The organism is Sphingobium sp. IP1, assembly GCF_002708645.1.
In the GTDB taxonomy this organism is placed as follows: Bacteria; Pseudomonadota; Alphaproteobacteria; order Sphingomonadales; family Sphingomonadaceae; genus Sphingobium; species Sphingobium yanoikuyae.
In genome coordinates, this window is sequence record NZ_NOIW01000004.1 from 1 (window position 1) to 52,682 (window position 52,682).

The 52,682-nt window shown below is 63.6% G+C and carries 66 protein-coding genes; 16 read left to right on the forward strand and 50 right to left on the reverse strand.

Annotated features, from left to right (window positions below; translation table 11 throughout):
- Positions 1–449, reverse strand: a 449-nt coding sequence (locus CG471_RS01880; RefSeq protein WP_099230397.1) for a hypothetical protein, incomplete at its 3' end; no start/stop codon positions are given.
- A gap of 113 nt (positions 450–562) precedes the next feature.
- Between CG471_RS01880 and CG471_RS01885 the strand changes: the two genes are divergently transcribed.
- The 4 genes from CG471_RS01885 (at position 563) to CG471_RS01900 (ending at position 4,598) form a co-directional block, all read left to right on the forward strand.
- A complete protein-coding gene (locus CG471_RS01885) occupies positions 563–1,588 on the forward strand; it encodes an oxidoreductase (protein WP_099230209.1) in 1,026 nt (341 codons plus the stop codon).
- An 88-nt stretch (positions 1,589–1,676) separates the two neighbouring features.
- Positions 1,677–2,198, forward strand: coding sequence for a sigma-70 family RNA polymerase sigma factor (locus tag CG471_RS01890; RefSeq protein ID WP_099230211.1), 522 nt, complete (start codon positions 1,677–1,679; stop codon positions 2,196–2,198).
- 3 nt (positions 2,199–2,201) lie between these two features.
- Complete coding sequence (locus CG471_RS01895) at positions 2,202–2,966, forward strand: anti-sigma factor (protein ID WP_099230213.1); 765 nt, start codon at positions 2,202–2,204, stop codon at positions 2,964–2,966.
- Positions 2,967–4,598 (forward strand): FAD-dependent oxidoreductase, encoded by a 1,632-nt coding sequence (locus tag CG471_RS01900; protein WP_099230215.1) that lies wholly within the window; start codon positions 2,967–2,969, stop codon positions 4,596–4,598. It abuts the gene before it with no gap.
- A 298-nt stretch (positions 4,599–4,896) separates the two neighbouring features.
- Here CG471_RS01900 and CG471_RS01905 read toward each other — a convergent pair whose 3' ends face one another.
- On the reverse strand, positions 4,897–8,007 hold the full coding sequence (locus tag CG471_RS01905) for a DUF4982 domain-containing protein (RefSeq protein ID WP_099230217.1): 3,111 nt from the start codon (positions 8,005–8,007) through the stop codon (positions 4,897–4,899).
- A 147-nt stretch (positions 8,008–8,154) separates the two neighbouring features.
- Positions 8,155–10,074, reverse strand: coding sequence for a rhamnogalacturonan lyase (locus tag CG471_RS01910; RefSeq protein WP_257211393.1), 1,920 nt, complete (start codon positions 10,072–10,074; stop codon positions 8,155–8,157).
- Positions 10,075–10,220: 146 nt separating this feature from the next.
- Between CG471_RS01910 and CG471_RS01915 the strand changes: the two genes are divergently transcribed.
- From CG471_RS01915 to CG471_RS30000, 4 genes are all read left to right on the forward strand, one after another.
- Complete coding sequence (locus tag CG471_RS01915; protein WP_180275595.1) at positions 10,221–13,349, forward strand: TonB-dependent receptor; 3,129 nt, start codon at positions 10,221–10,223, stop codon at positions 13,347–13,349.
- Positions 13,350–13,482: 133 nt separating this feature from the next.
- Positions 13,483–13,734 (forward strand): hypothetical protein, encoded by a 252-nt coding sequence (locus tag CG471_RS01920; RefSeq protein WP_099230221.1) that lies wholly within the window; start codon positions 13,483–13,485, stop codon positions 13,732–13,734.
- A gap of 453 nt (positions 13,735–14,187) precedes the next feature.
- Entirely contained in the window at positions 14,188–14,940 is a 753-nt protein-coding gene (locus tag CG471_RS01930) for a DNA-processing protein DprA (protein ID WP_218964221.1), read from the forward strand.
- Positions 14,937–15,590, forward strand: a complete 654-nt coding sequence (locus tag CG471_RS30000; RefSeq protein ID WP_143560124.1) for a phosphoribosyltransferase — start codon at positions 14,937–14,939, stop codon at positions 15,588–15,590. The genes CG471_RS01930 and CG471_RS30000 overlap by 4 nt, the downstream gene beginning before the upstream one ends.
- Here the strand turns inward: CG471_RS30000 and CG471_RS01935 are convergent.
- On the reverse strand, positions 15,583–16,044 hold the full coding sequence (locus CG471_RS01935) for a hypothetical protein (RefSeq protein WP_099230223.1): 462 nt from the start codon (positions 16,042–16,044) through the stop codon (positions 15,583–15,585). The genes CG471_RS30000 and CG471_RS01935 overlap by 8 nt on opposite strands.
- A 73-nt stretch (positions 16,045–16,117) precedes the next feature.
- On the opposite strand from CG471_RS01935, the gene CG471_RS01940 reads away from it, so the two are divergent.
- The gene (locus CG471_RS01940) at positions 16,118–16,393 is read left to right on the forward strand and encodes a hypothetical protein (RefSeq protein WP_143560125.1); all 276 of its coding nucleotides are present in this window, start codon (positions 16,118–16,120) and stop codon (positions 16,391–16,393) included.
- A gap of 140 nt (positions 16,394–16,533) precedes the next feature.
- On the forward strand, positions 16,534–16,824 hold the full coding sequence (locus tag CG471_RS01945) for an integration host factor subunit alpha (RefSeq protein WP_099230227.1): 291 nt from the start codon (positions 16,534–16,536) through the stop codon (positions 16,822–16,824).
- Positions 16,825–16,989: 165 nt separating this feature from the next.
- Here CG471_RS01945 and CG471_RS01950 read toward each other — a convergent pair whose 3' ends face one another.
- The 13 genes from CG471_RS01950 to CG471_RS02010 form a co-directional block, all read right to left on the reverse strand.
- Positions 16,990–17,205, reverse strand: coding sequence for a hypothetical protein (locus tag CG471_RS01950; RefSeq protein ID WP_099230229.1), 216 nt, complete (start codon positions 17,203–17,205; stop codon positions 16,990–16,992).
- Positions 17,206–17,299: 94 nt separating this feature from the next.
- On the reverse strand, positions 17,300–17,548 hold the full coding sequence (locus tag CG471_RS01955) for a hypothetical protein (RefSeq protein WP_099230231.1): 249 nt from the start codon (positions 17,546–17,548) through the stop codon (positions 17,300–17,302).
- Positions 17,545–18,102, reverse strand: a complete 558-nt coding sequence (locus tag CG471_RS01960) for a lysozyme (protein WP_257211394.1) — start codon at positions 18,100–18,102, stop codon at positions 17,545–17,547. The genes CG471_RS01955 and CG471_RS01960 overlap by 4 nt, the downstream gene beginning before the upstream one ends.
- Entirely contained in the window at positions 18,099–18,542 is a 444-nt protein-coding gene (locus CG471_RS01965; protein WP_051125419.1) for a hypothetical protein, read from the reverse strand. The genes CG471_RS01960 and CG471_RS01965 overlap by 4 nt, the downstream gene beginning before the upstream one ends.
- An 87-nt stretch (positions 18,543–18,629) precedes the next feature.
- Positions 18,630–20,030, reverse strand: a complete 1,401-nt coding sequence (locus CG471_RS01970; RefSeq protein WP_099230235.1) for a GDSL-type esterase/lipase family protein — start codon at positions 20,028–20,030, stop codon at positions 18,630–18,632.
- 3 nt (positions 20,031–20,033) lie between these two features.
- Positions 20,034–20,369: a hypothetical protein gene (locus tag CG471_RS01975; protein ID WP_099230237.1), complete on the reverse strand. Its 336-nt coding sequence runs from the start codon at positions 20,367–20,369 to the stop codon at positions 20,034–20,036.
- Between the two features lie 3 nt (positions 20,370–20,372).
- The gene (locus CG471_RS01980; protein ID WP_099230239.1) at positions 20,373–22,955 is read right to left on the reverse strand and encodes a hypothetical protein; all 2,583 of its coding nucleotides are present in this window, start codon (positions 22,953–22,955) and stop codon (positions 20,373–20,375) included.
- Positions 22,952–23,365 carry a hypothetical protein gene (locus CG471_RS01985; protein WP_099230241.1) on the reverse strand — a complete coding sequence of 138 codons (414 nt, stop codon included), beginning with the start codon at positions 23,363–23,365 and terminating at the stop codon, positions 22,952–22,954. The genes CG471_RS01980 and CG471_RS01985 overlap by 4 nt, the downstream gene beginning before the upstream one ends.
- A 12-nt stretch (positions 23,366–23,377) precedes the next feature.
- A complete protein-coding gene (locus tag CG471_RS01990; RefSeq protein ID WP_099230243.1) occupies positions 23,378–25,330 on the reverse strand; it encodes a hypothetical protein in 1,953 nt (650 codons plus the stop codon).
- A gap of 4 nt (positions 25,331–25,334) precedes the next feature.
- Complete coding sequence (locus tag CG471_RS01995; RefSeq protein ID WP_099230245.1) at positions 25,335–25,748, reverse strand: hypothetical protein; 414 nt, start codon at positions 25,746–25,748, stop codon at positions 25,335–25,337.
- A gap of 3 nt (positions 25,749–25,751) precedes the next feature.
- Complete coding sequence (locus tag CG471_RS02000) at positions 25,752–26,408, reverse strand: hypothetical protein (protein ID WP_099230248.1); 657 nt, start codon at positions 26,406–26,408, stop codon at positions 25,752–25,754.
- Positions 26,408–27,013, reverse strand: coding sequence for a hypothetical protein (locus CG471_RS30480; protein ID WP_099230250.1), 606 nt, complete (start codon positions 27,011–27,013; stop codon positions 26,408–26,410). Before CG471_RS30480 ends, CG471_RS02000 begins: the two co-directional genes overlap by 1 nt.
- On the reverse strand, positions 27,013–30,309 hold the full coding sequence (locus CG471_RS02010) for a phage tail tape measure protein (RefSeq protein WP_099230252.1): 3,297 nt from the start codon (positions 30,307–30,309) through the stop codon (positions 27,013–27,015). Before CG471_RS02010 ends, CG471_RS30480 begins: the two co-directional genes overlap by 1 nt.
- A gap of 46 nt (positions 30,310–30,355) precedes the next feature.
- Between CG471_RS02010 and CG471_RS30010 the strand changes: the two genes are divergently transcribed.
- Entirely contained in the window at positions 30,356–30,856 is a 501-nt protein-coding gene (locus CG471_RS30010) for a hypothetical protein (RefSeq protein WP_143560127.1), read from the forward strand.
- A 56-nt stretch (positions 30,857–30,912) separates the two neighbouring features.
- Here CG471_RS30010 and CG471_RS02015 read toward each other — a convergent pair whose 3' ends face one another.
- The 32 genes from CG471_RS02015 to CG471_RS02155 form a co-directional block, all read right to left on the reverse strand.
- Positions 30,913–31,080 (reverse strand): hypothetical protein, encoded by a 168-nt coding sequence (locus tag CG471_RS02015; RefSeq protein WP_218964222.1) that lies wholly within the window; start codon positions 31,078–31,080, stop codon positions 30,913–30,915.
- 44 nt (positions 31,081–31,124) lie between these two features.
- Entirely contained in the window at positions 31,125–31,583 is a 459-nt protein-coding gene (locus CG471_RS02020; protein WP_099230257.1) for a hypothetical protein, read from the reverse strand.
- A gap of 1 nt (position 31,584) precedes the next feature.
- The gene (locus tag CG471_RS02025) at positions 31,585–32,025 is read right to left on the reverse strand and encodes a phage tail tube protein (protein WP_099230259.1); all 441 of its coding nucleotides are present in this window, start codon (positions 32,023–32,025) and stop codon (positions 31,585–31,587) included.
- A 2-nt stretch (positions 32,026–32,027) separates the two neighbouring features.
- Entirely contained in the window at positions 32,028–32,408 is a 381-nt protein-coding gene (locus CG471_RS02030) for a DUF3168 domain-containing protein (protein ID WP_143560128.1), read from the reverse strand.
- A gap of 43 nt (positions 32,409–32,451) precedes the next feature.
- Positions 32,452–32,895 carry an HK97 gp10 family phage protein gene (locus tag CG471_RS02035; RefSeq protein WP_099230264.1) on the reverse strand — a complete coding sequence of 148 codons (444 nt, stop codon included), beginning with the start codon at positions 32,893–32,895 and terminating at the stop codon, positions 32,452–32,454.
- A 3-nt stretch (positions 32,896–32,898) separates the two neighbouring features.
- A complete protein-coding gene (locus CG471_RS02040) occupies positions 32,899–33,252 on the reverse strand; it encodes a head-tail adaptor protein (protein WP_099230266.1) in 354 nt (117 codons plus the stop codon).
- Positions 33,252–33,854, reverse strand: coding sequence for a hypothetical protein (locus tag CG471_RS02045; protein ID WP_099230268.1), 603 nt, complete (start codon positions 33,852–33,854; stop codon positions 33,252–33,254). Before CG471_RS02045 ends, CG471_RS02040 begins: the two co-directional genes overlap by 1 nt.
- The gene (locus CG471_RS02050; protein ID WP_099230270.1) at positions 33,854–34,153 is read right to left on the reverse strand and encodes a hypothetical protein; all 300 of its coding nucleotides are present in this window, start codon (positions 34,151–34,153) and stop codon (positions 33,854–33,856) included. Before CG471_RS02050 ends, CG471_RS02045 begins: the two co-directional genes overlap by 1 nt.
- Positions 34,154–34,202: 49 nt before the next feature.
- Positions 34,203–35,519: a phage major capsid protein gene (locus CG471_RS02055; RefSeq protein WP_257211395.1), complete on the reverse strand. Its 1,317-nt coding sequence runs from the start codon at positions 35,517–35,519 to the stop codon at positions 34,203–34,205.
- A 22-nt stretch (positions 35,520–35,541) separates the two neighbouring features.
- Entirely contained in the window at positions 35,542–36,210 is a 669-nt protein-coding gene (locus tag CG471_RS02060) for an HK97 family phage prohead protease (protein WP_099230272.1), read from the reverse strand.
- On the reverse strand, positions 36,197–37,474 hold the full coding sequence (locus tag CG471_RS02065; RefSeq protein WP_099230274.1) for a phage portal protein: 1,278 nt from the start codon (positions 37,472–37,474) through the stop codon (positions 36,197–36,199). Before CG471_RS02065 ends, CG471_RS02060 begins: the two co-directional genes overlap by 14 nt.
- Positions 37,471–39,345, reverse strand: a complete 1,875-nt coding sequence (locus tag CG471_RS02070; protein WP_099230276.1) for a terminase large subunit — start codon at positions 39,343–39,345, stop codon at positions 37,471–37,473. The genes CG471_RS02065 and CG471_RS02070 overlap by 4 nt, the downstream gene beginning before the upstream one ends.
- A complete protein-coding gene (locus CG471_RS02075) occupies positions 39,302–39,703 on the reverse strand; it encodes a hypothetical protein (protein ID WP_099230278.1) in 402 nt (133 codons plus the stop codon). The genes CG471_RS02070 and CG471_RS02075 overlap by 44 nt, the downstream gene beginning before the upstream one ends.
- Before the next feature lie 164 nt (positions 39,704–39,867).
- Entirely contained in the window at positions 39,868–40,071 is a 204-nt protein-coding gene (locus CG471_RS02080; RefSeq protein ID WP_099230280.1) for a hypothetical protein, read from the reverse strand.
- A gap of 1 nt (position 40,072) precedes the next feature.
- Positions 40,073–40,252, reverse strand: a complete 180-nt coding sequence (locus tag CG471_RS02085) for a hypothetical protein (protein WP_099230282.1) — start codon at positions 40,250–40,252, stop codon at positions 40,073–40,075.
- On the reverse strand, positions 40,240–40,488 hold the full coding sequence (locus tag CG471_RS02090) for an HNH endonuclease (protein WP_257211396.1): 249 nt from the start codon (positions 40,486–40,488) through the stop codon (positions 40,240–40,242). Before CG471_RS02090 ends, CG471_RS02085 begins: the two co-directional genes overlap by 13 nt.
- Before the next feature lie 104 nt (positions 40,489–40,592).
- Complete coding sequence (locus CG471_RS30485; RefSeq protein WP_180275594.1) at positions 40,593–40,766, reverse strand: hypothetical protein; 174 nt, start codon at positions 40,764–40,766, stop codon at positions 40,593–40,595.
- 15 nt (positions 40,767–40,781) lie between these two features.
- Positions 40,782–40,973, reverse strand: a complete 192-nt coding sequence (locus CG471_RS02095; protein ID WP_218964224.1) for a hypothetical protein — start codon at positions 40,971–40,973, stop codon at positions 40,782–40,784.
- Positions 40,974–41,147: 174 nt separating this feature from the next.
- Entirely contained in the window at positions 41,148–41,744 is a 597-nt protein-coding gene (locus CG471_RS02100) for a hypothetical protein (protein ID WP_099230288.1), read from the reverse strand.
- 37 nt (positions 41,745–41,781) lie between these two features.
- On the reverse strand, positions 41,782–42,093 hold the full coding sequence (locus CG471_RS02105; RefSeq protein ID WP_099230290.1) for a hypothetical protein: 312 nt from the start codon (positions 42,091–42,093) through the stop codon (positions 41,782–41,784).
- Positions 42,090–42,902, reverse strand: a complete 813-nt coding sequence (locus CG471_RS02110; RefSeq protein WP_099230292.1) for a hypothetical protein — start codon at positions 42,900–42,902, stop codon at positions 42,090–42,092. The genes CG471_RS02105 and CG471_RS02110 overlap by 4 nt, the downstream gene beginning before the upstream one ends.
- Positions 42,899–43,249, reverse strand: a complete 351-nt coding sequence (locus tag CG471_RS02115) for a hypothetical protein (protein ID WP_017501427.1) — start codon at positions 43,247–43,249, stop codon at positions 42,899–42,901. Before CG471_RS02115 ends, CG471_RS02110 begins: the two co-directional genes overlap by 4 nt.
- Positions 43,249–43,857 (reverse strand): hypothetical protein, encoded by a 609-nt coding sequence (locus CG471_RS02120; RefSeq protein WP_099230294.1) that lies wholly within the window; start codon positions 43,855–43,857, stop codon positions 43,249–43,251. The genes CG471_RS02115 and CG471_RS02120 overlap by 1 nt, the downstream gene beginning before the upstream one ends.
- Positions 43,857–44,009, reverse strand: coding sequence for a hypothetical protein (locus CG471_RS30490; RefSeq protein ID WP_180275596.1), 153 nt, complete (start codon positions 44,007–44,009; stop codon positions 43,857–43,859). Before CG471_RS30490 ends, CG471_RS02120 begins: the two co-directional genes overlap by 1 nt.
- A 2-nt stretch (positions 44,010–44,011) precedes the next feature.
- On the reverse strand, positions 44,012–44,254 hold the full coding sequence (locus tag CG471_RS02125) for a DUF2312 domain-containing protein (RefSeq protein ID WP_099230296.1): 243 nt from the start codon (positions 44,252–44,254) through the stop codon (positions 44,012–44,014).
- Between the two features lie 27 nt (positions 44,255–44,281).
- A complete protein-coding gene (locus CG471_RS02130) occupies positions 44,282–44,674 on the reverse strand; it encodes a hypothetical protein (protein ID WP_143560132.1) in 393 nt (130 codons plus the stop codon).
- A 9-nt stretch (positions 44,675–44,683) separates the two neighbouring features.
- On the reverse strand, positions 44,684–45,832 hold the full coding sequence (gene dnaN, locus CG471_RS02135) for a DNA polymerase III subunit beta (RefSeq protein ID WP_099230300.1): 1,149 nt from the start codon (positions 45,830–45,832) through the stop codon (positions 44,684–44,686).
- 11 nt (positions 45,833–45,843) lie between these two features.
- Entirely contained in the window at positions 45,844–46,614 is a 771-nt protein-coding gene (locus tag CG471_RS02140; RefSeq protein WP_099230302.1) for a hypothetical protein, read from the reverse strand.
- A complete protein-coding gene (locus CG471_RS02145; protein ID WP_099230304.1) occupies positions 46,611–49,376 on the reverse strand; it encodes a DNA methyltransferase in 2,766 nt (921 codons plus the stop codon). The genes CG471_RS02140 and CG471_RS02145 overlap by 4 nt, the downstream gene beginning before the upstream one ends.
- Positions 49,377–49,411: 35 nt before the next feature.
- The gene (locus tag CG471_RS02150; protein WP_143560133.1) at positions 49,412–49,834 is read right to left on the reverse strand and encodes a hypothetical protein; all 423 of its coding nucleotides are present in this window, start codon (positions 49,832–49,834) and stop codon (positions 49,412–49,414) included.
- A 98-nt stretch (positions 49,835–49,932) separates the two neighbouring features.
- Complete coding sequence (locus CG471_RS30495; RefSeq protein WP_163000316.1) at positions 49,933–50,073, reverse strand: hypothetical protein; 141 nt, start codon at positions 50,071–50,073, stop codon at positions 49,933–49,935.
- Positions 50,073–50,258 (reverse strand): hypothetical protein, encoded by a 186-nt coding sequence (locus CG471_RS02155; protein WP_218964225.1) that lies wholly within the window; start codon positions 50,256–50,258, stop codon positions 50,073–50,075. Before CG471_RS02155 ends, CG471_RS30495 begins: the two co-directional genes overlap by 1 nt.
- A 102-nt stretch (positions 50,259–50,360) precedes the next feature.
- Between CG471_RS02155 and CG471_RS02160 the strand changes: the two genes are divergently transcribed.
- Positions 50,361–50,966, forward strand: coding sequence for a S24 family peptidase (locus CG471_RS02160; protein ID WP_257211397.1), 606 nt, complete (start codon positions 50,361–50,363; stop codon positions 50,964–50,966).
- Here CG471_RS02160 and CG471_RS02165 read toward each other — a convergent pair.
- Positions 50,929–51,339, reverse strand: coding sequence for an HIRAN domain-containing protein (locus CG471_RS02165; RefSeq protein WP_099230312.1), 411 nt, complete (start codon positions 51,337–51,339; stop codon positions 50,929–50,931). The two genes, CG471_RS02160 and CG471_RS02165, sit on opposite strands and share 38 nt — an antisense overlap.
- A 171-nt stretch (positions 51,340–51,510) precedes the next feature.
- Here CG471_RS02165 and CG471_RS02170 point away from each other — a divergent pair, with 171 nt between their 5' ends.
- The 4 genes from CG471_RS02170 to CG471_RS02175 are packed head-to-tail and all read left to right on the forward strand — an operon-like array spanning position 51,511 to position 52,527.
- On the forward strand, positions 51,511–51,786 hold the full coding sequence (locus CG471_RS02170) for a hypothetical protein (protein WP_017501414.1): 276 nt from the start codon (positions 51,511–51,513) through the stop codon (positions 51,784–51,786).
- Positions 51,786–51,917 carry a hypothetical protein gene (locus CG471_RS31090; RefSeq protein WP_257211398.1) on the forward strand — a complete coding sequence of 44 codons (132 nt, stop codon included), beginning with the start codon at positions 51,786–51,788 and terminating at the stop codon, positions 51,915–51,917. The genes CG471_RS02170 and CG471_RS31090 overlap by 1 nt, the downstream gene beginning before the upstream one ends.
- On the forward strand, positions 51,914–52,054 hold the full coding sequence (locus CG471_RS30500) for a hypothetical protein (RefSeq protein ID WP_180275597.1): 141 nt from the start codon (positions 51,914–51,916) through the stop codon (positions 52,052–52,054). Before CG471_RS31090 ends, CG471_RS30500 begins: the two co-directional genes overlap by 4 nt.
- Positions 52,051–52,527, forward strand: a complete 477-nt coding sequence (locus CG471_RS02175; protein ID WP_099230314.1) for a hypothetical protein — start codon at positions 52,051–52,053, stop codon at positions 52,525–52,527. Before CG471_RS30500 ends, CG471_RS02175 begins: the two co-directional genes overlap by 4 nt.
- Positions 52,528–52,682 lie beyond the last annotated feature (155 nt).

Consider the following 52,682-nt stretch of genomic DNA (forward strand, 5'->3'; position numbering starts at 1 on the left):
AGATAATGGCCAAGCTCCGGCGCATCGACGAAGCAACTGTCCATGAAGCCCGGATTATGGCTGACATGGGGGACGGGCAGGCCATCGGCGTCGGCGCGGGCGAGCAGGGCCTGCCACTGCGCGGCGTCGTGGATCAGATAGCCCAGATGATGATGGCGCAACTGGAAAGCATCGCCGGGGGCAAGGCGGTCCATGTAGATGGCCGATCCCGGCCCGGAGGCGGTCAGCAATTCATACATGACCGGGCCGACCCAAGCCAGTTCGACGCGGATCTGGCCGCCCGCCGCCAGCGGTCCTTCGAGCCGGCGGAAAGCGCCGATACCATAGCGATCGGCCAGGATCGCCTGTGCCCGGTCGATATCGTTAGTCGCATAGGCGATCTGGAAATGGTCGGCGCGCAGCACGCCCGATGCCGGGTCGACAAGCGGCGATGGTCGGCGCAACAACATGGGCGCTATCCTCTCGGCATGATTCCGTTCGCGGGATTCGGTATGAAGATAGTATATGCTATCTTTATGGGGCAAGGCGCGTGCGCCCTGATCCGCCCCGGCGATATGGGACGATGATGATGCAGGAAATCGGCGTGGGCCTGATCGGCTATGGGCTTGGCGGGCGGGCGTTCCACGCGCCCTATGTGCTGGCGACGCCGGGCATGGCGCTGCGCGCGGTGGTCTCGCGCGATCCGGCCAAGGTCCATGCCGGCCTGCCGGGCATGCAGGTGGTGCCCGATGTCGATGCGCTGCTGGCGCTGCCGGGGATCGATCTGGTCATCGTGTGCAGCCCGGACGAGCTGCATGCCGATCATGCGATCGCGGCGCTGCGGGCGGGCAAGCATGTGCTGGTGGACAAGCCCTTCGCTGCGACGCTGGCCGATGCGCGCCGGGTCGCGGCCGAGGCGGAAGGCGCGGGCAGGTTGCTTGCCGTGTTCCAGAACCGGCGCTGGGACGCCGATTTCCGCACCCTGCGCCGGCTGATCGCCGAGGGACGGCTGGGGGAGATCGTCCAGTTCGAAAGCCATTTCGATCGCTGGCGGCCGACCCCGGCCACGACCTGGAAGGATGCGCGCGCGGCCGGCATCTGGCAGGATCTGGGGCCGCATCTGGTCGACCAGGCGCTGTGCCTGTTCGGGAAGCCCGAAGGGGTGAGCGCGGACATTGCCGCACTGCGTGAAGGGGCGGCGTCGCCCGACTATTTCCATGTGACGCTGCGCTATCCGCGCCATCGCGTGCTGCTGCATGCGACCAAGCAGGCGGCGGCGCATGGGCTGCGCTTCGTCGTCCATGGCACGGGCGGCAGCTGGATCAAGAATGGGACCGACGGGCAGGAGGCAGCGACGGTCGCGGGGCAGCGGCCCGAGGGCGCGGACTGGGGCATCGATCCGCAGCCGGGCCATCTGACTGATGCTGCGGGGGATAGCCATATGGTCATGAACGAGCGGGGCGATTATCGGCTGTTCTGGCAGGCGCTGGCCGATGCGATCCGGGGCGAGGGCGCCAATCCGGTACCGGCGGACGAAGCGATCGCGGTGATGGAAATATTGGAGGCGGGCCTGCGCAGCAGCGCGGAAGGGCGCGAAATCCGGCCCTGATCGCCGGTCGGGGAAAGCCCCGATACATGGTCTGGAAATAATTTGGTAGCAAAGGGGATTAAAGCCGCCACTGAGGCGTAAGTGACGTATGAAACCCACGTCGCCCAAGGTCGTCGACCTGCTGCCCGCGCTGATGCGCTACGCCCGTCGACTGACCGGCAATGAAAGCGATGCCGAAGACCTGGTCCAGGATGCGCTGGTGCGCGCCTATGCCAATGCCGACAGCTATCAGCGCGGTCGGCCACTGCGCGTCTGGCTGTTTTCCATTTTGCACAATGTCTTTGTCAGCGGCACGCGACGGGCGGCCGTGCGCGAACGGTTCCGTGCCGACGCCGTGGCACAGGCCGAGCCGGTAGCGGCGCCGGCACAGGAGCAGATGGTGCGGCTGCACCAGATCGAGGCGGCGCTGACCGCCTTGCCGGAGGAGCAGCAGACCGTGCTGCATCTCGTCGCGGTCGAGGGCCTGTCCTATCAGGATGCGGCCGACGCGATCGGCATTCCCATCGGCACGCTGATTTCGCGGCTGTCCCGTGCCCGCGCGAAGCTGCGCGCGCTGGAGGAGGGGGCACCCGCCGTGCGCCCCGGCCATCTGCGCGTCGTGAGGGATTGAGCCATGGCGGAACTCACCATCACCGAATGCGAACTGCACGCCTATGTCGACGATCAGCTCGACGCGATGGGGCGGCTGGAAGTGGCCGATTATCTGGTGCGCAATCCCGATGTCGCCGCACGTGTGCTGGCCGACCTGTCGGTGCGGGACGCGATGCGGGCACTGGCCGAGCGCGACGAGAAGCCGGTGCCGCAACGCTTGCACGACAGCGCCCGCAAGGTGGAGGGGGCGCTGCACCGTAGCCGCCTGTTTCGCCGGTTGAGCGGCGGGCTGGCAATGGCGGCGGGCATCGTCGCTGCGGTGGCGCTGGGCGTGGGCAAGCTGAACATGGGCGTGGCACCGACGGCGCAGGCGATGCCGGTGTTCATCGAGGAGGCCTTGATGTCGCACAAGACCGCGCTGGTGCGGTCGCACATGAAGTCGCAGCCCGAAATCCCGCATTTCGACCCGGCCGATGTCCGGTCGGCCACCCATATCAACGTGCCGGTGCTGCCGGCGGGCTGGCGGGTGCTGGACGTGCAACTGTTCCCGTCCGACTATGGGCCGAGCCTGCAACTGGTGATCGATGCAGGCGAAAAGGCGCCGGTGTCGCTGTTCGCGGCGCGGGCCGTCACCGGCCTGCCGGAAACGCCGCGCACCCAGGTCGTCGACGGCGAGACCATCGCCTACTGGGCCCGCAAGGGCACCGTCTATGTGCTGACCGGCGTGGAATCCCAGGATTTCCTGCAGAAGCACGCGGCCGATCTGGCCAATAATCAGGACGCATGAATGAGCATTGATCTCTCGCAACAGACCGGCGCGCTGCGCCGGCAGGCAGATGTCTGCGTCATCGGCGCGGGCGCGGCCGGCATCACCACCGCGCGCCGGCTGCTGGCGGCCGGGCATCAGGTGCTGCTGCTGGAAAGCGGCGGGCTGGACTATGAGCGGGAAACCGCCGACCTCAACGCCGGCAGGAATGTCGGCCAGACCTATTATGATCTGGACGATGCGCGGCTGCGCTTCTTTGGCGGCACGACGGCGATCTGGGGCGGGCGCTGCGCCACGCTGGACCCGATCGACCTCCAGCGCCGCGACTGGGTGGCGGGATCAGGCTGGCCGCTGTCCTGGGACGAGTTGCAGGACTATTATGGCCAGGCACGCGGCATATTCGAGATTGGCGACGAGCCGGCCAGTGCCGAGGCGCTGAGCGCCCATGGCGTGCCGCTGCCCGGCTTTGACCGGTCGGAACTGCACATGCCGGTGTGGAATTTCGATCCGCGCTTCAACCGCTTCACCTTCGACGCGTGCCAGGATCTGCGCGATCATCCGCGCTGCGAGATCATCACCCATGCCAGCGTCACGCGAATCGTGACCAGGGATGGCGCGATCAGCCGGATCGAGGCGAAGGCGCTGGCCGGCGCGCATCTGCATGTCGAGGCCCGCGCCTTCGTGCTGGCGGCGGGCGGGATCGAGAATGCCCGGCTGCTGCTGGCGTCGAACATCGGCAATGAGCGCGACCAGGTCGGCCGCAACTTCATGGAACATCCCCATGCGCGCGGCGGGCGGATCGTCGATGCCAGGGCCTGGCCGCTGCTCAAGGCGTTCGGCCGGCGGCACCGGATCGGCGGCCATGACATGGCGGCGCTGATCACCCCCTCGGCCGATCTGCAGCGGCGCGAGGGGCTGCTCAACAGTTCGCTCACCATCGTCGGGCGGCAACCGGCGCGGGCGTCGCAATTCTGGGGCATGCGCGCCTATGGCTCGCTCAAGCATGACATGTCGCCGACGCGCAGTGGCCGGCGGATGTGGATGATGACCAAGAAGGCGGCGACCTGGGCCCAGCGCCATGTCGATCCGTTGCGCCCCTGGCTGCTGCACAAGGCGGGCAAGCTGGAAATCGCGCTGCTGGTGCGGGCCGAACAGGCGCCCAATCCCGACAGCCGGGTGCGGCTGACGAAGGAGCGTGACGCGCTGGGCGTGCCGCGCGTGGCGCTGGACTGGCGGCTGTCGGCGATCGACAAGCATAGCGTGACGGGACTTGTCGATGGTCTGGGCCGCGAACTCAAGCGGCTGGGCATGGGCCGGGTCGAGCGGGCCGACTGGCTGGACGAGCCGGGCGAATTGTGGCGCAACGATCCGCTCATCTCCTCCCACGCGATCGGCGGCTATCATCATATGGGCACGACCCGCATGGCGACCGATCCGCGCCAGGGCGTGGTCGATGCCGATGGGCGGGTGCATGGCCAGGCCAATCTCTATGTCGTGGGCTCTTCGACCTTCCCGACGTCGAGCTGGGCCAATCCGACGCTGACCATCGCCGCGCTGGCGCTGCGCACGGCCGATCGGCTGTCGGTCGCGCTCAACCGCCCGGTGGCGCAGCCGGAGCCGGTGCGGGTGCCGGGACTGGCGAAGGCGTCGTAGCGCTCGCTTTGCGGTTCGCCGAGCGGTGGCGATGGGTGGATTGCGGCCATTCCACCAACGTCATGCTGAACTTGTTTCAGCATCCATCGGACCCAACAAACTATTGGTCTTATGGGAGGAATGGACCCTGAAACAAGTTCAGGGTGACGATGATGGTGAGGGCAGCTTCTGGTAGCTTTCAGACCGTCCGAATTTGTCCGGATGACCTGAGGCAGGCGATCAGGGAACAGCCGGCGCGGCTCTCTCGTTTCTCGACAGCTCGAAACGAACGGATGTGGGAGCGTGCAGGCTGAGGGCCTCAGTCCACCGGGCCGTGGAATTCGGCTTCGACGATGCCCAGGTGCCAGCCGGGCGGGACGGCGTCGGCGCCGGTGTCGCCGGCCTGGCGGGCGCTGGCCAGTTCGACCACCTTGCCGAAGGCGTCCTTGTCCTGCACCGGGCCGGTCTGGCGGATGCGCAGCGTCTGGCCGGTCGTCGCGGGGAAGCGGAGCGTGGTATAGCCGAGCTGCCGTTCGGTCTCGCCGCGCCAGACGCTCTTGCCGTCGATCGTCAGTTCGAGCGGATAGGCACGCGAGCGCCAGCCGACCAGTTTCAGGTCGATTTCGCTGAGCCGCACCGGGGTGGCGAAGCGATATTCGATCCAGCCATTGTCGGGCTTGCCGTCGCTCGCCCAGCGGGTGAGTTCATTGTCGTCGACGGTGGCACCCGCATCGGCCTGTCCGGACCCGGCACGGATGTCCTGCGCAACGAAGGTTGTGCGATGCGGGGTGAAGCTGGGGGTGGCCGGCGTCGGGCCGCGCACCAGGCTGCCGGGCTGGAAGGCGTCGGCGAAGTCGGTGGACAGGCCATTCTTGGCAGCGGCGGGCAGCTTGGTCGCGATCGACAGGCTGGCGGCCTTGAGGCCCGGCGCGGTTGCGGTGAGCGATACGGTGCCCGCCTTCGTTCCCGCGCGGATCAGGACGCGATTGACGCCGCCCTCGAGCGGCAGGTCGGGCGAGAGGATATAATTATCCTCCTCGCGCGCGGTGCCGGCATAGGAGGTGGTGCCGTCCGCGCCATGCGCCTTGGTCACCACCGCTTCGCCTTCGGTCTGGCCGGCGCGGACCTTGCCCCGGCTGTCGCCCTGGGCGATGCCGCCGCGCCAGAGCGCCGGCCCCTTGAGGTCGAAATGGACCTTGCTGGCGTCGACCGGCACGCGGCGGCCCTGGGCATCGACCGCCTCGACATCGACCAGTGCGATGTCGGCGCCGTCCATGACGAAGCCGCGCGGCGAGACATGGGGGGTGAGTTTCAGCGCGACCGCCGGGCCGGTGGTAGAGAGGCTATATTCCGACGTCTTGCCATCGGCGTGGGTGGCAATGGCGCGCAGCGTGCCGGGGGCGAAGGCGATAGCCTTCCAGCTGAAGAGGAAGCTGTCGCTGCGCTGGCCCTTGCCGAGCGAGCGACCGTTGAGGAACAGCTCGACGCTCTGCCCATTGGACACGACGGCCATGTCCTTGACCGTGCCGGGCGCATAGTTCCAGTGGCCGATGATGTGGGTGGTGGGGGTGACGCTGTCGACCCAGTCGTTCCACATCACCTGATGCGCGAAAAAGCCCTGTTTGGGGATGCGCACGGCGTCGACCTCGCCCGAGCGGCGGTAATTATTGTCGCCGCGATAATGGGTGTTGCTGTCCGACCAGATGATGTTGACGCCGCCCGAACTGACGCGGGTGCCGGTGCCCGGCCGCATGACATAATAGTCGTTCCAGCGCTTCACATCCTCGATGGCATGGCTGTCCTGGTTGCGATTATAGTCGGGCGCATCCTTGTGGAAGGGCGGGGTGAAATTGTCCTGATAGGCGCGGGCGGCTTCGTCGCGGCTATATTCCATCGACCACATCGGATGCTTCGCGCTCTTGTTGATATAGAGCATCTCGCCGCCATATTCGGCGACTTTGCTGTCCAGCATCTCGCGCGATCCGATGGCGCGGCCGCCATGGGGATCGTATTGATCGCGGATCGCCTTCATCTCCGCCATATGTGCTTCGCTGATATTCTCGTTCCCGCTTTCGTAGAAGAGGATCGAGGGATTGTTGCGATTATAGATGATCGCGTCGCGCATCACTTCCTTGCGCTGGTCCCAGCGGCGGCCGGTGACGTCGCTTTCGGCGTCGCCCGCCGGCATCGCCTGCATCAGGCCGACGCGGTCGGCGGATTCGATGTCCTGCTTGGACGGGGTGACGTGCATCCAGCGGACCAGATTGCCGCCGCTCTCCACCATCAGCGCGTTGGAAAAGTCGCTGATCCAGGGCGGGATGGAGGTGCCGACGGCGGGCCATTCATTGGAGGTGCGCTGGGCATAGCCATGGACCATGATGGTGCGGCCGTTGAGGTCGATCTTGCCATTGCCGAAGCGGGTCTGGCGGAAGCCGGTTTTGGTATCGACGCTGTCGATGACCTTGCCAGTATTCTTTGGGCCTTTGTCGATCAGGCTGGTCGTCACGGTGTAGAGATAGCCATAGCCCCAGCTCCAATAATGGAGGTCGGTGACCGGCGCGGCGGCGGCGAGGGTGGCGGTCTGGCCGGGCGCGATCGAGGTGGCGGCGCTGTCGAAGCGGGCGATGCGGCGGCCGGCGGGATCGCGGATTTCGACGCGGAGCGACAAGGCGCGGGCGGCTGTGCTGTCGTTGCGGACCTGGCTTTCTGCATGGATAGTGGCGCGGCGGCCGGCGATGTCGAAGCCGTCGGCCCAGACATATTGGCCGGTGGTGCCGAGCGTCGAATAGAGCGGCAGCGTCTGATAGACTTGGCCGGTCAGGTGGAGCCGGACATTCTTGGTAATGCCGCCATAATTGACGTTGAAATTGTCATTGTTCCACTGGAAGCCGCTGCCGGTGGCGCGTTCCTTGTACTTCCAGTCATTGTCGACGCGCACGGCAATGACATTGTCGCCGGGACGGAGCGCGGCGCTGATATCGGCGCCAAAGGCCATCACGCCATGTTCAGACAGGGCCACCGAGCGGCCATTGACCCAGATCTCGGCGGCCTGACGCACGCCTTCAAATTCCAGGAAGGCCCTGCCGCGTGTCGCATCGGCGGGGAGGGTGATGTGCTTGCGATACCAGATGATGCCGGTGGAGAGCGCCTTGATGTCGCGGGCGAAGGCCTGCGTCTCGTTGAAGGCGTTGGGCAGGGTGACGCTCTGCCAGCCCTTGTCGTCAAAGCCGGGCTGCTGTGCGCCGGCCTGGTCGCCGGTGGTCATCCGCCAGCCGGGGTTGAGATTGTAGGTCTGGCGCGGCGAGGCGGTGACGGTGGAGGCGTCATGGGCAGCGGCGGGGAGCGCGGGCAGGAGCGGCGCCAGCGCCAGCAGGGCCAGGCCGCCCCGCAAGTGACGCACCCGCGCGCCGACAGCCGATTTCCGCTTCATGCCCTTGCCCTCTCCGAATATTGGTCAGGCCACTTTGGGCGATGCCGGGCGAGGGGTCAATAGATATCCCTAAAAATGGATGAATGATCCATATATTGGTCAGTCAGATCGGGCGGCGCACGCGATGCTGAGCCGCCCGAGCCGTTGTCAGCGTTCGCCCTGCTTGCCAGCGCCCAGATAGAAGCTGGTGTGCGGCGGCTGGTTATAGGCGGTGTTCTGCCAGGCGACGCCGAGGCGATAGACCGGATCCTGCATCAGCGTAACGAAGCGGTGCATGGTCGGATAGGGGGTGGTGTAGATGCGCAGCTCGCGATTGTCCGCGCTGCGCCACACCACTTCCTCACGCCAGTCGCCGATCAGGTCCGCCTGAAGCGCCGGTGTCGCCTTGGTGCCGTTGTTGGACGACAGGCCTTCGGGCGAGAGCAGGGGGATTTCCTTGCCATTTTCCCAATCCCATTTGGAAATGGTCGTCTTGTCGAGCAGTTCGCGCAACAGGTCGCCGTCCCACCAGATCGCGAAGTTCATCTGGCGCGGGCGCGGGCCGATCGGCTTGCCGGCGACGTCGAACAGTTCGGCGGAGCTGGAATTCCAGAACTCGGCGCCCCAGTGGCGCGGATCGATATCGGCGGCGACGCCGCGACCGGTGTCCTTTTCGGCCGGGGTGGACCAGAGCATCTGGCCGGTGCGCGCGTCGAGCAGGGCGGAGCCGATCATGCCATTCTGGCGCTGATCCTCGAACACGCCGAATTTTTCGAGGCCGGGACGGGCGGGGTCGAGATCGCTGACATGCATGGTGTCGCCGTGGAAGAGCGGCTGGGTCCACAGCCCCTTGCCATCGTCATCGACCGCCATCGATCCGTAGATCACCTCGTCGCGGCCGTCGCCATCGACATCGGCGATCGAAAGCTGGTGATTGCCGCGTCCGGCATAGTCGCCATTGCCCGGCTGGCTGCTGTCGAACAGCCAGCGCTGGGTCAGCTTGCCGTCGCGCCAGTCCCAGGCGGCGATCGCGGTGCGGGCATAATAGCCGCGGCCAAAGACCATGGAGGGCAAATGCCCGTCGAGATAGGCGACACCGGCCAGGAACCGGTCGGATCGGTTGGCATAGCCATCGCCCCAGCTTTCGGCCAGCTGCTCGGTCGTGGGATTGCCGCCGGGATAGCGCGGCGGATCATAGGGGGCGGTGGCCAGCGCCTTGCCGGTGAGGCCGTCGAAGACGGTCAGATATTCCGGCCCCTTGACGATGCGGCCCTGCATCGGCGCGACCTTGGTGCCATCGGGCAGTATCTTGGCGCCGGTGCGGTCGCGCTGAGGCACTTCGCCATCATGGCCGCGCCAGTCGGCCCTGGCGTCGCCGATCACCGTGCCGGTGCCGTCGACCGTGCCGTCAGCGGTCTTCATCGCCACTTCGGCGCGGCCGTCGCCGTCGAAGTCGAAGGCGAGGAACTGGGTATAATGGGCGCCGGCGCGGATGTTGCGGCCAAGGTCGATGCGCCATAGCCGTGTGCCATCGAGCCGATAGGCGTCGAGCAGCACCGGCCCGCTATAGCCGGCCTGGCTATTGTCATGGCTGTTGGTCGGATCCCATTTCAGGATGATCTCGTAACGGCCGTCGCCGTCCAGATCGGCCGCGCTCGCATCATTGGCGGTGTAGCTGAACGACTCGCCGGCCGGGGTGACGCCGTCGGTGGGGGGCGTGAGGGGGATGGAGAGATAGGATTTGTCCCACATCATGGCTGGGGAGGGGGCGCTCTTGTCGCCGATCCGCTGCACCGCATAGCGGCTGGTGGCGCTGCCCTTCCTGTCGACGAAGGCGGTGGCTTCGCCGACGCGGCTGTCATGGATCGGCTTGCCGTCGCGCAACAGGCGGAAACGGATGGTGGCGGGATCATCGGCCAGTAGACGCCATGTAATGAGCATGCCGCCGCCCTGTGCTGGTAGCGCTACCGCGCCGCGATCAAGTCGTTCGGCCGCTATTCGGGCGGTGGGGCCAGTTGCCAATGCCGTGGTCGAAGTCGCCAGCCCGAGCATCAGGGTAAAGGCCCGAATAGTGGTGCGCATTTGCATCAATCTCCCCTCCGGATCACTACTGATCCAAATATTAGAATTGCATCCCACATATAGGTTCAGTAACTCTCCGTCTAGAAACTGATTCGACGACCGTGGGGAAACGGAGTCGGTCATGGGGTGTTCTGGGAGAGAGGGGATCGGCTATGCGCGAGCATACCACTGAAAGCGTGCAACATTTTTCCAACATCGCGATGGTTCGCCGGACGCTGAAGGGCGCTTCCGCCCTCGCCTTGGCCGGCGTCATGCTGGTGTCGGCTTCGGCTATTGCTCAGACAAATGACGAAGGCGAAAAGAAGCAGGGCGCCGCTTCGGCCGCCGATATCGTCGTCGTCGGTACCCGCGCCTCGCTCCAGTCGGCGATCAACCGCAAGAAGATCGCCAACACCGTCGTCGACTCGATCGTCGCCGACGATATCGCCAGCTTCCCCGACAAGAATATCGGTGACTCGCTCGCCCGCATCACCGGCGTCCAGTTGAGCCGCGACTTTGGCGAGGGCACGCAGATCTCGATCCGCGGCGTCGAGCCCGACCTCAACCGCGTCGAGATCAACGGCGTCAGCCAGGTCAGCGCCACCGGCACCCGCGCCGGCGACTTCCGCGAAATTGCGGCCGAACTGGTCAAGTCGATCGACGTCTACAAGGGCTATGCCGTCGACCTGACCGAAGGTGGCATTGGCGGCACGGTGCGCGTCGAAACGCGCAAGCCGCTGGAACTGAAGGATCCGCTCTTTTCGCTGACGGCGGCGGGCCAGAATCAGGAACTGACCGAAACCTGGAAGCCGCGCCTGACCTTCTTTGCCGGCGCACCCAAATTCCTGATCGATGGCCTGGGTATCCTGGTCAACGCCACCTATAGCGACGTCGATACGCGCCAGGATTATATCAGCAACACCAACTGGTCGCGCCTGGCCGATTTCGATCATTCGACCGAAAAGACGGTCGCCGATCCGCTCTATGCCAATTATAACACCTATGAGAGCTGCGCTGGCGTCGGTGGCACCTCGACGGCCAACGCGACCGCGCGCCGGCTGGCCTGCGAAACCCAGTTCTTCGACTGGGCGCCGACCGTGCCGCGCTATCGCCAGTGGGTGCGTAACGACAAGCGCATTTCGGGCGATGTGACGCTGCAATATCAGGTCGCTCCCAGTTTCCGTGCCTATGCCAATGCGCAGATCAACCTGCGCAACCAGCGTCTGCAGGACACCAATTATTCGATCGATCTGGGTCGTATCGAACGCTTCAATCTCGATCCCGCTCTGGCGGCTGGCACCAATGGCGGTACTTCGCGCCCGCGCGTGCAACTGGGCACGTCGACGGTGAATGAAAATCATGTCGTCACCAGCCTGACCACGGCGGTCAATGCGGTGAATGTCGGCACGGCTGCTGCTCCCAACTGGAATGGCGCGGGCAACATCGTGGGCGTCCAGCGCCGCGACTTCAGCTATGACCAGAACAGCAAATATTTCTCGGGTGGCTTCACCTGGGATGTGGGCAGCCGGCTGAAGATCGACGCGATGGGGTCGCACGCGACCGCCCATACCGAGCAGGAAACCAACCTGATCTCGATCGGCACCAGCGTCGCTGGCATCAGCATCGACCGCAGCAACGATCAGGGCGTGCCGGTCTTCACCTTCCCGTCGAGCTTCGATCCGGCTGATCCCAACGTCTATACCGATTATTCGCGCGTGGGCGCCAATGGCCAGCCGCTGCCGGTTTATGGGCCGGCGCTGCAATATCGTCCGGGCCAGCTGAACAATACCGAAGACCAGTTGAAGTTCGATGCGGATTGGGAAATCGACCACCCGATCGTCAGCAAGATCGAGTTCGGTGGACAGTGGCGCCGGCAGAAGTTCCTCAACTATGCTGGCGGTGGCTCGCGCCTGCTCGATCCGACGACGATGACCTATCAGTCGAGCGCCAACGTGTCCTACACGACCAACATCGTCGAGAACCCGACGCAGACCCGCAACGGCAATACCTGGTACATGACCCCCGCCCAATATCAGGCGATGGTGAGCGCGCTGGGTGGCGTTACCGGCGGCGCACCGCTCTTCTCGGGCCTGAAGGGGGCGCCTTCGGGCATTCCGAGCGCGATTGCCTTCCCGAATTTCGATGCCAGCGTGCTGTCGAAATTCTATGACCTGTCGGGCTTCGACCAGGATCTGGTGCTGGAGGCCGATGGCCTGCCGCAGATTCCGAGCGCGCGCATCGACGAGAAAATCTATGCCGGCTATGTCATGGCCGATATTGATACCGAGATTTTCGGCATGCGCCTGACCGGCAATGCGGGCCTGCGCTGGACCCATACCAAGGATACCGGCGTTGGCACCAACATCAGCCGCGTGACGCGGATCAATGCGACCGGCGGTACCGAAACGGTGACGATTGCTGCGCAGGAAGCCCTGATTTCCAACAGCTACACGGATTTCCTGCCGGCGTTCAACGCGAACCTGGAACTGACCCGCGACCTGTTCCTGCGTGCCAACTGGGCCAAGAATCTGGCCCGTCCCAAGCCGGCCGACCTGGTGCCGAACATCAACTGCCTGGATGACCAGACCCTGATCGGAACCGATGATGTCTGCACCGCAGGCAACCCGGACCTGAAGCCCTATCGCGCCGACCAGTGGGAAGCGAACCTGGCCTGGTATCCCAATGCCGACACGATGCTGAGCCTTGGCTATTACAAGAAATATGAGTCGAGCTTCGTCATTCCCAACGTGACGCGCAGCGGCGTCGACCTGTTCCATGACGGCACCAGCTATACGGTGCGTCAGCCGGTCAACGGCTATGGCGCGCTGCTCGACGGTATCGAGGCGAGCGCCCAGACAGCCTTCACCTTCCTGCCCAAGCCGTTCGACGGGTTCGGTGCCAGCGGCAACTTCACCTATGCCCGCGCCATTCGCACCAACCTGACCAACAGCGCGACCGGTGCGGAGCTGAAGGAATATCCGGGCCTTTCCAAATATACCTACAACGCCAGCTTCTTCTACGACAAGGACTGGCTGAACTTCCGGGTGAGCTACAATTATCGTTCCAAGTGGCTGGATACGGTGATCAGCGCGACCAATGGCAACAACCCGCTTTATCGCAAGGGTGAAGGCTATCTGGACGGCAAGATCACGCTGCGCTTCCCGGAATATCATTTCAGCGTCTTCCTGGAGGGGCAGAACCTCAACAAGGAATATTCCAAGGTCTATATCAACAAGGATATGCCGGTGGATCTCTATTATCCTGGCCGTCGCTTCTTCGTCGGTATCCAGGGCAAGTTCTGATCCATCGCATTCCGATGGGAATGGCTGTGCGGCTCCGGGATTTGATCCCGGAGCCGTTCTCTTTTGTTGGGAATGAAGGCGATTTTGGCGGCTTTTCCTTGACCGAATCAAGCGCTCCGCCGAGCATTGGCACATGATACCGATCGAACGCGCTGCGCGGGCCCTGAGCGCCCTTGAGACCCAGTCGGAGGACCGGTGGCGGGATTATCTGCCGGCTGTTGTGGCTGTCGTCGATGCCCTGCACGAGCCCAGTGAATTCATGCAGGAGGCCGGTGGCGAGATATTTCGCACCTATAATCCGCATCATGCGGAGTTCGCGTTGCAGAGCGACGCTGCCAATTGCTGGCGGCTGATGATCGACGCGATGCGCAAAGGGAATTTCTGACCCTCTGCCGGGGTGACGCGCCCGCTTTTCGAAAACCGCGGTGTGCGCCCCGGATCTTGGCAGCGGGCGCGTCGCCCGCTCGATATCATCCGGGGGCGTCCTGTCCTGCCGTTTGTTGGCACGACAGTTGTGCGTTGCGTGCAGAAATGGCGTGGACGCGCGCGCTCGATCGGCAAGGATGCGTCGGGATCGGTTGCTGTCGCGATGTCGGGGGGTGGTGAGTCCAGCTGGGTTCGAACCAGCGACCTACTGATTAAAAGTCGGTAGAAATGCCAATCTTTTCAATGCCAATTTCCACATGTTACCCCTTTTGTTCACGGACGCAATAGTGCGGCATTGCCGAACTTGTCGAAATGGGCTGAAACGTCAGTAGGCCAGCCATCAGCCGAGCCGCCTTTTGCGATCGGCCAATCTTCGCGTATGGTTCGCAGAGTCGGTAAAAAGGGAGGGCTTATGGGTGCCGAGCCGATGACCACAGATTTAATAGGACACCGTTCCCGCTACACCCCGCCGGTTTATTCGGAAGAGAGTGATTTGCGGGAGATCCTCCATCGATCTGGCCGCGGGGCGATGGCCGCAAAGCAGTACGACATGCTTGATCGCTCCAATTCGCACTCAGGCACGATACCCATTTATTATGCTGGAGATATCGACCTTCTTCTAAGGCCATGCGTTGCCGTTATAGGCACACGTAAGGTGAGCGAGATTGGTAAGCGCCGTGCCAATCGGTTTGCGCGCGAGCTTGCGGAAGCTGGCGTGGTGGTTGTTTCGGGGCTTGCGGATGGAGTTGACACTCAAGCCCTGGGCGCAGCTATGACAAATGGCGGCAAGGTTGTCGCTGTCATAGGCACGCCCTTGGACAAAGCTTATCCCGCCAACAATGCCATCTTCCAAGAGAAGATCTACCGAGATCACCTTCTTATCTCACAATTCCCGAATGGTAGCCGCACATTCCAATCCAATTTCCCTGCTCGAAATCGAACCATGGCAGCGGTATCTGATGGGAGCGTGATAATCGAGGCTTCTGAAAGCTCTGGCACACTGCATCAGGCTGCTGAATGTGTGAAACTGGGAAGGTGGTTAGGAATTTCTAAAGGAGTTGTAGAAGATCATCGGCTGACTTGGCCGAAAAAATTTCTGAGCTACGAAAAATGCATCGTGCTCGAGAGTACGTCTTCCTTCATAGAGAGGATTTATAGTAAATGACGATAAATATACATCCTGTCATTTATTATCGAGCAAAGAGTGAAGATTGGACAGATGGCTGGCAGCAGTTTGACTGGGTTGCACTAAACCTTGTTAAGGCAATAAAACATAAGGCGTTTAACGGTACATCGCGGATTCCGATGAAATCGGGGGCGACCGTAACAATTGATTCGACAGATAATGGCAGAAAAAGGGCGCTTTCTTTATTGTCAACGTCAATTGCCAAAAAGATCGTCAGCGCAGGCTATTCGGACGTCCTTGTAATTCCTATTCCCGCCTCGGATCATGTCGCGCCCGGCGCTTCTTTCACGGGCGGTAGAATTGCAAACGCCATTCAGGCTTTTAATCCAAAATTGATCGCAACACCGTCACTCTACTTTTCGCAAAAGCTGCCCAAAAGCTCTGAAGGAGGTGGACGAGATTCCGCTCTGATCGAGATGAAGCTGCGCGGCGGGGACGATATCCCCGCAGGATCGGAAATTGTTTTGCTCGATGATGTATTTACCACCGGTGCTCATATGCGAGCGGTTACTCGATATCTGAGAAAAAAAGGGCACACTGTAAAAGATGGTTTCGTAGTTGCGCGGACACGATGGCAACGCCCTGAACGGATGCTCCAGGCAGAGTCCGAAACATGTACTTTCAGCTAGGTCGGTCGAATTTTGATGATCGACATGGAAAGATGTCACAGAATTCGTCTACCGGCTCGGCTGGCACCTCGTGCGGCCGGCGCATCATCTTGCCGCTCCTGGTCGGCTGGGGCAGGGTGGGGGCCGTCCCATCAGTCGCCACCCGGATGATCGCGCCGAAGCTGTCCGCCTTATGGAAGATCGCCTTGATGTCGGGGAGCAGGTTGCGGGCCCAGTCGGCATGGGTCGGGCTGACATATCCAATCTGCCGGCCGCGCTGCGAATAGACCGAGACGGCTGGAACACCCTCCACCAGCCGCTTGAGCGGCCGAAGGGTGACACGCTCCCCGGCGATGCACCGATCGATCTCAGCCTGGCGCCGCAGCGCGCATTCGGTGCGGAAGTCGGCCCCGACGATCGCCAGCCCGATCGACGGGACGGCGGCCGGCCGATCACGGTCAGCGGAGATTCTCATGGGGGGAACATAATGCGAACATGTGTCGGATGGAAGGGTTGACCGAATCGCGAACGAAGCGCGAACATGGGGCATGCCTGACGATACCCTAATCCGCGACTTCTGCCGGCAGAACCGCCTGTCATTCCGATGGAAGACGCGGATGGATGGCAACCGGGCGCATGCTCACATCACGGTCAAGCGCGGCGATGAAACGCTATATGATGTCGGGACGAACGGGATAGGCAGCGAGCAGGGCGCGCTGGATATACTGTCGGGATGGGCTATCAAGCGCATCACAGAGCCGCCAAAGCCAGACACGATATCGGGCTGGACGCACGCCAGGCCGAAGCATCGCGAAGGGGACTGATGAATCGCCTACTGCTCACCCTTAAGTTCTGGCTGATCGTCGTGGTGTCGGTCGCTGGGTCGCGATCGGGATCGCCACCAGATGACCTTGCCATCTCCTTGTAAAATCGACATCAAATACAGAATTAAACTGAGGGCAGCATGAGCGAACTCTTGACTTTGACGCGCGCTGATATCGCGCATTCAATCTATCGGCACACAAGATTGCCGCGGGGGCACTGCCAGGGGATGGTCGATTCGATCCTTCTGCACATTGCTGATGCGTTGGCGGCTGGCGAGAACGTCAAGATTACCAACTTCGGCACCTTCGTACTGCATGACAAGGGCGAACGCCTCGGTCGCAATCCGAAGAACGGGGTTGAGGTTTCGATTGCGCCACGCCGGGCGGTGACATTCCGGGCAAGCAGAGCGCTTCGTAACGCGGTCGCGTAGCTTGTGCTAAAGTCTGATGCTCCGAGTGATCTACATCACGTTAACCATATTGTAGCTTCGTTATCGTCGCCCTAAAGGGGCGGATATGCCAGACGGAGCATCAGATCTAATCGTCTACCTAGTGGCGATCTTCATCGTCAGCATGGCGTTCCGTCACCTACGCAATCAGGGCTGACGACGAGGGTCGGCCATGTCTTGGCTTTCGATACCCCGTGCGCTATCGAGCGCTGGCTCCTGGCGCACCTTATCGTCATCGCGGCGCGCGTCAGGGGCACGCTTGACCGCCCGGCCGAGCGCCTTTGCAGCGGTCACGACATAGCCCAGCGCCTCGAATGCCAGCCCGACCTTGCCGAGCCCGCGCGTGATCTTGCCCAGTCCCATTAGCGCGCCCTCGTCAGATAGTTCGCCAGGATGCAGGCGCCGCCGCCGAGAAGCGCCACGGTGATCCAGAAGGCGGTCATGATGTCGATCAGGCTCATGTCTGCGGATCCTGTGCAGGAGGATTGGCGGGCGGCGCGTTGGCGAGGCTCTGGCCCATGCGATCAAGGCTCCGCTGCTGCCAGCGCTCCTTGATAGCGTTGATGATGGCCATAAGGATCGCGGTCCATGCCGATGCCTCGCCCGCGCTGTTGTCGCGGATCGCAAGGCCCATCAGCACCATGACGCCGATCGAGATAATGCCGAGCAGGACGATTTCGGAGAAGTGGTCGTTGGGGGAGGTCATGCTTGCCCCCGATACATCTTCGCCTCGGCTTCACGTCGCCGCGTCAGGCCCGCCATAACTGCGCCATTGGCCTTGTTCCAGCGAGCGAACTGTGCCGCTGCGCCTGCATGGTCGCCAGCCTTGTGCAGCCGCAGCAGGGTGCTGTCACGGAAGTTGCCGATCCCGACATTGTAGGCCAGGGACACCATGGCATCGAACTGCGCCTGGCTGGTGGCCGCTGAGCCGATCAGCGCCGACACGTCATCGCCGAACGCCGCGATATCCTCGCCGAAGCGCTTGTCCGCCTGATCTTGCGTCCATACCACGCCCTTGTAGATGCCGGGCCCGGTAGCCCCGTATCCGATGGTCCACGGGTCGCCGCCGGTTGCGGGGTCGGGATAAGCCGCCAGCTTGCAGCCCTCGAATGACTTGATGAGTGCCTGCCCGGCTGACGACACGTAGCGGCCAGTCTTCATGCCCAGCCTTGCGGCAATGGTGTTGAGCGTTACCGGACCGAGAACGCCGTCTGCCTTCACCCCGATGAAGGTCTGGATTTCTTTCAGAGACGCCATCATTCACCTCCCAAGGGCCGCTTGCCCGTTGCGATGTCATGCAGGGTTCGCTCCGCGCTCAGTTCGGCCTGCACTTCTTCGCGGATGGCCGCCTTGCGACGCATGGCTTCGTCGGTGATCACATCGCCCACCTGGCGGACGAACCGATCTGTATAGAGTTTGACGATGCGATCCGCGCCAACGGTTGCGCCGGCCGTGATCAGCGCAGCCCCCTCGCCATCGACACCGGCCCGACTGATCATCCAGTAGGATATCAGCGCGACCATCGGCAGGATCAGCAGATCAGCCAGAACCAAGGTCGGCTTGATCTTCACGCCCTTCTTGATGAGGAGCGCATATTTGGCGAGGAAGCCGAACGACAGGCCAACCCATATCCAGCCATATTTGGCGATCAACGCCTCGCCCCAAGGCGTCATCGTCATTGCTCCCTGTTGTGTGTTCATGGCTACGTTCCTATTCATCGCACCGACCCAAGCGTGACGACGCGCGGGTTGCTGGCTGCTCAGCGGTTGCCAGCGATCCCGCGCTCGTTAAGCCACCTTGCGGATCTGAACATCGGTGAGAGTGAAGGTACCCGACGCCGGACTTGCAGAAGCATTGAAGGCCAGCTGCAGAAGCATATTCAGACGTTGTACGCCTGCTGGAAGCACGCGCGTCCTTGTCTTCATAGTAATGGGGTGCGGGGTTGTTATGTCTCCCACGCCCACACCGCTCGCGACTTTTCCGTCAGACGAAAGAAAGTTTGCGGTTCCGTCAAAATCCTGGAGGATAAGGGCGGGGTTGCTGAAATTGACAGCATCAGCCCAGGACAAGCTGCAACTAAGCTCCACGCTGTCCCCAGCAGCAAAACCTGACACGATGTTCGGCCCTTGCAGCTGCACCACTTCATTCGATCCTTGCCCCGCCGCCATGTCGACGACGAACTGCAAGGCGTTTCCAGAAGCCGCGTCATATCCGGCAGCCTGCGCCACGGTTGAAACAACGACCTCGCCTATGGGAGGGCCTGAAGCATTAACCGCGCGCGACACGTTCCAGTTCTGCGGCACCGTTCCAGAGACGCGTGTAGCTACGCCACCACTTGTCGTTCGGAACGATACATTTGCTCCGCCCAGGTTTCCGAGCGGGTTGTAAGTCGCGTCATAAAGATCATCAGTGGGCGAGAAGGGCGGTATGGAAGGGAACAGCGGTGATATGACCGACCATATGCGCCGCGCCATGAAAGCGGCACCGCGACCATTAGGATGGAGGCCATCTGACATTACAGTCAATGAACCGAAGCCGCTCCCAGACGCTGGATCAACGAAATCTCTGTCGCAATCGACAAGGTAGAGCGGCACCAATGGCGAGAGAGAAGCGCGCCATAGCTTCAGCTGCTGGTTTACCCATCTGATCTCGCGCGCAAGCTGTGCTTGACCCGTGTTGTCGGTGATCGGGTTCCAACCAGTGCCGGCCCGGGGGAGGATCATGATCAGTACCACCGCCTTACCTGCTGCCAGGGCTGCCGTAGCCATGGCTATCAGGTTGGCAAGCGTCTCCTCCTTGGGAATTGTGCGAGGTCGGCTAACCGTTGGCCCGGCCTGGCCAAAGATCATGTCGTTGGTCCCGCCCAGCAGGAACATCATGTCGAAACCGCTGTAGTTGGCGGCTACGTCGATATCGTACCGCGCCGCCATTTGACGCGTGGTGTTGCCGGGAACACCCTTTTCGTAAGCCAGCCTGAAGCGCTGTCCGCTGATCCAGTTCAGGTGCGTAAAATATCCGGAAAGACCATTTCCCGTCTCATTTGGGGCGCTCGGATTGTCATAGCTGTTGTAATGCGTGATTGAATCTCCGAACAACATGCACCGAGGCATAAGCGGACGGCCCATTGCCGCAGCCGCCAATTCCACCTTCGCGCTGCCAACGAGAACGGCTGCTACAAGGTCAGCCATGGCTCAGGCCTCCCAGATCGTGACGGCTGCGCCGAGCAGCAGGCCGCTGAGGTAGAGCGCGTTGATAGGACATTCCGGGCCGCTGAAATCATTCGCCACCCCGCCGAACAGCGGGACGCCGCCCGTCGCGCCGGACACTATTTTGAGGATGCAGTCGGACGGCGGGATTATCTTGATCCCCTTCCTCGCCGCGTTCGCCGCGATGACGCTGGTTGTCCCAGCCGCCTGACCAGCGGAGAGCGATGCGACCGATACATCGGTATATTGTGATCCTGTCGTCATTTTATCCTCGATCTGTTTGCGCAGCTTTCGCGATATGTCGGTTGGCGGGAGGGCCATGGATCAAGCTCCAGTCTGGTCGCCGACAGCGACGCCGGCAGTATCGGTGGCGGGGTCGGGTGCGGCCTTGGTGCGCCAGGTGCCGGCGGCGGTGGGCCACAGGGCGAAGCCGCTGATGCGCAGCGGCTTGTCGTAAGTGATCGAGGGGAAATTGATGCCGCCACCTTCAGGGATTGCGAAATCAACACGGACAAAGCTGTCGGAGAATTGGAGGCCCTGCATTTGACCATCGGGGGTCAGCTGAAGCTGATACTCAAGCACCTCCCCAATGCTCATGTTGAGATTAGCCTTAAAGCCAGCCGGTGCCCGCGCTTCGATGAATGTATCCGCACCGCCGTTCATGTCGCCCACGCGCAGGTTGCCATTGACCTCAAAACCCCGGTCGACCGTCGCGAATGCCACCGGTGTGCTGAAGCCATGGACCGGCGCCGCCATGTCCATATTGCCCACCGCAACGGCGGCATCGCCGACATTGACGACAGGCACCGTCCCGAACGTATTGAGGTTGCGCGCGCCGGACACTTCAACATGGTCGACGCTGGCGCCGTTGAGCCTGACCGCCCCCTGCATCGTGCGGCTCGCGCCAGCGCGGGTGTCGATCGCTACCGGCTCACGGATGAACAGGCCGCGCTTGGCGCCCCAGACATCGACCGCGTAGCCGCGCGCGCTGACCAGCCCGCAATTGACTGCCTTGATGTAGCCCACGCGGCCCGAACAGTCGTCCAGCCGGACGGCGCTCTTTCGGACGCCGGTGATGACCGTGCCATCCGGGATCAGCACATCGTCATAATTGTTGATCCAGATCGCGTCTTCATAATGACCCTCGATCCGGGGCGGTGCGTCGAACGTCAGGCCATACAGGCCAGTGACACCGGGGGAATGGCAGCGGATCGCGTTGACCGATGATCCATCACGGGGGATCAGATTATGTGCGGTCAGATCCTCGTCGTGCGGCATGGTGAGCGTGCAGCGGCCGATGCGGACATTGGCGAAGTAGTAGACATCTATGCACGCCTGAATGCCGATAATCTCACCGATGCTGATGTTCAGCCATTTGCCATCGAAGGCGTTGTCCTCAAACCCGTCGTAAAAATGCGACGCGGTGAAGATGCGCCGCAACATCGCACGCGCGGCTTCGCGATCGGCGGGATTGGTCAGGCCGGGCGTGCGCTCTTGGGGCGATAGGCCGGTAGTGTAGTCAGCGAAGATGCGCGCAATATGGATGTTGCGGACGCGATCGAGCCGCTGATGCCCCTCGCAGTTGACACCTGTCACCCAATAGCCGTTGCCTTCGATATAGACCGGCCCGACGTCCGCATATTCGACGTTGAAAAGGCTCAGCGCCTCTCTGAATACGTCCTTCGTATGCAGCCTTTCGATCGTGCAGCGCGCGACATATTCTTCGCCGTACACGCTTGCCGCCTTGCCGATCTCGACGCCGGAGCCGCGCATGTTGATGCAGGTGATGTTGCCGAGCGAGATGGTGCCGCTGGCCTTGTAGGCCGTGAAACCGGCCTGAAACTGGTAGACATTGGCCTCGTTGAAGACGCCGGCACCATCGCGCCCATCATCGAAGGGGATGCCGCCCGGATTGCGCTCGGCATCATACATGTTGCCATTCAGCGTCCACTTGCCGATCAGCCCAGCGTTGCGAAGATCGGGATATTTCCATGTGTGGTGACCAAAGATCGTCGGCGCATTCTTCACATGGTCCGCCGCCTTGATCATGAGCTCAGCGCCGTCAGACTCCCCGAGCAGATCGGGGACAGAGGTCAGGACACCGCGCTGAAACGTGCTCCCCGGATCGGTCGGATCAGTCGCGCCCTGGCCTTCGATCAGATAGACGCCGGTCCCTTCCTTCCAGAGCGTCCAGAGGCCCAGGCCGCGCTCGTAGCAGACGCGCATCGTCTCCTCGATCGCCGCCGCGCTGTCCTGACCCGATCGCGCTCCCAGCATCTTGGCGTCAGGCACATCGACCGCAAGGCGGAAGCCGCGGCCATTCTTGCTTAGAGCGCTCGATCGCGGATGGTCCGCGACGTAGGCGGCATCGACCGAAGCGTCATAGACATAGCGCGCCGCGCCGATGCCCTTGACCGAATGGCCACTGGTCTGCACCGCATCCATGCCCAGCGGGATCCACCGCCCGGCCAGATCGGTGAAGAGCGAGACAGCCAGCACCTTGAGCGTGGCGCGGTCGGAGTAGGGGACTTCCTCCGCGCTGGACGGCCCGGTCTTGACCCCGGAAAACCAGCGCCCGCTGCCATCGGTCGCCCACACGTCGAAGGCATCGCCGGTTTCCAGATCGGGATCGGCGGCGGCGGCCGCCAGGCTGCCATAGCGAAAGCCCCACACCTGGTCAGACGCGACCTGCGCGCCGGCCTGCGAAGTGGACGCGCCATCGAGCGCTTCCACCTTGCTGGCGGCGGCATCGACGGCGGCGGCCTGCGCGGCCTGTGCATCGGCCGCCACGCCGGCGACCTTGCCGTCGATCTCGGCGGTCGCGGTGCCGACATAGCGTGCGAGCAGGTCGACGCTCTGCAGCTGGACGACATTCTGCTTCGTCACCAGCTCGAAGGAAGCGGTCATATCTGGGTGCTCCCCGGCACGATGATGAAATTACCCGCGAACCAGCGGGCCTTGCGCATGCCCACGACGGTGATCAGCATGTCCCAGGACAGCTTGATCTCGGCGCCGGGCTCGGTGCCGTTGGATGCGAAGGGCAGCAGCTGCTCGATCGTCGTCTCGTTGATCAGCATCCGGATCGTGCTGACCGGCACGCCATCGTCGTCCGCGACCGATACCGACAGGCCCTGGGCGAGCGGCACCGTCTGCTCGAGGCTGATCAGCGGATCGCCGGGCGCGTCGGGATAGAGCCGCACCTGCGCCTTCAGCGCCGCGCCGGTCAGGTCGACGCCACGAATGATGATCTTGTCATCGTACGGCACCCAGCGCTTGGCGCGCAGGTGCAGCACCGCCGGATCGGTCGGATTGGACATGGTAGCTCCGGTTCAGGGGATGTCGGCGGCGTCGAGCCGGTTGAGGATCGTGGTGATGTCGGCGGCGGTGTATGTGCCGCCCAGCTGCGTGGCATTGCCTGCATTGGTTGCCGTGTCGGCCGTCGCCGCCGACGCGGCGGTCAGCGTGCCGACCGTGACCGGCCCGAGGATCAGCCAGTCACTAAGCCCGAAGGCCGAGCGGTAGCGCACGCCCACCTGATAACTCGCGCCCGATGCAAGGCCGGTGAATTCCTTGCCGGTGCTGTCCGATCCGGCGGAGAACTGGTCCGCCCATGCGGTCGCACCGTTGGGACGATAGGCAAAGTCGATCGAGGTGGCGCTGGGAGATTCACATGCGCCCGCGATCACGATCGAGGGGACATCGCCCGTCCCGGCGCTCGCAGCCCAACTGCCGGCGTCTGGTGTGTCCATCGTCGGCGTCGACGTGCTGTCAGTCACCGGCGCCGGCACGCCGACCTGTGACAGCGCCAACGGATGCTTGTCAGGATCCTCGGTGCGCAGCGTCAGGGTGACGGTTGCGGTGGTGGGATCGAGCGCGCGCTTGATGATGATCACATCCTTGCCCGCGATCCAGCCGAACGACTTGGCGCCTTCGTCGATGTGCAGGCAATCGCCGGGAAGGAAGCCGATCCAGCGCAGCTTGAGCGGCAGGACGATCGGACTGGCCTCGCGCGCATTGGCGATGTCATAGGCGGCCAGCTGCGCCGCCTGGTCCGGCGTCTCGCCCGCCCTGCACTGGACCATGGGATAGGTGACGGCCTTGGTCCGCTCGCGCCCATCCTTGGCCAGATAGGCGGCAATCTGCACCGTGCCCGCCGGCACCTGCTCCCAGAAGTGATCTTCGCTGGTATATTTGGGCGTGATCCCGTTGGGCCGGTCCCGCATCGTCTGGCAGGTGGAGCTGGAGCCCTCGCCGATCAGGTCATCTTCATAGATGGTGGCGATCGGCACGCGCGGAGCGTTGATATAGCCCGACAGGATCGCGCCGTGGCGGATTGGCTCGCCGCCGCCCGCCTGGCACAGCGCCTTCATTACCTCCCATTTGTCATCCGCCGTGGTGACCCGGCCGCCCGACTTCCAGCCATTGGCGTCGGCGATATTGGCATTCTCGACAAAGGTCGCGACGTCGATCGCGTCGATGCTGAGCCCCGCGCCGCCGACGCGGATATTGTTGGGGCCCTGATGCCAGCCCAGCGCGAAGGTCAGCGCCTGTATCCAGCCATTCTCGCTATAGACCCATGTCGTCTGGTCATCGGCGCGGCAAGGGCCATCACCCCCTGGGAATGTGCTGTCCTGGCGCGGGTCGTAGCAAAGCACCCATTCGCCCAGCCAGTTGAGCTGGGGCGTGCTGGTCAGCGTCTCGTCGCCCTTGCCGTCGAACAGCAGGCTATTCATCACGGCGGCATAGCCGGACAGCTTCGAACCGCTGCCCCAGCCCGGTGGCGTGCCGACCCCGTTGGACAGCGCCATCGCCTCGGGGCAGGCGCCATATTGAACGTCCTGCCAGATGCGCGGCTGACCGCCGATGGTATAGTGACCAAACAGCCCGCCCGAGAAGCTGATCGGCTCCTTCTCCATATAGGTCTGGGTGATGGCATGGACCGGCCCACAGCCCGACAGGACGCTGACGATCGTGTCATAGGCGTTGTCGCGGCCGTGCTGCTTGCGATAGCGAATGTCACCGCTGGCGAGCGTGCGGCCGAACAGGATCGGGATCGGAGAATCCGGGTCGGCCGTCCAGGTCGTCTGCACCCCGCCGACGCTCGGCTTCTTCGCCGTCATGGCGCCGACGATGCTGGCTTCCATCGCGACCGCCGTGGCGAAGGCCGACGCGGTCGCGGCCGACACGCCCAGCGCGCCGGCCAGCAGGGTCGATCCGCCCCCGGTCGGGATGGCAGCGGCAATGGCGACGGCAATGGCCGCGACCTTCAGGGCCTTGGACATGGGGTCAGCTTCTCCAGGCCGCGAGCAGCTGCACGGGCTGCACGATCGCGGCGCCGTCCAGATCTTCCAGCCAGCACAGCACGCGGCCATTGTTGATGCAGATGCCGAAGCATCCGAAGGGCGGCTCGCCCGGAATCTCGACGATATCGCCGATGATCCGCATGGCGGGCGTGATGCGGCGACCCGGCAGCCAGGCGTCGAGGCAAGCCGCGCCGCTGCCACCATGACGGCGCAGGAAGCGCATCAGGCCGGTCGCGCTCTTCCACGTCCCGCCTTCGCCGATGCGCGGGCGGTGGCCCATGGCGCGCAAATGGCTGATCACCATCTTGCCGCAGTCATGCGTGCCGATCACGAGGGCTTGCCCCGCGAACCGGTTGACGGTCTGCAGGGTGGCGTTGCGCCGCTTGGCTAAGTCCATGGTCTAGAAGCTGGCCTGTCGGTTGGTGTCGATTGCCTGGCGCACGGCCTTCCAGCCGGTCACCTTCTCCACCCCGCCGGTGGGCGGGTTCGTACCCCAATATCCATTCTCGGCAACGCCGGTGACATGGTCCATGCCCGCTTCATCGGGCCAGACGCGGCGATGAAAGTTGCTCGACATCACCCGGTCCTCATCATTGAGCATCAGGTAGTCCATCTCGCTCACGATATCGAAATCGACCGAGCATTTGCGCAGCCCGAATGCGTGGACGGGCACATCCACTATGCCGCGCAGCGGGACATAGGGATCGCCGATCGACAGGCCGGTCGCATCATCGCGCGCGCCGACCATGACCGTGACGACAGACCCCTGATTATCGGGGTCGGACATCAGTGCCGCGGCTTCATCGCTTTCGGCCAGGATGGTGATCGACGTACCGGGCGCCTCGTCGCCAAAGCCATCCTCGATCTCGTCGATCGATTCCCACGATCCGAAACCGTCGACATGGCCATAATAGTCCTGCCCGTCGATCTCGATCTCTGCAGACCCGTCGAGCAGGCGCACGTCCAGGCCCTCGGGCAACTGCATCCGCAGTGCGCCGAACATCGTGACGCGCGCGCCGGCGAACGCGGCGTCGAGTGCTGGGGATAGGATGGTCATCAGGCCCGCTCCAACACATCAAACACCAGGCCCACGGTCCGTTGCATGTCGATCGGCCATGAGAAATTGTCGCCCACGATCCACCCGGCGATGACCGGGCGGCGGATTTCGACCGCTTCGCCGCCGAACAGCTTGCGACGTAGCGGGCGAGTGATCGGGACGATGCCTGCGCCATTGTCATCCAGGATCGTCTGGGCGGCCGCGAAATACAGATAGGGGTGACCGACGCGCTCGACATTGAACGCCTGCCCCTGGCGGATAACGTAGCGAGGTGTCGCGCCGGTGATCGTTACGAAGCGACCGCCGGCATGGGCGCCGCTGATTGTGATGCCGTTGCCAGGCGTCCCGACCACGAAATCTACCTGCGGATATTCGAACAGCGCGCCATATTCCTTGGCCATCTGCGCCAGCGCGACCAGCTTTCTGCCGTCGGGCTCCATCCGCTCAGGCGGCAAAGTGAACTTACCCGTATGGCCACCGCCCAGACGGCCGACGCGATTGGTGAAGCCGCCCATCACCGGCTGCTGCAGGACGCCGGGATCCGGCATGCCAGGCTCGGCCAGCTGCACGCGGATATCGCGCAGGTCGACGGGATCGAAGGACATCAGCGGCGCCCGTACATACGCTGTGCCCGGCGATCACGGCGGCGGTTGCTGGCGTTGACGGCGCCGGTGGCATTCTGGCGGCTGATCGGATCGGCGACCATGGCGGCGCGTCCGTCCACCACGACGTCGAAATAGGGGGAGGGGACGATCTGGGCGATGCCGCCGCCGACTGGGCCGCTGTCTTGACCCTGGTGACGCACGGCAAATTCTTCGTTGCTGGACATGCGGAATGCCACGACATTCTTGTCCACGCCCGACATGCCGCCGACCGGCTTCATCCAGCCGTTGGTGCCGTTGGCAAAGCCAGGCAGTCCGGCAAAGGCCTTCGACACCGCGCTCTGATTGATCACAGGGCTGGACGATGCGGAAGATTTGCCGCCGCCCAAGATGGTTCCCAAGCCCTTAGCAATCGAGCCGAATACACTCCCTGAATTCCCCCCGCCACCAAGTGAGGATGCGCCCTGGCCGAACGCCTGCTTGAACAGCGAGAAGAGCAGATCGCTGATGCTGTTCAGGCCCTGCTCCATGCCGCGCACTGCGACATCCTTCCACCAGTTCGAGGCGAAGCCCTTAAGGTCACCGTCGAGCGCGGCGCGGGCTGCCCCCTTGATGGTGTCGCGCCATTCGCCCTGCTGGCGGGCAAGTTCCATCTCGCTGTCCTCCGCCGTGGCCTTTTCGCGTGCGGCGCCGTCGGTGAAATTCTGAGCCTTCAACTGCTCGATCCGGCGTTCAATGTCATAGCGGCGCTGCGCTTGGCGAATTTGCTCTTCGGTATCCCCGCGTGCCTTCATCACATCGATCCGGCGCTGAGCCTCATCCTGCGCCAGCCAGCGGGCGCGACCAGCCGCGCGGGCAGCATCGACCTTCGCCTGCTGTTCCATGGCCATGGCGGTCGCCTGCTCCAGCCGCAGCTTCTGGTCGGTGATGTCGACCAGCTGGCGCTCGAAGAACAGAATGCGATCCTTGATCTCCAGCTCGCGCTCCAGCTGTAGCGACCGTTCATCGTCGCCGGACAGTCGCGCCATGTCGAGTTCGACCGACTGGCGCTGGTCGGCGATCTCGCGCTGCGCGGCGACGCGGCGGGCCGCGGCGATGGTTGCCAGATCGGCCTCGGCGGCCTTCTTGGCTTCCACAGCGGTCAGGCCCGCGTCCTCATAGTCCTTGATCTGGCGCTTGAGGTCGATCTGATCCTGCAGGCGCTGGACGGTCGCTTCATCGCCGCGCAGCTGCGCCGCGGCCAATTCAGCGTCCAGGCGCATCGCCTCGCGACGATCGGCAAGCTCTTCCTTCGTCGGCCCTGAACTGCCCCGGCCGCGCCCGCCGCCAGACCCATTGTCGTTCGCGGCGGCGGTCGGCGTCACCACAACCGGCTTGACCGCCGGCGACGCGAGCACTTGCCTATGGGCGGCGATCAGATCCTGCTCTTGCTGATAGACCGCACGCCAGTCCGACCGGGCCGCATCCATCGCGCGGTCCTGTTCCGACCGGCCACTATTGTCGCCGCCGCGCCCGCCGCGACGCGTCGAGAGGGCGACGCGCTCATTATACTGCACCGCGCGCCGCTCGCGCGAGCCAGGCACCGTTTCATAGCGGGTGCGGGTTTCAGTCCGGTAGCCGGCGCGGGCATCGCGCGCGGTCTGGATGATCGCCGCCTTGCGCACTGCCAGCTCGGCCTGCGCATGGCGGAACGCCTCGTCCGCCGCGCGCTTGTGCGCATCGGCCAGACCGTTGACGCCCGAGGCGATGCCGGCCGAATTGTCCTTTGCCATGATGGCCTGATATTCGGCCTGGAACTTGTTGGCCGCGCTCTGCGAATTGGCAAGGCCGTCCGCCTGCGTCGCCGCCTCCGCCGTCGCCTTGCTCATTCCATACAGTGCCAGCGCGATGCCGCCGATCACTGCAGCCCAGGGCATCAGGAACGCCATGGCGGCGCGCAGCGTGGTGAACCCGACGGCGGCCCCTGTAGCAGCGGTCCCGCTCGCGGCGGTCGCGGCGGTCGCGGCGGTCGCGGCAGGCACGAACCGGCCGACCAGCAGGACGGCGAGCCCGGTCCACATCTGGATCGCCTTGCCGGTGATGACGACGAGCGGGCCGACGGCGGCGGTCAGGCCTAGAATGGTGCCGATGACCAATTGCACGGGCTGCGGCAACGAGGCGAAGGCGGCGACGGTCGAAGCGACGAGCGTCAGCACCTTCGTGATCGCGCCCAGAATGCCGCTGTCACCCAGGGCGATCGCGGCCGCCTCGAAGGCCTTCTTGACCTGCGTCACTGCGCCAGCCCAGCCCTTCATTCGGGCTTCCATCTGCGTCTGGGCCGAAGCCTTGTCGATCTCGGCGCGGACCTTGGCTATTCCGTTGGCGCCCTGGTTCATGAGGCCGATCGCGGTGCGCATGGCGTCGGTGCCGAAAATGTCGGACAGCACTTCGCTCTTCACCTGGTCATTCAGGCCGCCCAGCCGATCTTGCAGGTTCTGGGCGATATCGCCGAGCGACTTCATGTTGCCCTGGGCATCATAGAAGGACAGGCCATAGGCCTCGATCGCTTCCTTTGCCTGCTTGGAATTGCCGGGCAGGGAGGTGAGGAACGTCTTGAAGCTGGTGCCCGCGTCTGATCCAGAGGCGAACAGGGACGAGGTCGCGGCCAGCGCGACGTTCATGTCTTCGAACTGGACACCGATGCCGCCCGCAACGCCGCCGGCCTGGCCGATCGCAAGGCGATAGTCGTCAAAGCCCATCTTGCTGACCAGCATGGCGCCGGTCATCTTGTTGACGATGCTGTCGGCATCACTGACCTGACGACCGAACTGCTGGATGATGTCGGTCACCGCGTCGGCGGCCGGCGCGAACTCCGCGCCGTTCGCCGCCGCCAGTCGCAGCGTCGCCTCGGTCGCGCCGCCCAGGATCTGCTGCACGTTGAGGCCGTTCTTGGCGAGCATCTCCATGACATCGGCCGTTTCGGCTGCCGACGCGGTGAAGCTCTTGTCTTTGCCCAGGTCGATCGCGCGCTGCTTGAGCGCGTCGAGCTGCTTGCCGGTGGCGCCGGTGGCCGCTTCCACGCGGTTCATCGCGCTCTCGAACTTTGCCGCCATGCCCAGCGCTGCGCCGCCGACGGCGAGCAGGGGGAGGGTGACGGCGACGCTGATCGACTTGCCGACATTCTCCATGCGCTGGCCCATGCGCTCAAGATTGCGGTTGGCGCGCGCCATCTGCCGCTCGGCGTCGGTCAGGCCCTTTTCAAAGGCAGCGGTGTCCATCCCGAGGATGACGCGCAGCTGGCCGATGACAGAACTTGGCATAGCACCCCCAGCACGCAATGCTCGCGAATCCAATCAGGAGGCGAGAATGAGGCAATTTACGGTTTCAGCACTGGTGCTGGCGTTAGCCGGATGCACCGCAGAGAAGGGCGACGATCCGATCCGAAAAACGGACACTTCGAACTCGCTGGAGAAATCTCCAGGCGATGGATTTTTCTACACAATTTCCGCGTCGCCACTGGCAACGGGGGAGTATCCAAGATTCATAGTCAGATGCGAACACGGGCGCGTGACTGGCTTCCAGATGCGTACCGTGCTTTCGCCGTCTAAGCCGCCGCCGCTGGCAGGAACGATAGGCGGCTTCTCATTCGACGGTAGCGATCCCCAGCGAATTGAACTCGGCTGGCTTACAGGCGATGGATGGATTGCGCGTGATGACGATCGCGATGATGGAGCGCAGATCGCCTCCCGGTTTTATGCCTCCAGCGCAGTGACGTTTTCACCGCCAGCAGGATACGGTCTGAAAGACATCACATGGTCAGTGCCGGCGCCCGCACCTGAAGTAGTGGCCGCTTGCGGCAAACCATAGGCTTGCCTTGCAGCGTGTAATGAGGATTTCCCGGGGGAGAGCAACGAGGGGCCACGTCACCCCCGGGATTTCTTGCCATCGAGAAAATTGCCCCATGCCGCCGCCTGCTTCTTCCAGGACCGGGCGCGGGTCGCGCGCTTCGGCTTATCGGCGTTGCGCAGCTCTTTCTGCAGGTCAGGCAGTTTCTTGACGCGCTGGTAATAGGCCGTGCGCCAAGCGGTCATGATGGCAAGGTCCATCTCCGCTCGGCGCCGCGACGATGCAGCCTCTACGGCTTGGGCGAAGAGCCGCGGCGTTTGCCGCCAGAAGGCTTCTTCCGGCTGCCCGATTTCGATCCAGATGCGCCAGCACTCGGCGATGTTCCATGGGCGGCTTTCGCCGCCGCCAGAGGGTCCGCGTCGCCGCCTTGGGCCGCCTCCGGGAAGCAAAGCAAATAGCTCTCTGCCAGCAACTCGCTGGCCTGCTCGCGACCGAGCGCCTGGATGACCTTGCCGGCGGTTCGGGGATCGACCGCGCCGTGATGCTCTTCCAGAGCCGCCTGCATGACGGTGATCATTGCGCTGGGCGAGGTCAGCACGCGAGTGCCGATGTCCTCGATCATATCCTTGAGCACCGTTTCGACGGCGGCGAGGGCGTTGAAATCGAACAGGAGGATGCCGCCCCCCTCGAAGCCGATCACATCGACCCCGGGGAAGGCGACCTCACCCTTATGCTTGTTGGCCAGCATATTACGGCGTCACCGGCGCGGGCGTGAGGACGGGCTTGCCGCTGATCTTGAAGGTCGCGGCGCCGGTCATCTTGTCATCGAGCGGCGTGGCGCGACTGTGGCTGGTGAAGAAGCCCTTGATATCGAGCGTCGCACCGTTCGGCCATTCGATCTGCCATTCCGACAGGCCGCCATTCTCGATCGTGTCGTTGACCGTGTCGTCGTCCGCCTCACCCGGGATCAGGTTATAGGTCAGCGTGGTTTCGCCGGCATCCTTCATGCCCGGCTTGAACTCGCGCCAGCGCTCGGGCGACGTGAAGTGGGTGAACTCGACCGAATCGATTGTGGTTTCCGGCGGCTCGAATTCGACCACCTCGGCGAGCGTGGTGTAGGTCGACGCACCGGTCTTCTTCTTGAAGAGGGTGCCATAGCCGATATCGGTGGCGTCAGCAGTCTCTGCCATCTCTATACTCCTGAAAGTTTCGAATGCCAGACGTCCAAATCGAGGCGGGCGCGGTGGACGACGCCACTGTTGACCGCCTGGTCCTCGTCCGTGCTGGCATCACGGTCGATGACGAAGATGCGAAAGCGATATCCGCCGAAGGTCGCGCGCAGGCCATTCAGCCCAGCCTTCCGCCCTGGAGGGGCCATGATGTCGGCGATGTCGCGGGCCTGCTTGAAGGTCGTGCCCCATGTGTCGATCTGGACGCGGGTACGGACCCAGCCGCTCGGCGCCGCAAGGTTCATCTGTTCGATCGCGCTGATGTTCCACAGGACGACAGACGGATAGGGGCGCCCCTGCGGCGACAGGCCCCAATCGACGCGGTTCGCGACGGCGGTAGACATCCCGGTCATAGCCAGGATGTAAGCGCGCAAAGCCTCCTCCATCTTAGCGCGCGTTCCGCGCCAGCTTGCGGCGGTGACGGGCCGCGGTGGCATTGACCTCGGCGCCCAGATCCTCCGCGAGATTGGTCAGCAGGGCGTCACTATGCTCATCCCACGCGCCGCGCATGTAGCCAGCGGGCGGATTGTTGATGCTGCCGAATTCCTGCGGTACGGCATGGCCGTGCTGATCCTTGCTCGGCCCCATATAGACCTCGACGGCCGCCTTGTCCTGGAACCGGCGCTTGCGCTGCCCTGGGCTGCCCTGCCGGGTGGAAATGATGATGCTGTCAGCGAGCTCACCACTATCCTTCGGCGCCTTCGCCTTGGCCGCGTCGCGCATCGGCTCCAGCCGTTTCTTGCCGAAGCGGGTGAGGGCAGCCTTGCCGGTCCCGCGCGGCAGTGATCGCAGCACCTCGTTGATCTCGCGCAGGCCGGTGATTTTGACCATGGGTCAGGCCTCCTTCGCGCGGTCCGGCCGGGCGGCGGTCGTGATCTCGATCACATCCTCGCGCTCGCGGCCTTCCTTGGTGCCTGTCACCGCATAGGTGACTCCCTTATGCTTGATGACGAACCCGCCGATGATGGTGCGGGTGAGGGCATCGGAGCGGACAGTGAATCGGGTGGTCAATTCCTGCGCGTTCTCGCCCGCGCGCAGGCGCTCGCCGTCCTTGACATCGACCTTCTTGGCCCAGCGCTTCCCGACTTCAGCAAGCGGACCCTGCACCGTCGCGGTGCCGTCATCGATCAGCCCGGCGTTCCAAATGGAGATGCGACGATCAAACTCGCCAGCGCTGCGCCGGGCCATCAGGCATAGACCCGGTACGGGGACAGCAGGTTTTCGACGGTGGTCGACATCGGGATGGATGTCGGCGCGATGTTCATATCGCTGGCCGTCTCGGTGAAACGATACATGTCCCCCACCATCAGCAGGATCGCTTGCTTGATTGGCTCGGGGACGTTCGGCGCGACCGGGTCGGCGCCGGGGTCGACCGCATAGCCGGCGCGGTAGCGGATGCGCACGGTCTCGGCATGGCCACGATAGGCGCCCGGCGTCGGCCAGGACTTGCCCCAAGCGCAGCCCAGATCACGGCCGAAAAGCTCATAGGTGTCTGGATCGACCAGCACAGGCTGGCCAGTGCCGTCAAGATAATGGACCGACACGATGTCCACGATCGGCTGATAGGGCAACCTGATCAGATCGCAGAAGCCGCACATGCGGGCTTCGAGCGTCTGGAGGCCAAGCGCCCGGCCAAGCCAGCCGTCGGGGCCGTCGATATGCTGGGTCGCGGCTTTCACCAGCCGCTCGACCATCTCGCGCTGCTCTTCGTCGCCATCGAGGCGCAAATGCTGGTCAGCCTCCTCCCACGTCACGATCGGCGCGGGAGGAGTGATGACGATGACGCGCATCAGGCGACCCTGGCCTCGCGCGCCAGCTGAATGGCAGCGACGATGTCATCCTTCTTGGTGGCATCGCCCAGGTCAATTTCTTCCTTGGCGGCCAGAGCTTTCAGCTCGTCGACCTTCATTTTGCCGAGGGACTGATCGTCGGCGTCATCCGACGAAGCGCCTTCCGGGTCGGTCACTGCGCCAATGGCGATTAGGTTGATAGCATCCGCATGGTCGAGCGCGATGGTGTCGCCGCGCTGATAATCACGGCCATTGTCGGTCATGGCGCGGGTGCAGATGAAATCTTTGGTGGCAGCCATATCTTCCTCCTGAGGTTGGGGCCGCAACATCGGCGGCCCCAGTTCCCCTTTACGCGCCGGTCGGGAACGCGCCGTCGACGAACGCTTCCGGGCGATAGACGGTGAACGCCAGCCGCTCTTCGGCCAGCAGCGTCACCATGTTCTTGCGGAAGTTGTCGCTGTCTTCGGTCGACACGAGCACCTGGCTCTGCATCCGATCGAAGAGCTGGGCGGCGCGCGCCCAGGCTCCGACGGTGAACTCGCCGAGCGTCTGCGCAACGGTGGTCACTACCGGGCGGCCCCAGAGCGTGGGCGCGAGCCCGCCCTGCGGATTGCCGATGATGTACCGGCCGAGCGTATCCTTCAGCAGTTCGATTTCAGCCCAGTCGGTCGGGTGCAGGACATGACCGTCAGCCGAATATTCGGCCAGCTCGACCTGGAGCAACGCCAGACGCAGCACATCGATCTTGGTCGCATCCGCCAAGGTGATCGGCGCAACATAGTCGGCCGCCTGGGGCTTGACGCCCAGCAGATTCTGGCCGGTGCCGCTGCCTTTCAGCAGCTGAGTGTCCTCGACCAGTGCAAGGCCGTAGCGCAGGCGATAGTCGATCATGGAACGCAGGGCAGGCGCGTCCGCCAGAATTTCCGCCGATGCAAGCATCCAGTGCGCGATCTTGCGCACCGGCGCCTGCTTCAGATCGAATTTCAGCGAGGATTCCGGCTTTGCGGTCGTTTCCGCCGTCATCCCTGCGGCGTTGGTGAAGCCGGTTTCCTGGACATATTCGACCGAGCTGGACGAGGTCTGCCCCGGAGCGACAAGCCCGCGGATGGTCAGCTTCTTGTCGGGCATCATCATCAGCGGCGACTGGACGCGCTCGGAGCGGACAAGATCGCCCGCTGCGCCATCCGTGTCGGTGGTGACCGACGTGATCGCCTTGACCTCGATGGCGACATTCTTGCCCGGCTGCGCGCCGTTCGGGAATGCCTGCTTATATTCGTCGCTGCCGACGAACTGCTCGCCGGGCGAGGGCTGGCGATCGTTGCTATTCCCGCGACGGTCGGCCTTCTGCTCCATTTCCGTCACGGCGGCCTTGAGTTCGGCGATCGACGTGAGCGCCTCGTCGGCGCGCTCTTTCAGGCTGGTCGTCAGCTGCTCGCCAGCCTTCGCCTTGCCGAGCGCTTCCTCCGCAATGGCTTTGACGTCGCTGGTCGCCTTCTCGAAAGCGGCCTTCGTTTCGGCGGCCAACTGGGCCATCGTCTTGCCTTCGGGGTGACCGTTGGGATCGCGCAGCAAGCGACCCATGCGGCGTTCGTTCGCGGTGAGCACGCCAATGAGCGCGACACCGATCATCCCGCGAGCAGCGCCCGCGAAAAGCGTCTTCTTCATGATTTTACCTTTCGGAAGGGGCTCAGTCTTCGCCCGTGAGATCTTCGATAGGCGCGCTGCGCATTGCTGCCCAGAATGCCGCCATGGGGTCCGCCGTGCCGTCAGGATCCCCCTGACCCTTCTTGAGGTGGATGCGCACGGCGCGCTCCGCCTCCGAGTTGGTGAGATCGAAGCCCTTCTTGAGCAACGTCTCCCATTCACGCTCGGTCAGCCGGTCCCCGGCCGCCAGGCGTCCCCGCAAATCTTCGACTTCTTTGACCCGCATGACGCGGGCCTTGTCATTCATGGCGATGGTCACGAGCGAAATTTCGTGCAGCGCGACCTCCAGCAACTGGCGCGCCTTGCCCTCGAACTTCTGGCGCACCGTGTTGTAGCCCATCGACAGGCCAGCGAGAGCGCCGCACTTCGCGTCTTCACGGGCCTCGCGCCCCGCACTGGTGGGCGAAAACCGGCCCTTCACCAGCAGCCCGTCTGACGTTTCGCTGAACCGGTTCCATACCCCAACCGGCCGCTTCTGGTCATGATAGAGCAGCATCGGGATCGACTTGCGCGAGGCAATCGATGCGGTGATAGCGCCGGGCATCACAATGTCGCCGCCATGATCGAGGTTGCCATACCCGACGGCGAGACCCTCGATATCGCCATCATCGTTGATGCTCTTCACGTCGAGCGCGAAATCAAGCTCGTCCATTTGCCCGTCCTTGTCCGGAGATTGCGTCGCGCAGAGGCACATCCTGCATCTGGATCATGAGAACATCGCCACCTTCTACCGGCGGCAATCCTTCCAGCGCGCGGATCTCGTTGCGCGTCATGAACTGCTTCATAATCTCATAGTAATCGGCGCGCCCCTTACTGTCGGCGCGAAGGAAGCCTTCGACATTGAACTCGATTGAGATGCCGGCCGCGAGGTCTGAAGGTGTCAGCAATTGCTTCTCGATCGCCGCCTCGATCCGCTTCAACCTCTTGCGCAGCTTGAATTTCATGACCGAATTCGTCTGGTCGGTGATGCTGCTACCAAGCGTCGTATTGCCTTCCGTCATGCCCACGAGGTGCGGGTCGACGTCGAAAATCTGGCAAATCTGCAGCGCACTCAGCTTGCGGCTGTCAATCAGCTCCGCATCCTTCGGACTTATTGACAACTGCTCCCACTTTAGGCCGCCGTCGATCAACATCGGGCGCCCGGCGTTCATGGATCCCATGAACTTCTCCTGGAGCAGTCTTTCCAGTTCTTGCCGCTGTTCCTTGTTGAGCGGAACGCCTTCCTTGGTCATGACCCCGCTCGGGCGGACACCATTGGCGAAAAGTTCGCCGGCAGCGCGATCCGAAGCTAACGCCTGTCCAAACGTTGCGGCGCAGGCGGTGATTGGCGATAGGCCGCCCAGCGGTCCACCCAACGGGCCACGAATATGCAGCACAGATTCCTGCGTCACACGGTAGTAAGAATTGTCCTGGGTCCAGCTATATTCGATATCGCCATTATCGAGCCGGCGTACGGCCATAAGCTGAGGCGGGACCGGGATCAGCGAGGTGATCCGACCATTGCCGGACCGCCGAATATGAGCAAACGCGTTGCCATGCAGCTCGATCGAGGCGGCTATGAACTCCCAGAAATCGAACGCGCTTTGATCGAAGTTCGGACTGTGGTGGAGCAGCGCATAAAGCCAGTGGGAACGATCCTCGACCGGAACACCAGACGGGCCTCTCCGGTAGATGACCAAAGGCAGCGAAGCGATATTGCCAGCCCAGAAATTCACGCATGCCCAGGTAGCCGACATCCCAATCACAGTGACCGGCGACACTCGCTCTCCAGCAGTGAAGCGATCCGGAAGCCATCCGTTGGGGTCGGTGATCGATAGTTCACGGCTGGTATAACCAGCGCTCTTGCGATCGACGGCGACGCCCCTCCATCGGGCTTCGGTGGCAGCTGCGCGGGCGGATAGCTTATACCCGCTCATGCGTAGCTCTCGATCCAGGCATCAACACTCTGGCCGCCATCATGGGCGACGGCTGCACCGACTGCCATGCAAAGCGCCACCGCTGCGTCGATCTTGTTCACGGCGCGCTCCTTTGCCAGCCAATAGTTGCCCCAGCGATCTGCATCGGTGACCGCGCTCATCATCGCCGATATCAGCACTGGATTGCGCCGGATCCGGATGCGCCGCTCCATCAGTGCGTCTTCCAATTCACGGACCGATCCAGGCATCCACAGGCCCTCCGGCTCGCGCTCGGCGGCTTCCGCCGCCTGTTTCATCGCTTCGGTAGGCTTGCCCTTCTTCGTGCCACCCTGAGGATGCTCAACAAATTCAATCGATAGGCCGAGATTGTGACACTCGGGCTCGAAGCCGCGCTTGAACGCGTACCGGTCATAGGCAACGCACTGGAGCGCGAAATCATGATCATATTCGGCGACTGCCTGGGCGACATGGTCGAACCGGATGCTCTGCCCCTTAGGGGCGTGGATATGACCGTCGCGCGCCCAAACCTCATACGGCGCCTTATCCCGCAAAGCCCTGGCTGACAGCGTGTCGCCGGGTGTCCAAGCCTCGATCCACGCGTCGAACGTCGGCTTGCTGACGATCTGCCTCTCGCCGTCGCGCTCGGCTTCGACCTCGATCTCGCCCGTTTTCACGACGGCAGCGAGGGCGGTGATGTCGCGGTTCTGCGACAAGTCCAGCCCCAGCCAGATCGGCGAGCCATGATGATCCGACAGGGCGAAGTCAGCGATGCAAGGCTCCAGCACCGCGCGGGACATCCATGCTGCGTCCGCGTCGGTCCAGACACAAAAATGCAGGCGAAGGATGCCGTTGAGCTTGCCGGGGATCGCCTTGGCCTGGTCGACCACGCCCTGCAGATAGTCGTTCGTCAGAATGGTGCCGAGCAGCGGATTCGCCTTTGCCCAGCAACTCGGGTCGTTCAGCGGATCGTCACCCGGATCGAGTGAGCAGACGAAGCTGAAGGTGCTGTCATCGATCGGCTCGCCAACATAGGCGAAGTCCTCGCCGGGGGTCGCCGTGCCGGCGGCGACGCGCACCGCGTGCTCATGCTCCTCATAGCAGATCGAATTTCGGTCGGTGCCGCTGTTCGTGATCATGAGCAGCAGCGGCTGGCGCCGAAATTTAAAGCCGCGCTCGATCATCTCCACCGCGTCGCGGTTCGGATGCTCGTGCATCTCGTCGGCCAGGCCGATGTGCGGGCGAAGACCTGACCCGGATTTCCCGGCGCTGCGGCTCAGCGGTCGGAAGAAAGAACTCTTCGGCAGCCAGGCCATGTTCCAGACCTTGCCGGGGCCGCCGCTTTTCGTGATCCGCTTTTCCAGATCGGGCGACTGCTCCACCATGGACACGGCATCGTTGAACAGGATGCGCGCCTGGTCGCGATGCGCTGCGACCGCATAGATCTCGGCGCCCGGCTCGTTGTCGGCCATCATGCCGTAGAGGCCGACGCCGCCGGCGAACGGCGATTTCCCGTTGCCCTTGCCCTCTTCAATATAGGCGCGGCGGAATCGGCGGGTGCCGTCTGCGCGTAGCCAGCCGAAGATCATCGACAGCTTGAAAGCCTGCGACGGGTGCAGGTTGAAGGGCTTGCCCTCGAACTGCCCGCCATTCAGGCGCAGCTTCGTCTCGAAGAAGCGCAGCACCCGATCGGCCTTCTCGACTGAATAGGTCAGCCCTCGCTTCGGCCCATGCTCAAGATCATCCAGATGGCGACGGCAGGCGTTGCGCACATGCGGACCGGCAACAATCTTGCCGGCGGTGACATCCAGGGCGAACTGGGTTCCCCGATCACTCGGAACCGAAGAACTCGTCTTCCTCCTTTTTGCTGCCATGGTCCCCACGATTGCGCTCGTCGGTCAGGCCCAGCTCGCTCATGTAGGCGCGCATCTGGCCGTGCTTCGACGCCGGGAAGCCGGTCGGGTTAAACATGAATTCCTTCCACAGCTCGCAGAAGGCGATCGCCGCTGGCTCGCGCGATCCGTCCAGCCATCCAGCCGGCTCAATGAATTTTTTCCAGGCGGTTGCGGCCGCGCCCTTCAGTGAAGCGGGTTTGACCAGCTTGCCGAACGAGGTTGCCGCCTCTTCCACCGCCTTACGCGCCGCCTTGCTATCGCCGTGCCGCGTGTTACGGTGCGTGCCATCCACCAGCCGCAGTTTTACAGCCTTGGGCTTCGCGCCGCGGGTCGCCATATTGGCCCTTTCAGACAATCAATCTGGTTTTGCGCGAATTTACCCCCACGCTCGGTCCCAGAGCCATCGAGCCCCGACTTTTTGCCTACCCCCCCCCTGTCGGGGGGCAAAATCGGGTCCGATCCGGCCCGAAATGGATCGGAAATGGCGGATTTCCGTGGGTTTCAGGCGCTTGCCAGTGCCACGTCGCGACCGTTGATAGTGAAGGTCACCACGGCTGTCGACGTTCCGTCCGCATGCGTGGTCTGGCAGGCGACTTGGCCGGGCAGGGGCTCGCCGTTCTGGTCGCACATGATCAGCATCGGCAGGCCACCATCCCAGCGCGGCGGGCGCAGGCTGACGGTCAGAGTTGTCGACGCATCTGCCATATCACACCACCTCATAGATGAAGCCGTGACAGGCAAGCAGACCAGCGCCCTTATCGGACAGCCAGCCCGCAGCTCGATCGGACAGGATCGAGAGGATCGCGCAACCGATGGCCAGCACGGCGAGCGCGGCAGCGAACCACCGACGCTTGCGCAGGCTGATCGTGACATTCACTTCGGCCATCCGTCCGCTCCTATGTCGAGCCGCTGGCGGGGCGGGCGGGCGCCACGGGCACGGGCCGCTTCCTCCGCAGTCTTCAGGTCATGGCAGGGTGCGCATATGCCCTGGTAATTCTCGCGGTCGCCGGTGCCGCCTTCGCTCAATGGGGTGATGTGGTCGGCGATCGTAGATGCGGTGATGCGGCCGCGCGCCTGGCACGGCCGGCAAAGCGGCTCCTCCCTCAGCACAATCTTCCGCATTCGATCATGCTCGCGGCCGTATCCGCGCTCATGCCTGCTCTTGCGGGTGCTGGCCCACGCCTTGGCGCGGGGCTTTTGGTTCAGGCTGGGCGGGCGGCTGGGCATCAGCCCCGGCCGCGCACCAGTGCGCGAACCTCAGTGGCGATCCGCTCAGCTTCGCCGATGATGCGATCAGAGCGAGTGATGGAGCGCGACGGCTCGCGCATGTCGAAGGCCAGCATGTGAAGGTCGCCGGCGAGGCGCTCCATCCTGTCGGCCGGGCAAAGCTGTTGCTGCATGCCCGGCCCAGTCGGTCAGGCGACGCCGGCGCGCAGCGAGGCGAGCGGCGAACGCGGGTGGCCGTTGTCCAGGAAGAAGGCCGGCTTGGCGCTGATCATCGTGGGGATGAGGCTGAACGCCACATCGACCGCGCGCTCGACCATGCTCGATGCGAAGGACAGGGAGGACAGGCAGGCAAGGGCGACGATCGCGAAGATGCGCTTCATATCAACCTCCAATTTTGGGCGTTTTTCTCCATCCCAAGCGAGCAGCATGCTCGACAGTGGGCGCCTAGGAGTGGGGAGGCTTCGCTTCTCGCCTGCGTGTGTCAAACATCGCGCAGGTTACTCACTATGACCTCTTTCGGCTGAACCGTTCGTACCCGAAATGTTCTAGTCCCGTCAAGCGGCTGGCAGCAGACTTCCGGCATAGACCTTCACCGGGATATCGAACCCGCTGAAGCTCACGAAAGCATAGCGACCCTTCACCCGCTCGACCTTGCCGATCAACCCCTCAAAGCCCAGGCTGGGATAGCGAACATCCTCGTCCGGCCGGAAGATGCGCACCTGATCGACAGGCTTGCCGCGCCGCTCGATCTGGCGCAGCCGGTCCAGCTCGCGATCGGTGACTGCAGGATACCCCTTGCCATAGCGGAACACCGAGAAGTGAGGCATGCCCTTGGCAACCATGCGCCGCGCCTCGCTGTCCCAGACCTGGCACACCTGACCGGGCGAGCGGGCGAGGTCGAGCAGATCGGGCAGGCGGTCATAGCGGACGAAGGCGAAGGTCGGCAGCAGGGCGGCGCGCTGCTCGACGCGATCACGCTCACGGCCGACGCGCTTGATCACCGTTCCGACCGGCGTCCATGCGTCATATCCGGCCTCGACCAGCGCGTCATGCACGCCCAGCGTGCCCGCGCCCGCCGTGCGGACGATGCACCAATCCGTTGCCCCAATCTGCCGCACTTGCCCGCCCATATCCGACACTCCGTTCGCCATTCGTTCTACCCCTGATTGCTTGCCTTATCCAGCAATCTCAGCGTGTCACGCCGCCTTGTTTGATCAGCCAGACACAGCGGCGCTCGACTTTTTCGAGCCGAGCCCGCTCCCATCCGGCATAGTCGATCGGGCGGCGGTCCAGCACGGTCCAGACCTCTTCAGCCTCAATGCCATCGAGCGTCCGGATCTCGGCAGGCTTCTCGTTGACCGCCGGCTGGACGTAGTACCAGCGCGGCCAGCCCATGGCGCGACAGCGGCGGTTATGCTCCAGGCAGAAATCCAGCATCCGGCCCTCATCGGCACCGAAATATTGCGGCTCGGACGGCCGGCGCAGCGGGTTCGCGCTCATCGGTCGTAATTCCCTTCAAGGATCTTCTGGAAGTTCGCTTTGCCCAGCACCCAGTCGAACGTGACGCCGTTCCAGCCCTTCTCGCCGCGGAGGAACGGTGATCGCTCAATGCTGGCCAGCACCTGCTGGAAATCCTCGATGCTGTGCCCATTGATCCGGGCCTTGAGCTTCTGGCGCCGCTCCGGGGTCAGGTCTCTGACCAAGGGACGGGCAAGGCGGATCGCCAGGTCATTCCAGGCTTCCACGAAATGCTCAGGCTTGAGGTTGTCACCATCCTGACCACCATCCTGATCGACGATTTCGACGGTAGATGCGTTAGCATCTACAACCTTATCTGAAGATGGAGATGAAGAAGAAGATGAAGGGGGGGGATATGAAACCCCCCTTTGATTACCATCCAAGGGGGGTTTTTCTTTGCGAGGCCTACCCCCCTTTGCGCCGTGAGAAGCGCCCTTTGCTCCATGATCCTTGCCAAGTGCGCCGCCAGCCGCGCGAGCATTGCGGACTTCCTCATCCCGCACCATGCGACGACTATAGATCACGCCGGCATCGGTGCGCGAAAATACGTCGTTCTGCTCAAGCTCGCGCATTGCCTTGCGGACTGCGGCGATGCTCTCGCCGACCAGCCGTGCCAGCATATCATCGGAGATGGGGCGGCCCTGTACGGTCAGGTGGCCGTAGGGCTCGCCTTCATGCATGAGGCACGTCATCTCCATCCACAGGCCGCGCGCGGCCATGGAGCAAAGGCGCAAGCCCGGATCGGTGCGCCAGTCACCAGGATAGAATTGAAAAGCAGGGCGCTTGCTCATAGGGGCTCCAGGGTGACGATGATCTCGCCGTCGGGGACGACCTCATCATGGAATGTGGGGACGGTCCGGAACCGCTTGTCATCGATGCGCAGGGCCAGCGCGATGCCGTCGCGGCCGTGCTTGAAGCGCGCAATCAGATTGTCATCGTCGCGCGACCGGCGATCCGGCGGGAAGAATTCGACCTTGAGGGCGATCTTTTCGCTGTCAGGTGCGCGGAGCTTCGCTGCCAGGGCTTCGGCCCAGCATGTCGTGCGATAGGCTTTCTTGGCGCGCATCTGATCGCGCCGCTTCCCATGGAAGTTCGGCGACAGCTCTTTCGGCGGCCAGGGGAGGCGGACGCTGTGCATCAGATCATCCCCGTGGCGATGCCGCCGAGCGTGAAATCGTGGTCAGGTCGGCTAGGCTCGAACTTGCGGACGAGAGTGGCGCCGGCATGAACGCGCCGAAGCTGCTCTTCGAACGACATGCGGCCATTGCGTCGCGATGCGACCTCGGCGGCCATCATCTCTTCGATCTTGCGACGGGCGTCTTCCTTGCGCATGCCCTGCCGGCCAAGGATCTTGCGATATTCGTCCCTGAGGTGGGGCGGGCACCAGCCGAGCACCGTCTCGGTATGTGACTTCCCTGCGCGAATTCTGGGCTCAGACCCGGGCGTCTGAGCAGCGTGGCCCAGTCCGGTGGCCGCCAAAGCCTTCCCGGACAGCCGGCGGCGCTCGCGCTCGGCGGGATTGTTGGCGATGGACGCCTGAACACCGGCCTTGCATGCGCGCTGCTGGCGCGACCGGAAGACGGGATCCTGATACAGTCGCTTGATAGTGGCGCTGGCCTTTGCCGCCTTTGCCGGGTCGCGCGCGATCACGGCGGCGCAGCAGTTGCGACACAGCCGGGTCTTGCGACGCTTAAATTCCTTCAGTTCACGGCCGCAGCCGCCCTCGCACTCGAATGTGCCGGCCATCAGTTCTTCCCGAATTTCTGGAGCGCGGCCCGGCGGATCGCACGGTCACGCTTGATGCGACCTTCCGTGGCGGCCCGTTCCCGGTCCCGCCGCGCGATGGCGACGGGGTGGGGGAACAGGCGGCGCCAGGCGTTGATCAGCCGGGCGCGCATGATCATTCCATGCCCAGGGCGGCGAGATAGGTCTGGAGGATCGCCTCCATCTCCTGCCGGTCGTGCGCGGGCATCTTCCGCAAGCGGATGATCTGGCGCATGATCTTGTTGTCGTAGCCGGTGGCTTTGGCCTCCAGATAGACATCGTTTATGTCTTCGCTGATGCCCTTCTTCTCTTCCTCCAGCCGCTCGATTCGTTCGATCAGCAGGCGAAGCTGGTCGGCGGCGATATTTCCTTCGGACATTGGTCAGTTTCCTTTCGTGGGTGATGGTCAGGCCGCGAGCAGCGACAGCTGCCGGCGATCGTGGGAGGTGCGGGAGAGCAGCAGGTCTTCGACCTGGCGGGCGGCGTCGGGCCAATCCTTGAGGGATCGCGCGAGCAGAGTGGCGGCCATGGCCCGGTCGCCTTCAATCAAGCTGCGCAGCCCATCAGCCAAATCGCGAGCGTTGGGCTCCATCTCTTCGGGAAAGATGCGACCTTCGCCTTCGACCCAGCCCTCATTTTCGGCGGCGTCGATACACTCACCAATCTCGACCAGGGCGTCAGCATCGAAGGTCTGACCTTCGCTCAGCTCTTTGAAGCTTTCCACGCCGAAGCGATCTGCCAGCCCCTCAAGGCCGTTGAGAGCCTCGGCGACGGTGATGTGAACGTTCAATCTGGGCATGGAAGCCTCCTATGCGCGCATGGGCATGACGCCGGCGGTCACACCCGGCCGGTCGTCGCTGGTGATGACGATGACAGCGGCTTCGCCGGCGAAGCCAAGCTGGAGGGTGGGCGTCGGGCCGAACATTTTCGCGATGGACTGCGCGTACATGGCGTTCACGCCGACTGCGATCGTCGGGCCGTCGTAGCTACCGTCCATCGGCTCGACCGAGCGGCTGCCGTCTTGAGCGGTGGCAGACGCCTCGCAATGGTTGCGGGACAGGTCCATGCGCACGCCGCGCGTCTTGCCGTCGGAGGCGCATCCGGCCGCGCGAATTGTGCGATCGAACTCCGCAGATTGGATCGTCATGTGAGCGTCGTGTTGGTCGCGCAGCACACGGCGATAGTCAGGGAAGGTGCCATCGACCAGTTTGCCCTCGATGTTGGCTCGACCGGTGCCGACCCGATAGAATTTGTCCGAGATGGAAAGCTCGACCTGGGCTCCGGCGTCGGCGTCGGCGAGGAAGCGGCAGATCAGATTGACGGCCTTGGTGCCGATGATGCTGTCGCCCATGCCAGCCGCGCCTGCCGGAGCAGGGTGCTTGACCTGCACCACGCGGTGACCGTCGGTGGCAGCGGCAACCAGCTTGTCGCCCTCGATCTGGAGGAAGACACCGCACAGATAATAGCGGATCTCTTCGGTGCTGACCGCGATGCGCGCGGTGTCCAGGATCTTGAGCAGCGGCGCGGCGTCGATGGTGAAGCTGGTCGCGTGGGCGAGCGGCTTGGGCATCGGGAATTCGGTCGACGGGATAGTCATCAGCTTGCGGCTGGACCGGCCCTGCTTAATCGTCAGCGCGCCGTCGGCATGGCTGATGTCCACCGCGCCGGGGCGCAGCGTGTCGATCGCAGTGATCAGCCGATCGGCTTCGACCGTCGTATCGATCTTGGCGCCAGCGCAGTCGATGGTGCGCATCGACCAGTGATCGAGGTCGGAGGCGCAGATGGTCAGGAAGCTGTCGGCGGCGCGCAGCATCACGTTCGACAGGATCGGGATGGTGTTGCGGCGCTCGACCGTCTGGCTGACCGCACGCACGGCAGCGAGCAGCGCATCGCGGTCGACGCGAAGCACGGCCGTGCCGGCAGGGGCTGGTCGTTCAAGGGTATCGGCTTCGGGCATGGATGGTCCTTTCAGTGGCGAAGGAAGGCGATGGAGCGGGTGGACTGCCAGCACAGGGCGCAGCGTGCGCAGTTCTCGGCCTTGCCGATTTGGGCGGGGCAGGTAATGGCGTCGGGATCTTCGGTTTCGCCGTCGGGGATGACGCGGCTGGCGAACCGATCTCCCGACTTGCCGGACCAGCGCACCGCGAAACGCAGCCAATTGGACGAGGCGATACGGTCGATTGCCTGACCGATCGGGTCGCTGACCGGGTTGCGCGCGGTGAAGCCGAACACGTTGAGGGCAGGGAAGGCGACCAGCGCCTCGGCCCACAGGTCGACATATTCGACGCTGTAGAAGTCGCCCAGCACATGCAGGCGAACCAGGAAGCCGCGCGGATGCTTGCGCTGCAGGTCGGCCAGCTCAGCCCAGAGCATCGCCTCGAACTGCGGGCCATGCACCAGCCGCTGGGCATAGGGCATGCCGTTGCCGTAGCAGGACCGCCAGGTCTTGCAGGTGCGCGGGCAGGTCTTCCGCTCTTCCAGGGTCAGCGTGAAGATCGGCGCCATGGTCAGGCGGCCTTTCTCCACGCGGCGGCCGATCTTGCGGCTGTTGTGCCCGCTCTTGAGCAGGCGCTTCACGCGCGGATCGTCCACCGCGTTGACGGTGGTGGGGAACAGCGAGCGACCCTCGACCTCGGCGGAGTGGCCGGGGACCAGCACGACGCCGCTCTGCTTGGGCTTGATCGACGGGAAGCGCGACATGGATGACGCGGCCAGCCGGCGGACGAGCGGGCCGGTCATGCTGCCTTCTCCCGCTTGGCAGCATCATGCTCCAGGTCAAGGAGATCGAACAGCGACGGGACCGCCTGCTGATCCTCGGCTTCCTTCAGGTAGCTGATGCTGTGGGCGAAATAGTCGGGGTTCAGTTCGCTGCCCGCGCCGCGTCGGCCGGTCAGGATCGCCCGCATCGGCACGGTGCCCAGACCGCAGAAGGGATCGAACACCAGGTCGCCCTTGGACGAATAGCGCTCGATCAGCCGGTCGACGATGTCGAACTGGAGCGGGCAGACATGCTTTTCCCGGCCCTTCTGCACCTGCTCGGCATTGAGCGTGCGCATGCGGACGACATCATCCCAGACCTCGGGGTGATGGCTGCCAGGATCGAGCGCCATGAAGGTGCGGGGAAGGTGGCCGCCGGCATGATTGGCGCCGCGGGCTTCGATCGTGTCGCCAATGTCGACATGCGCGCGGAAGCTGTAGATCAGGTCGCGCGTCTCTTCGCGGAAGCGCTTGGCCAGCCGGCCGGTGGCCATGTTGGCGAAGCGATCGCCGACTTCCCAAAGCTCATCGATTGTCAGCGGGCGCTCGCCGCTGGAGCGCCAGAATGCGTGGGCGTCGATCTGCCAGCGCGCTAGCGAATAGCCTTCAATTTCCTCAGCGACCTCACCGAAGTCGCCATTAGCCGCATCTTCGAAATCCAGATCATCCTCATCGAACACGCGACCATCGACCAAGGTGACGGAGGACTTGGCCTGCTTCGCGACCGGCGTGTCGGCATAGCCGCGCGTCCGGTCGGTCTGGGGCTTGCGCATCAGCAGCACATATTCAGGGCTGCCCACACCCATCTTCGTGCCATCCTTCAGCATCTCGCTGTATGACAGGCGATAGGTCTGGTTGTTCTCGCGCACGACGTCGGTGACGACGGTGATCATGCCCATGAACTGGAAGCCGTGCGCCATATAGTGGGCGATGCACTTGGCGTGGAACGGGTTGACCGTCGGCACGCCCTGGCCGGTGACCGACCCGAACAGGATCCGGTCCTTGACGTGAATGCAGGCCAGCCGGCCGGGCGCGAGGGCGCGCAGCAGGTTCGGCGTCAGATAGTCCATCTGCGCGAAGAAGTGCGCGTCGTCGTCGGTGTGGCCGAAGTCGTTATAGCTGGGCGTATATTCGTAGTGGTTGCTGAAGGGGATCGAGGTGACGATCAGGTCGACCGATCCTTCGTCCAGCCGCGCAGCCTCATCGACACAATCATTGTGCGCCAAACGCCAGCCTTCGCCGGTTGCCTCGCGGCGCTCCACGCCGATCGAGCGCTTCACCAGCTCGGCGGCAGCGCCGTGGTGCAGGCCATAGCGGCGGATGAGCGCGGACATGGTCTCGCGGAATTCGTCGTCGCGGGCCCACTTCGCCTGAAGCTCGCGCACGACCTCGGTTTCCGTCTCGGCATGGATGATGTCGATCTCGACCGGCTCGGACTGGCCGAAGCGCTGCACGCGGTGGATCGCCTGGATGAAGTCGCGGAACTTGAAGCCTACGCCGGCGAAGATCTCGCGATGGCAGTGACGCTGCAGGTTGACGCCGCCGCCCAGCATGATGGGCTTGGCGCCGATCAGCTGCAGGTCGCCATCGGCGAAGCGGCTGACGATGCCTTCGCGAACGTCCAGCTTCTGGCTGCCATAGACGGTTTCGCAGGCGGGAAGGACCTTCTCCAGCGCGCGGCGCTCGTCTTCCAGGTCGTGCCACAGGATGAAATGATCGTCGGGCGAGGCGGCGACGATCTCGGCGGCCTTGGCGATGCGGGTGTCGAGCGTGCGGCGCTTCTCGCGCGAAGCTTCGACCACGCCCAGCGCCGTGTCGCGCATCAGGCGACCCTGGCCGTTCGCTTCCGGCTCGGCGTCGGCGATGTCGGCTTCGACGCAGTGCCAGCGGACGGTGATCGGCGGCAGGTCATAGCCTTCGTCGGAATAGCCCAGGTCGCTCGGGCGCTGGATGCAGACAGCCCAGCTGTTCACCCACGTCCAGAACTCATCGACCTTGTGCGGATAGAGGGTGAGGTCGCCGGCCTTTTCGCTGTTGCGCTGGAAGAAGCGGGTCAGGGCCTGCCCGGTGTCCATGATGCCTAGGAACCCGGCATAGTGGATCATTTCCTTGTAGCGGTTCGGCGCGGGCGTGGCGGTGGCGACGTGGCGATATGGGATCGCCTCGAACAGCGGCAGGAACTCCTGATAGGTCTTGGACCCGAAGGAGCGCAGCACGTCAGCCTCGTCCAGGCTGGCCCAGCCGAACTGGGCGACATTGATCTTGCCCTCGCGGACACTCTCGTAATTCGTCAGGAACAGCGGGAGCGTGGCGACGCCCGATGTGTCTGCCAGCACAGCCGCGATGTCCGCTTCCGACTGCACAAAGGCCACCGGGATATCGAGCAGCGCAGCGTCGTGCAGAAATTCGCGGCGCACGTTGAGCGGGAGCACGATCAGGCCCCGGCAATTGGCCTTGGCGCAGATGATCGATCCGATCAGCAGCTGCTGCATCGTCTTGTGCAGGCCGAAGCTCTCGAACAGCGCGCGCCGGCCGCCCTCCACCGCCCAGCGGACGATATGGCGGACGTGATCCTTCATAGGCCGGCCGTCGGTCAGGTGCGTCGGGATTTCGTCCAGCGAGCAGGGCAGGCCTGCGGGCAGGGCAAGCGGTGCCTTCGCTTCGAGGAAGGTCCGGTATTCAGGCAAAGAGATATCGTTCGCGGAACCGGCATCGACCGGCGCCGCGCTGTTCGCGCTATCCATGTTCTCACTCCTGGGCGGTCAGCCGCCGGCTAGGTTCAGTTCCCCACGGCTCTCAGCCGCACTTCGTTGCGTCGGCGCTCCAGCACGCTGGCAGCGCGAATGAATTCATCGATCACGCCCGCGCCTTCGAGCTTGCGGACATCGTCGTCACAGCAGACCCCGTCCGACAGCAGCGTGATCAGCAGGGGCAGGGCCTCAGCGATCTTGAGCGGGATGTGGCCGACGTTGTCGCAGCACAGCGCGTCCGCCGGCACAGCCTTGGCGCCGATGAGCGCCAGAATGGTGTTGAGCGCTTCCGGGCCGAACGCCTTGCCGATCGACAGCATGGCGATGGCGCCCAGGTCGCCCTTCTTGTTGCGGGCATTGCCGACCGTCGCGGCCGATGTGCCCAACAGGTCGGCCATGTCCTGATCGGTCAGGTCATCGCTCGCCTGCTGGGCTGCGACCGTCCGGCTCACGGCCTCGCGATAAGAATTCTGTGTGAGACGGGGCAACTTGCCCAACACGCTGGGCGCGCCTGCGCGTAGACCGGCACCATGATCGCAACAACCGGACATCAGGCATGATCCTTCTTATCGACACGACCGCCCTCAAGGGCACCAGCCGCGATCAGATCGGCCACCGTCCGGTGCGATCGGTAGGGGTAGGGCGCGACGACGTCGGAGCGCGTGCGCACGCGAATGAGACCGAGGCGCATCAGGCTGCCCTCCGATATCCGGCCATGAAACCGCGAACTTTCGCCTCGGTTTCAGGCCAGCAGCGGCGACCTGCACGTAACTGGCGCACGAAGTGACGGTCGCCCAGAGCCTGATCCCCGAACGCGGTCGGGGCCATGCCGGTAGCCTTAAGGAAGGCTTCGATTTCAGGGAGCACGGTAGCCATATGGATATTCATAGGTGTGTAGCCACACACCGTCAAGGTGTGTTACTGCACCCCTATCCGTTTTCGCGCGAAAAGTGTGTAACAACACACATGACTGACGGAATGGATGAGCTTCAACGGGTGCGAGCCGCACTTCGTGAGGCGATGGAACGCAAGGCGATTAAGAATAAGCCGCTCGCCCAAAAGGCTGGGCTGGGCGAGACGTCCGTTCGCGATCTGCTCGACAATGAGGATCGCGACATCAAGCTTGGCACGTTGTTTAAGATAGCCGGAGCGCTCGACACTGATATTCGAGATCTCATCGGAGGATCGCCGGCCGTTCCCCTGGTCGGCAGGGTCGGAGCTGGTGGCAACATCGTCTATGACGAGGTGATCGGCGAGACTGTGCCAAATCCGCCCGGCCTGACCGGCCAAGTGGAAGCGCTGGAAGTCCAGGGCACCTCAATGCTGCCCAGATATTCGAATGGCGATGTCGTATATATCTCGGCCACAATGCGCGGCATCAGCGAGGAAGATATCGGCGACTTCTGTGCGGTAAGGCTGAAAAGCGGCGAGACGTATGTGAAGCAGCTGGCATACGGCAGCCGGCCGGGCTTTTTCACACTTCGCAGTCTCAACGCTGAGGACATCGTGGATGTCGAAGTCGAATGGGCAGCGCCCATTCTTTTCGTTATGCCGCGCGCTGCTCGACGCCTTTTGGGGGTCTGACCCAGTAGCGATATCCGCCGGCGGGAGCCTCTGGTGCTGGGCGGTCTGGATAGTGCGATTGAACAACCAGGACATCATCGCAAAGGGCGAGGCTGAGGCGCGCACCGATTTGGCAAGACCTGCTCAGACCGATGCTGTCGATCACGGCTGAAACGCCCCGACCGTGCTGAAGAATCGCGACGTGGACCGGACTTTGTCGCGGCAGGTAGCCAATCGTCTCGCCAAGCATGGAATCGACCCGGAGTGCCATCGGATCGTGCGGATTGTCAGGTTCGTGAATGATCCGCACGGGCTCACCCGCCGCGCATCGCTCTAGCGCGGCCTGGTAAAAGCTCACCCCCACCAGCTTCTGAAACAGCATGCCGTCATCCATGCGAATCGATCCTCCTGTTCCGGCAGCATCTACACCAATTGGAACAAATCAAGAACGATGTGCGGCAACACACTTTCTCACTTGACGAGGTGTGTAGCAGCACACTATTTAGGCTCCATCACCTGACCTCGCCGGATCGGCCGGCGACGCGAGACGGTGGGGAGATATGGCATGCACGCCATCAGCTTTACCGTAGGCTCGGCCGCCGCTGGCGCGATTGCGCAGCAGCAGGCGCTTGAGCATCGCGAAGACTTCGACGCGTATCGCACGCTCGACCTGATCAAGATGGGCTTCCAGAGCGCGAGCCAGGCGGTCGACATCCTTGCGGCCGACCCGGCCGAGACGCGCGCCTGCCTGATCCACGGCGCCAGCCGCCTACTGGCCGCTGCTGACCGTCTGGACCCTGCCGCGCCGCCCGCCAACGTCTTTCCGCTGGGCGCCGCGTGATGAGCCTTGCCCTGCACATCCTCTCCACCGTCGTGGCCATTGCGCTGATCACCGCGTCCTGCGCCGCCATGGCCGCAGAATTCCAGCGGTACGGCCGCAAGATGCTTGCGGCCCTGGAGCATCGCTCGTGACGGTCCGCTTTCACACCAAGGGCCGCGATCCGCTCGTCGTGCCGCGCACCACGCCCTGGCAGCGCGAGCGCGCCGGCGGCCCGATCCTTCCCATGCACCAGCCGCGCCGCTGGTGGCAGCTCTGGAGGCGCGCATGATCGCCACCTTCCATTCCGATCCGGTGGAACTGCTCAAGGCGATGTGGCGCGGCAACGCGGCCATGTCGAACCTTCTGCCGCTGGACGGCAAGCTCGCTGCGATCGAGGCGGCCAAGGCTGGTGCGACGCCGACCGAAGCCATGTATTTCGGCCAGGGCTACCGCCTGCCGACCGGATGGGGCTGGGACCGCGTTGCCCAGGTGCGCGCGGCGCATCATATCGCCTCTCACCTGGTCCCGGTCGCGCTCGACGGCCCGGCGATCGCCTGGGGCGTGCCGATGATCGAAGGCAAGTTCCTGCAGCGGCCGCGCGGGCCGATGGCGCCGCGCGTCTTCCACCGCGCCAACACCTTCTACGTGATCGAGCTGCCGGCCGATGACGACCTCAATGCCCATGCCGAGGCGAACCCCGGCACGGTGCGGATCGAAGACATGTTCGGCAATGTCCTGTGGCCGGAGGGCACCGAGCAGTGATCGACGTCGCGACCATCGCCTCTATGGCGGCGCACAAGGCCGAGCGCCTGCGCCGGCTGAACAACCAACCCCCACTGTCCGACTGCGTCGTTATCCCTCTGACGGCGCATCGGGCAGGAGCCTCGGACGACCTCGCCCCCTTTCATGGGTCGCCA

Bases quoted from the DNA above. Each gene is read 5' to 3' on its own strand.
- CG471_RS02050 (WP_099230270.1), bottom strand. From the start codon at position 34,153: ATGGCTGCCACCAAAGATTTCATCTGCACCCGCGCCATGACCGACAAT.
- CG471_RS02125 (WP_099230296.1), bottom strand. From the start codon at position 44,254: ATGTCCGAAGGAAATATCGCCGCCGACCAGCTTCGCCTGCTGATCGAA.
- CG471_RS01910 (WP_257211393.1), bottom strand. From the start codon at position 10,074: ATGCAAATGCGCACCACTATTCGGGCCTTTACCCTGATGCTCGGGCTG.
- CG471_RS02115 (WP_017501427.1), bottom strand. From the start codon at position 43,249: ATGCACAGCGTCCGCCTCCCCTGGCCGCCGAAAGAGCTGTCGCCGAAC.
- CG471_RS31090 (WP_257211398.1), top strand. From the start codon at position 51,786: ATGAGCCTTGCCCTGCACATCCTCTCCACCGTCGTGGCCATTGCGCTG.
- CG471_RS02000 (WP_099230248.1), bottom strand. From the start codon at position 26,408: ATGACCATCCTATCCCCAGCACTCGACGCCGCGTTCGCCGGCGCGCGC.
- CG471_RS01940 (WP_143560125.1), top strand. From the start codon at position 16,118: ATGCCTGACGATACCCTAATCCGCGACTTCTGCCGGCAGAACCGCCTG.
- CG471_RS01980 (WP_099230239.1), bottom strand. From the start codon at position 22,955: ATGACCGCTTCCTTCGAGCTGGTGACGAAGCAGAATGTCGTCCAGCTG.
- CG471_RS02010 (WP_099230252.1), bottom strand. From the start codon at position 30,309: ATGCCAAGTTCTGTCATCGGCCAGCTGCGCGTCATCCTCGGGATGGAC.
- CG471_RS30010 (WP_143560127.1), top strand. From the start codon at position 30,356: ATGAGGCAATTTACGGTTTCAGCACTGGTGCTGGCGTTAGCCGGATGC.
- CG471_RS01935 (WP_099230223.1), bottom strand. From the start codon at position 16,044: ATGAGAATCTCCGCTGACCGTGATCGGCCGGCCGCCGTCCCGTCGATC.
- CG471_RS01975 (WP_099230237.1), bottom strand. From the start codon at position 20,369: ATGGCCCTCCCGCCAACCGACATATCGCGAAAGCTGCGCAAACAGATC.
- CG471_RS02170 (WP_017501414.1), top strand. From the start codon at position 51,511: ATGCACGCCATCAGCTTTACCGTAGGCTCGGCCGCCGCTGGCGCGATT.
- CG471_RS02105 (WP_099230290.1), bottom strand. From the start codon at position 42,093: ATGAGCGCGAACCCGCTGCGCCGGCCGTCCGAGCCGCAATATTTCGGT.
- CG471_RS02175 (WP_099230314.1), top strand. From the start codon at position 52,051: ATGATCGCCACCTTCCATTCCGATCCGGTGGAACTGCTCAAGGCGATG.
- CG471_RS30490 (WP_180275596.1), bottom strand. From the start codon at position 44,009: ATGCGCGCCCGGCTGATCAACGCCTGGCGCCGCCTGTTCCCCCACCCC.
- CG471_RS01955 (WP_099230231.1), bottom strand. From the start codon at position 17,548: ATGACCTCCCCCAACGACCACTTCTCCGAAATCGTCCTGCTCGGCATT.
- CG471_RS01945 (WP_099230227.1), top strand. From the start codon at position 16,534: ATGAGCGAACTCTTGACTTTGACGCGCGCTGATATCGCGCATTCAATC.
- CG471_RS02040 (WP_099230266.1), bottom strand. From the start codon at position 33,252: ATGGCCCGGCGCAGCGCTGGCGAGTTTGATCGTCGCATCTCCATTTGG.
- CG471_RS30495 (WP_163000316.1), bottom strand. From the start codon at position 50,073: ATGCGCCTCGGTCTCATTCGCGTGCGCACGCGCTCCGACGTCGTCGCG.
- CG471_RS01895 (WP_099230213.1), top strand. From the start codon at position 2,202: ATGGCGGAACTCACCATCACCGAATGCGAACTGCACGCCTATGTCGAC.
- CG471_RS01985 (WP_099230241.1), bottom strand. From the start codon at position 23,365: ATGTCCAATCCGACCGATCCGGCGGTGCTGCACCTGCGCGCCAAGCGC.
- CG471_RS02100 (WP_099230288.1), bottom strand. From the start codon at position 41,744: ATGGCGAACGGAGTGTCGGATATGGGCGGGCAAGTGCGGCAGATTGGG.
- CG471_RS02030 (WP_143560128.1), bottom strand. From the start codon at position 32,408: ATGTCTACCGCCGTCGCGAACCGCGTCGATTGGGGCCTGTCGCCGCAG.
- CG471_RS02075 (WP_099230278.1), bottom strand. From the start codon at position 39,703: ATGGCGACCCGCGGCGCGAAGCCCAAGGCTGTAAAACTGCGGCTGGTG.
- CG471_RS02060 (WP_099230272.1), bottom strand. From the start codon at position 36,210: ATGGACGAGCTTGATTTCGCGCTCGACGTGAAGAGCATCAACGATGAT.
- CG471_RS02065 (WP_099230274.1), bottom strand. From the start codon at position 37,474: ATGAGCGGGTATAAGCTATCCGCCCGCGCAGCTGCCACCGAAGCCCGA.
- CG471_RS02085 (WP_099230282.1), bottom strand. From the start codon at position 40,252: ATGGCCGAAGTGAATGTCACGATCAGCCTGCGCAAGCGTCGGTGGTTC.
- CG471_RS01950 (WP_099230229.1), bottom strand. From the start codon at position 17,205: ATGGGACTGGGCAAGATCACGCGCGGGCTCGGCAAGGTCGGGCTGGCA.
- CG471_RS01930 (WP_218964221.1), top strand. From the start codon at position 14,188: ATGGGTGCCGAGCCGATGACCACAGATTTAATAGGACACCGTTCCCGC.
- CG471_RS01990 (WP_099230243.1), bottom strand. From the start codon at position 25,330: ATGTCCAAGGCCCTGAAGGTCGCGGCCATTGCCGTCGCCATTGCCGCT.
- CG471_RS01915 (WP_180275595.1), top strand. From the start codon at position 10,221: ATGCGCGAGCATACCACTGAAAGCGTGCAACATTTTTCCAACATCGCG.
- CG471_RS02095 (WP_218964224.1), bottom strand. From the start codon at position 40,973: ATGAAGCGCATCTTCGCGATCGTCGCCCTTGCCTGCCTGTCCTCCCTG.
- CG471_RS02140 (WP_099230302.1), bottom strand. From the start codon at position 46,614: ATGACCGGCCCGCTCGTCCGCCGGCTGGCCGCGTCATCCATGTCGCGC.
- CG471_RS30480 (WP_099230250.1), bottom strand. From the start codon at position 27,013: ATGTCCTTCGATCCCGTCGACCTGCGCGATATCCGCGTGCAGCTGGCC.
- CG471_RS02165 (WP_099230312.1), bottom strand. From the start codon at position 51,339: ATGGATGACGGCATGCTGTTTCAGAAGCTGGTGGGGGTGAGCTTTTAC.
- CG471_RS01995 (WP_099230245.1), bottom strand. From the start codon at position 25,748: ATGGACTTAGCCAAGCGGCGCAACGCCACCCTGCAGACCGTCAACCGG.
- CG471_RS01890 (WP_099230211.1), top strand. From the start codon at position 1,677: ATGAAACCCACGTCGCCCAAGGTCGTCGACCTGCTGCCCGCGCTGATG.
- CG471_RS02145 (WP_099230304.1), bottom strand. From the start codon at position 49,376: ATGGATAGCGCGAACAGCGCGGCGCCGGTCGATGCCGGTTCCGCGAAC.
- CG471_RS02070 (WP_099230276.1), bottom strand. From the start codon at position 39,345: ATGGCAGCAAAAAGGAGGAAGACGAGTTCTTCGGTTCCGAGTGATCGG.
- CG471_RS01900 (WP_099230215.1), top strand. From the start codon at position 2,967: ATGAGCATTGATCTCTCGCAACAGACCGGCGCGCTGCGCCGGCAGGCA.
- CG471_RS02035 (WP_099230264.1), bottom strand. From the start codon at position 32,895: ATGGTCAAAATCACCGGCCTGCGCGAGATCAACGAGGTGCTGCGATCA.
- CG471_RS02155 (WP_218964225.1), bottom strand. From the start codon at position 50,258: ATGGCTACCGTGCTCCCTGAAATCGAAGCCTTCCTTAAGGCTACCGGC.
- CG471_RS02160 (WP_257211397.1), top strand. From the start codon at position 50,361: ATGGATGAGCTTCAACGGGTGCGAGCCGCACTTCGTGAGGCGATGGAA.
- CG471_RS01960 (WP_257211394.1), bottom strand. From the start codon at position 18,102: ATGATGGCGTCTCTGAAAGAAATCCAGACCTTCATCGGGGTGAAGGCA.
- CG471_RS02110 (WP_099230292.1), bottom strand. From the start codon at position 42,902: ATGAGCAAGCGCCCTGCTTTTCAATTCTATCCTGGTGACTGGCGCACC.
- CG471_RS02045 (WP_099230268.1), bottom strand. From the start codon at position 33,854: ATGCGCGTCATCGTCATCACTCCTCCCGCGCCGATCGTGACGTGGGAG.
- CG471_RS02130 (WP_143560132.1), bottom strand. From the start codon at position 44,674: ATGCCCAGATTGAACGTTCACATCACCGTCGCCGAGGCTCTCAACGGC.
- CG471_RS01965 (WP_051125419.1), bottom strand. From the start codon at position 18,542: ATGAACACACAACAGGGAGCAATGACGATGACGCCTTGGGGCGAGGCG.
- CG471_RS30485 (WP_180275594.1), bottom strand. From the start codon at position 40,766: ATGCAGCAACAGCTTTGCCCGGCCGACAGGATGGAGCGCCTCGCCGGC.
- CG471_RS02120 (WP_099230294.1), bottom strand. From the start codon at position 43,857: ATGGCCGGCACATTCGAGTGCGAGGGCGGCTGCGGCCGTGAACTGAAG.
- CG471_RS01970 (WP_099230235.1), bottom strand. From the start codon at position 20,030: ATGGCTGACCTTGTAGCAGCCGTTCTCGTTGGCAGCGCGAAGGTGGAA.
- CG471_RS30000 (WP_143560124.1), top strand. From the start codon at position 14,937: ATGACGATAAATATACATCCTGTCATTTATTATCGAGCAAAGAGTGAA.
- dnaN (WP_099230300.1), bottom strand. From the start codon at position 45,832: ATGCCCGAAGCCGATACCCTTGAACGACCAGCCCCTGCCGGCACGGCC.
- CG471_RS02020 (WP_099230257.1), bottom strand. From the start codon at position 31,583: ATGCTGGCCAACAAGCATAAGGGTGAGGTCGCCTTCCCCGGGGTCGAT.
- CG471_RS02055 (WP_257211395.1), bottom strand. From the start codon at position 35,519: ATGAAGAAGACGCTTTTCGCGGGCGCTGCTCGCGGGATGATCGGTGTC.
- CG471_RS01920 (WP_099230221.1), top strand. From the start codon at position 13,483: ATGATACCGATCGAACGCGCTGCGCGGGCCCTGAGCGCCCTTGAGACC.
- CG471_RS02090 (WP_257211396.1), bottom strand. From the start codon at position 40,488: ATGCGGAAGATTGTGCTGAGGGAGGAGCCGCTTTGCCGGCCGTGCCAG.
- CG471_RS01885 (WP_099230209.1), top strand. From the start codon at position 563: ATGATGATGCAGGAAATCGGCGTGGGCCTGATCGGCTATGGGCTTGGC.
- CG471_RS01905 (WP_099230217.1), bottom strand. From the start codon at position 8,007: ATGAAGCGGAAATCGGCTGTCGGCGCGCGGGTGCGTCACTTGCGGGGC.
- CG471_RS02015 (WP_218964222.1), bottom strand. From the start codon at position 31,080: ATGACCGCTTGGCGCACGGCCTATTACCAGCGCGTCAAGAAACTGCCT.
- CG471_RS02080 (WP_099230280.1), bottom strand. From the start codon at position 40,071: ATGGCAGATGCGTCGACAACTCTGACCGTCAGCCTGCGCCCGCCGCGC.
- CG471_RS02025 (WP_099230259.1), bottom strand. From the start codon at position 32,025: ATGGCAGAGACTGCTGACGCCACCGATATCGGCTATGGCACCCTCTTC.